This window comes from Luteimonas padinae (assembly GCF_014652935.1).
GTDB classification, from domain to species: Bacteria; Pseudomonadota; Gammaproteobacteria; order Xanthomonadales; family Xanthomonadaceae; genus Luteimonas; species Luteimonas padinae.
Genome location: NZ_BMZT01000012.1, coordinates 1 through 54,955 on the forward strand (window position 1 = coordinate 1; position 54,955 = coordinate 54,955).

Annotated in this window: 55 protein-coding genes, 2 tRNA genes, 1 rRNA gene and 1 pseudogene (1 of these 59 cut by a window edge); 22 read left to right on the forward strand and 37 right to left on the reverse strand. The window is 68.9% G+C overall.

Translation table 11 applies throughout. The features are described 5' to 3' along the window. The 3 genes and pseudogenes from IE168_RS12995 to IE168_RS13005 all read right to left on the reverse strand — a co-directional run. A 16S ribosomal RNA gene (locus IE168_RS12995) occupies window positions 1-84 on the reverse strand; the annotation flags it as partial. Between the two features lie 497 nt (window positions 85-581). Beyond that, the gene (locus IE168_RS13000) at window positions 582-1,502 is read right to left on the reverse strand and encodes a ribonuclease H-like domain-containing protein (protein ID WP_189498931.1); all 921 of its coding nucleotides are present in this window, start codon (window positions 1,500-1,502) and stop codon (window positions 582-584) included. After that, window positions 1,499-3,952: pseudogene (locus tag IE168_RS13005) on the reverse strand (DEAD/DEAH box helicase); the annotation flags it as partial. The gene IE168_RS13000 and the pseudogene IE168_RS13005, both read right to left, overlap by 4 nt. Window positions 3,953-4,275: 323 nt before the next feature. On the opposite strand from IE168_RS13005, the gene IE168_RS13010 reads away from it, so the two are divergent. Together IE168_RS13010 and dbpA are read left to right on the forward strand one after the other, a co-directional pair. Further along, complete coding sequence (locus IE168_RS13010; RefSeq protein WP_189498934.1) at window positions 4,276-4,545, forward strand: hypothetical protein; 270 nt, start codon at window positions 4,276-4,278, stop codon at window positions 4,543-4,545. Window positions 4,546-4,672: 127 nt separating this feature from the next. Beyond that, on the forward strand, window positions 4,673-6,061 hold the full coding sequence (dbpA, locus tag IE168_RS13015) for an ATP-dependent RNA helicase DbpA (protein WP_189498936.1): 1,389 nt from the start codon (window positions 4,673-4,675) through the stop codon (window positions 6,059-6,061). Between the two features lie 21 nt (window positions 6,062-6,082). On the opposite strand, the gene IE168_RS13020 is transcribed toward dbpA, so the two are convergent. Further along, window positions 6,083-7,012, reverse strand: coding sequence for an ATP-grasp domain-containing protein (locus tag IE168_RS13020; RefSeq protein WP_229823562.1), 930 nt, complete (start codon window positions 7,010-7,012; stop codon window positions 6,083-6,085). After that, window positions 7,009-8,526 (reverse strand): amino acid permease, encoded by a 1,518-nt coding sequence (locus tag IE168_RS13025; RefSeq protein WP_189498938.1) that lies wholly within the window; start codon window positions 8,524-8,526, stop codon window positions 7,009-7,011. The genes IE168_RS13020 and IE168_RS13025 overlap by 4 nt, the downstream gene beginning before the upstream one ends. A gap of 144 nt (window positions 8,527-8,670) precedes the next feature. On the opposite strand from IE168_RS13025, the gene IE168_RS13030 reads away from it, so the two are divergent. Both IE168_RS13030 and IE168_RS13035 read left to right on the forward strand, forming a co-directional pair. Beyond that, window positions 8,671-9,438: a HipA family kinase gene (locus IE168_RS13030; RefSeq protein WP_189499069.1), complete on the forward strand. Its 768-nt coding sequence runs from the start codon at window positions 8,671-8,673 to the stop codon at window positions 9,436-9,438. Next, complete coding sequence (locus tag IE168_RS13035; RefSeq protein ID WP_189498940.1) at window positions 9,425-9,820, forward strand: DUF3037 domain-containing protein; 396 nt, start codon at window positions 9,425-9,427, stop codon at window positions 9,818-9,820. Before IE168_RS13030 ends, IE168_RS13035 begins: the two co-directional genes overlap by 14 nt. A gap of 15 nt (window positions 9,821-9,835) precedes the next feature. On the opposite strand, the gene IE168_RS14635 is transcribed toward IE168_RS13035, so the two are convergent. Together IE168_RS14635 and IE168_RS14640 are read right to left on the reverse strand one after the other, a co-directional pair. After that, the gene (locus IE168_RS14635; protein WP_229823568.1) at window positions 9,836-10,060 is read right to left on the reverse strand and encodes a helix-turn-helix transcriptional regulator; all 225 of its coding nucleotides are present in this window, start codon (window positions 10,058-10,060) and stop codon (window positions 9,836-9,838) included. A 5-nt stretch (window positions 10,061-10,065) separates the two neighbouring features. Beyond that, on the reverse strand, window positions 10,066-10,695 hold the full coding sequence (locus tag IE168_RS14640) for a hypothetical protein (protein WP_229823571.1): 630 nt from the start codon (window positions 10,693-10,695) through the stop codon (window positions 10,066-10,068). Between the two features lie 562 nt (window positions 10,696-11,257). Between IE168_RS14640 and IE168_RS13045 the strand changes: the two genes are divergently transcribed. Next, window positions 11,258-11,743: a DnrO protein gene (locus tag IE168_RS13045; RefSeq protein WP_189498941.1), complete on the forward strand. Its 486-nt coding sequence runs from the start codon at window positions 11,258-11,260 to the stop codon at window positions 11,741-11,743. A gap of 52 nt (window positions 11,744-11,795) precedes the next feature. Here IE168_RS13045 and IE168_RS13050 read toward each other — a convergent pair whose 3' ends face one another. From IE168_RS13050 to IE168_RS13065, 4 genes are all read right to left on the reverse strand, one after another. Beyond that, a complete protein-coding gene (locus IE168_RS13050; protein ID WP_132999223.1) occupies window positions 11,796-12,038 on the reverse strand; it encodes a hypothetical protein in 243 nt (80 codons plus the stop codon). 84 nt (window positions 12,039-12,122) lie between these two features. Next, window positions 12,123-13,787 (reverse strand): urocanate hydratase, encoded by a 1,665-nt coding sequence (gene hutU / locus IE168_RS13055; protein WP_189498943.1) that lies wholly within the window; start codon window positions 13,785-13,787, stop codon window positions 12,123-12,125. Between the two features lie 153 nt (window positions 13,788-13,940). After that, a complete protein-coding gene (locus IE168_RS13060) occupies window positions 13,941-14,252 on the reverse strand; it encodes a hypothetical protein (RefSeq protein WP_189498945.1) in 312 nt (103 codons plus the stop codon). A 92-nt stretch (window positions 14,253-14,344) separates the two neighbouring features. Then, on the reverse strand, window positions 14,345-16,033 hold the full coding sequence (locus IE168_RS13065) for a type IV secretory system conjugative DNA transfer family protein (protein ID WP_189498947.1): 1,689 nt from the start codon (window positions 16,031-16,033) through the stop codon (window positions 14,345-14,347). Between the two features lie 190 nt (window positions 16,034-16,223). Between IE168_RS13065 and IE168_RS13070 the strand changes: the two genes are divergently transcribed. After that, window positions 16,224-16,643 (forward strand): hypothetical protein, encoded by a 420-nt coding sequence (locus tag IE168_RS13070; RefSeq protein ID WP_189498949.1) that lies wholly within the window; start codon window positions 16,224-16,226, stop codon window positions 16,641-16,643. Window positions 16,644-16,678: 35 nt separating this feature from the next. Here IE168_RS13070 and IE168_RS13075 read toward each other — a convergent pair whose 3' ends face one another. Continuing rightward, window positions 16,679-17,536, reverse strand: a complete 858-nt coding sequence (locus tag IE168_RS13075; protein WP_189498951.1) for a PA4780 family RIO1-like protein kinase — start codon at window positions 17,534-17,536, stop codon at window positions 16,679-16,681. 127 nt (window positions 17,537-17,663) lie between these two features. On the opposite strand from IE168_RS13075, the gene IE168_RS13080 reads away from it, so the two are divergent. Further along, window positions 17,664-19,730, forward strand: coding sequence for an esterase/lipase family protein (locus IE168_RS13080; RefSeq protein ID WP_229823578.1), 2,067 nt, complete (start codon window positions 17,664-17,666; stop codon window positions 19,728-19,730). Continuing rightward, entirely contained in the window at window positions 19,727-20,374 is a 648-nt protein-coding gene (locus IE168_RS13085; protein ID WP_189498953.1) for a DNA-3-methyladenine glycosylase, read from the forward strand. The genes IE168_RS13080 and IE168_RS13085 overlap by 4 nt, the downstream gene beginning before the upstream one ends. A gap of 47 nt (window positions 20,375-20,421) precedes the next feature. On the opposite strand, the gene IE168_RS13090 is transcribed toward IE168_RS13085, so the two are convergent. Beyond that, window positions 20,422-20,496: transfer RNA gene (locus IE168_RS13090), tRNA-Val, on the reverse strand. 44 nt (window positions 20,497-20,540) lie between these two features. Next, complete coding sequence (gene uvrB, locus IE168_RS13095; RefSeq protein ID WP_189498955.1) at window positions 20,541-22,577, reverse strand: excinuclease ABC subunit UvrB; 2,037 nt, start codon at window positions 22,575-22,577, stop codon at window positions 20,541-20,543. Window positions 22,578-22,753: 176 nt separating this feature from the next. Here uvrB and IE168_RS13100 point away from each other — a divergent pair, with 176 nt between their 5' ends. The 5 genes from IE168_RS13100 to IE168_RS13120 all read left to right on the forward strand — a co-directional run bounded on the left by IE168_RS13100 (window position 22,754) and on the right by IE168_RS13120 (window position 25,518). After that, window positions 22,754-23,293 carry a GspH/FimT family pseudopilin gene (locus IE168_RS13100; protein WP_189498957.1) on the forward strand — a complete coding sequence of 180 codons (540 nt, stop codon included), beginning with the start codon at window positions 22,754-22,756 and terminating at the stop codon, window positions 23,291-23,293. Window positions 23,294-23,354: 61 nt separating this feature from the next. After that, window positions 23,355-23,431: transfer RNA gene (locus IE168_RS13105), tRNA-Asn, on the forward strand. 118 nt (window positions 23,432-23,549) lie between these two features. Then, on the forward strand, window positions 23,550-24,935 hold the full coding sequence (locus IE168_RS13110; RefSeq protein ID WP_189498959.1) for an alpha,alpha-trehalose-phosphate synthase (UDP-forming): 1,386 nt from the start codon (window positions 23,550-23,552) through the stop codon (window positions 24,933-24,935). A 39-nt stretch (window positions 24,936-24,974) separates the two neighbouring features. Beyond that, window positions 24,975-25,247: a hypothetical protein gene (locus IE168_RS13115; RefSeq protein WP_189498961.1), complete on the forward strand. Its 273-nt coding sequence runs from the start codon at window positions 24,975-24,977 to the stop codon at window positions 25,245-25,247. A gap of 13 nt (window positions 25,248-25,260) precedes the next feature. Then, entirely contained in the window at window positions 25,261-25,518 is a 258-nt protein-coding gene (locus IE168_RS13120; RefSeq protein ID WP_189498963.1) for a P-loop NTPase family protein, read from the forward strand. A gap of 119 nt (window positions 25,519-25,637) precedes the next feature. On the opposite strand, the gene IE168_RS13125 is transcribed toward IE168_RS13120, so the two are convergent. Further along, entirely contained in the window at window positions 25,638-26,201 is a 564-nt protein-coding gene (locus IE168_RS13125) for a COG4315 family predicted lipoprotein (RefSeq protein WP_189498965.1), read from the reverse strand. A gap of 130 nt (window positions 26,202-26,331) precedes the next feature. Between IE168_RS13125 and IE168_RS13130 the strand changes: the two genes are divergently transcribed. Next, window positions 26,332-28,023, forward strand: a complete 1,692-nt coding sequence (locus IE168_RS13130) for an ABC1 kinase family protein (RefSeq protein ID WP_189498967.1) — start codon at window positions 26,332-26,334, stop codon at window positions 28,021-28,023. A gap of 233 nt (window positions 28,024-28,256) precedes the next feature. Here the strand turns inward: IE168_RS13130 and IE168_RS13135 are convergent, their stop codons facing one another. From IE168_RS13135 to IE168_RS13170, 8 genes are all read right to left on the reverse strand, one after another. Beyond that, window positions 28,257-28,835 carry a GspH/FimT family pseudopilin gene (locus IE168_RS13135; RefSeq protein ID WP_189498969.1) on the reverse strand — a complete coding sequence of 193 codons (579 nt, stop codon included), beginning with the start codon at window positions 28,833-28,835 and terminating at the stop codon, window positions 28,257-28,259. Window positions 28,836-28,945: 110 nt separating this feature from the next. Beyond that, window positions 28,946-29,362, reverse strand: coding sequence for a type IV pilin protein (locus IE168_RS13140; protein WP_308430361.1), 417 nt, complete (start codon window positions 29,360-29,362; stop codon window positions 28,946-28,948). Next, on the reverse strand, window positions 29,359-32,997 hold the full coding sequence (locus IE168_RS13145; protein WP_189498972.1) for a pilus assembly protein: 3,639 nt from the start codon (window positions 32,995-32,997) through the stop codon (window positions 29,359-29,361). Before IE168_RS13145 ends, IE168_RS13140 begins: the two co-directional genes overlap by 4 nt. 11 nt (window positions 32,998-33,008) lie before the next feature. Next, window positions 33,009-33,308 (reverse strand): hypothetical protein, encoded by a 300-nt coding sequence (locus IE168_RS13150; protein ID WP_189498974.1) that lies wholly within the window; start codon window positions 33,306-33,308, stop codon window positions 33,009-33,011. Continuing rightward, window positions 33,305-33,598, reverse strand: a complete 294-nt coding sequence (locus IE168_RS13155; protein ID WP_229823582.1) for a pilus assembly PilX family protein — start codon at window positions 33,596-33,598, stop codon at window positions 33,305-33,307. The genes IE168_RS13150 and IE168_RS13155 overlap by 4 nt, the downstream gene beginning before the upstream one ends. Before the next feature lie 5 nt (window positions 33,599-33,603). Next, the gene (locus tag IE168_RS13160; protein WP_189499078.1) at window positions 33,604-34,689 is read right to left on the reverse strand and encodes a prepilin-type N-terminal cleavage/methylation domain-containing protein; all 1,086 of its coding nucleotides are present in this window, start codon (window positions 34,687-34,689) and stop codon (window positions 33,604-33,606) included. Beyond that, window positions 34,686-35,123, reverse strand: a complete 438-nt coding sequence (pilV, locus tag IE168_RS13165; RefSeq protein ID WP_189498978.1) for a type IV pilus modification protein PilV — start codon at window positions 35,121-35,123, stop codon at window positions 34,686-34,688. Before pilV ends, IE168_RS13160 begins: the two co-directional genes overlap by 4 nt. An 8-nt stretch (window positions 35,124-35,131) precedes the next feature. After that, the gene (locus IE168_RS13170) at window positions 35,132-35,740 is read right to left on the reverse strand and encodes a pilus assembly FimT family protein (RefSeq protein ID WP_189498980.1); all 609 of its coding nucleotides are present in this window, start codon (window positions 35,738-35,740) and stop codon (window positions 35,132-35,134) included. 161 nt (window positions 35,741-35,901) lie between these two features. Here IE168_RS13170 and IE168_RS13175 point away from each other — a divergent pair, with 161 nt between their 5' ends. Continuing rightward, window positions 35,902-36,939 carry a sensor histidine kinase gene (locus IE168_RS13175; RefSeq protein ID WP_189498982.1) on the forward strand — a complete coding sequence of 346 codons (1,038 nt, stop codon included), beginning with the start codon at window positions 35,902-35,904 and terminating at the stop codon, window positions 36,937-36,939. A gap of 1 nt (window position 36,940) precedes the next feature. On the opposite strand, the gene ppnN is transcribed toward IE168_RS13175, so the two are convergent. The 5 genes from ppnN to grxD form a co-directional block, all read right to left on the reverse strand. After that, complete coding sequence (gene ppnN, locus IE168_RS13180) at window positions 36,941-38,329, reverse strand: nucleotide 5'-monophosphate nucleosidase PpnN (protein ID WP_189498984.1); 1,389 nt, start codon at window positions 38,327-38,329, stop codon at window positions 36,941-36,943. Window positions 38,330-38,451: 122 nt separating this feature from the next. Then, window positions 38,452-41,673, reverse strand: a complete 3,222-nt coding sequence (locus tag IE168_RS13185) for a TonB-dependent receptor (protein ID WP_189498986.1) — start codon at window positions 41,671-41,673, stop codon at window positions 38,452-38,454. Window positions 41,674-41,829: 156 nt separating this feature from the next. After that, on the reverse strand, window positions 41,830-42,429 hold the full coding sequence (locus tag IE168_RS13190; RefSeq protein WP_189498988.1) for a YhgN family NAAT transporter: 600 nt from the start codon (window positions 42,427-42,429) through the stop codon (window positions 41,830-41,832). After that, on the reverse strand, window positions 42,426-43,175 hold the full coding sequence (locus IE168_RS13195) for an SDR family NAD(P)-dependent oxidoreductase (RefSeq protein WP_189498990.1): 750 nt from the start codon (window positions 43,173-43,175) through the stop codon (window positions 42,426-42,428). The genes IE168_RS13190 and IE168_RS13195 overlap by 4 nt, the downstream gene beginning before the upstream one ends. Next, entirely contained in the window at window positions 43,172-43,498 is a 327-nt protein-coding gene (gene grxD / locus IE168_RS13200) for a Grx4 family monothiol glutaredoxin (protein WP_189498992.1), read from the reverse strand. The genes IE168_RS13195 and grxD overlap by 4 nt, the downstream gene beginning before the upstream one ends. A gap of 75 nt (window positions 43,499-43,573) precedes the next feature. On the opposite strand from grxD, the gene IE168_RS13205 reads away from it, so the two are divergent. From IE168_RS13205 to IE168_RS13215, 3 genes are all read left to right on the forward strand, one after another. Next, window positions 43,574-44,161 (forward strand): superoxide dismutase, encoded by a 588-nt coding sequence (locus tag IE168_RS13205; RefSeq protein ID WP_189498994.1) that lies wholly within the window; start codon window positions 43,574-43,576, stop codon window positions 44,159-44,161. 78 nt (window positions 44,162-44,239) lie between these two features. After that, on the forward strand, window positions 44,240-44,491 hold the full coding sequence (locus tag IE168_RS13210; RefSeq protein WP_189498996.1) for a type II toxin-antitoxin system CcdA family antitoxin: 252 nt from the start codon (window positions 44,240-44,242) through the stop codon (window positions 44,489-44,491). Further along, entirely contained in the window at window positions 44,492-44,812 is a 321-nt protein-coding gene (locus IE168_RS13215; protein ID WP_189498998.1) for a CcdB family protein, read from the forward strand. Window positions 44,813-44,836: 24 nt separating this feature from the next. Here IE168_RS13215 and IE168_RS13220 read toward each other — a convergent pair whose 3' ends face one another. Further along, window positions 44,837-45,979 carry a 5-(carboxyamino)imidazole ribonucleotide synthase gene (locus IE168_RS13220; protein ID WP_189499000.1) on the reverse strand — a complete coding sequence of 381 codons (1,143 nt, stop codon included), beginning with the start codon at window positions 45,977-45,979 and terminating at the stop codon, window positions 44,837-44,839. Continuing rightward, window positions 45,976-46,482 carry a 5-(carboxyamino)imidazole ribonucleotide mutase gene (gene purE / locus IE168_RS13225; protein ID WP_189499003.1) on the reverse strand — a complete coding sequence of 169 codons (507 nt, stop codon included), beginning with the start codon at window positions 46,480-46,482 and terminating at the stop codon, window positions 45,976-45,978. The genes IE168_RS13220 and purE overlap by 4 nt, the downstream gene beginning before the upstream one ends. A 58-nt stretch (window positions 46,483-46,540) precedes the next feature. Between purE and IE168_RS13230 the strand changes: the two genes are divergently transcribed. Then, window positions 46,541-46,810 (forward strand): Trm112 family protein, encoded by a 270-nt coding sequence (locus IE168_RS13230; protein ID WP_189499005.1) that lies wholly within the window; start codon window positions 46,541-46,543, stop codon window positions 46,808-46,810. Then, a complete protein-coding gene (nadC, locus tag IE168_RS13235) occupies window positions 46,807-47,721 on the forward strand; it encodes a carboxylating nicotinate-nucleotide diphosphorylase (protein ID WP_189499007.1) in 915 nt (304 codons plus the stop codon). The genes IE168_RS13230 and nadC overlap by 4 nt, the downstream gene beginning before the upstream one ends. On the opposite strand, the gene IE168_RS13240 is transcribed toward nadC, so the two are convergent. Further along, window positions 47,718-48,230, reverse strand: coding sequence for an FHA domain-containing protein (locus IE168_RS13240; protein WP_189499009.1), 513 nt, complete (start codon window positions 48,228-48,230; stop codon window positions 47,718-47,720). The genes nadC and IE168_RS13240 overlap by 4 nt on opposite strands. Before the next feature lie 80 nt (window positions 48,231-48,310). Between IE168_RS13240 and IE168_RS13245 the strand changes: the two genes are divergently transcribed. Further along, window positions 48,311-48,643 carry a DUF3301 domain-containing protein gene (locus tag IE168_RS13245; protein WP_189499011.1) on the forward strand — a complete coding sequence of 111 codons (333 nt, stop codon included), beginning with the start codon at window positions 48,311-48,313 and terminating at the stop codon, window positions 48,641-48,643. Window positions 48,644-48,648: 5 nt separating this feature from the next. On the opposite strand, the gene IE168_RS13250 is transcribed toward IE168_RS13245, so the two are convergent. From IE168_RS13250 to IE168_RS13275, 6 genes are all read right to left on the reverse strand, one after another. After that, window positions 48,649-49,173, reverse strand: a complete 525-nt coding sequence (locus IE168_RS13250; RefSeq protein WP_189499013.1) for a ClpXP protease specificity-enhancing factor — start codon at window positions 49,171-49,173, stop codon at window positions 48,649-48,651. Window positions 49,174-49,201: 28 nt separating this feature from the next. Further along, window positions 49,202-49,837, reverse strand: coding sequence for a glutathione S-transferase N-terminal domain-containing protein (locus IE168_RS13255; protein ID WP_189499080.1), 636 nt, complete (start codon window positions 49,835-49,837; stop codon window positions 49,202-49,204). A 91-nt stretch (window positions 49,838-49,928) separates the two neighbouring features. Beyond that, a complete protein-coding gene (locus IE168_RS13260; protein ID WP_189499016.1) occupies window positions 49,929-50,681 on the reverse strand; it encodes a cytochrome c1 in 753 nt (250 codons plus the stop codon). After that, window positions 50,674-51,933, reverse strand: a complete 1,260-nt coding sequence (locus IE168_RS13265) for a cytochrome b (protein ID WP_189499018.1) — start codon at window positions 51,931-51,933, stop codon at window positions 50,674-50,676. The genes IE168_RS13260 and IE168_RS13265 overlap by 8 nt, the downstream gene beginning before the upstream one ends. A gap of 3 nt (window positions 51,934-51,936) precedes the next feature. Beyond that, a complete protein-coding gene (petA, locus tag IE168_RS13270) occupies window positions 51,937-52,572 on the reverse strand; it encodes a ubiquinol-cytochrome c reductase iron-sulfur subunit (protein ID WP_189499020.1) in 636 nt (211 codons plus the stop codon). A gap of 142 nt (window positions 52,573-52,714) precedes the next feature. Continuing rightward, the gene (locus IE168_RS13275; RefSeq protein WP_189499082.1) at window positions 52,715-53,638 is read right to left on the reverse strand and encodes a lytic transglycosylase domain-containing protein; all 924 of its coding nucleotides are present in this window, start codon (window positions 53,636-53,638) and stop codon (window positions 52,715-52,717) included. A gap of 220 nt (window positions 53,639-53,858) precedes the next feature. On the opposite strand from IE168_RS13275, the gene miaB reads away from it, so the two are divergent. Beyond that, window positions 53,859-54,955 carry the 5' portion of a tRNA (N6-isopentenyl adenosine(37)-C2)-methylthiotransferase MiaB gene (gene miaB / locus IE168_RS13280; RefSeq protein ID WP_189499022.1) on the forward strand. It continues 298 nt past the right edge of the window, so only the first 1,097 of its 1,395 coding nucleotides appear in the window; the start codon lies at window positions 53,859-53,861; its stop codon lies off the right edge, out of view.

Sequence of the window (54,955 nt, forward strand, 5' to 3'; positions counted from 1 at the left end):
AGCTCCCCTGTGCTGCCGTTCGACTTGCATGTGTTAGGCCTGCCGCCAGCGTTCACTCTGAGCCAGGATCAAACTCTTCACTTAAAATTTTCAGGCCGAAGCCCAAAGTCTTGAGTGCAGTCGTTCAAACCCCGAGCTCCAATTACCCGCTTGCATTTGCATGCATTTGAATCTTTGTTGCTCTTGGTACGAACGTCTGCAAGATGGACAACCATCCACCGGCCAGACGCCCGCACAAGTCACCTGCGCACACTGTCAAAGATCACCGGAAGTGGCCTCAGCGCCTCCTTCCTTCAACCCCTCCGCTTCCGTCGGGGCGAGCCGCACATTATAGCGCGACTTTCGCGTCCGTCAACACCCTGTCGGGTGGAAACTTCCGCCTCCCGTCGCGGCCAGGCCGACTGGCCGATCCCGCTGGGGAGCCGCACATGTTAGCGCGGTTTCGAAGAACGTCAACACCCTATGAGGGATCTTTCCGACTTCGCCCCGCGCCTCGCGCCGTGTCGGCCACGCCGTGCGGGGCGCGCATTGTGCACGGTCGCGACCGGACACGGAAGGGCTGCGCGCAACTCTCCGTACAGCTACGCGACGGCATCCACGTCCTGCAGCGCTTCCAGCAGTCCGCACAGGCTGCGCAGGTCCTGCGCGTTGTGCAGCCCCACGCGACGGAGCTTGGCCGCGCTGCCTCCGCGCAGATAGGCCAGCCACGCGCCCGGCGCCTCCGCGCCCGGCAGGTCGTCTTCGCGCAGCACGCCCAGCAGTTCGCGCTCGGCCGTCGCCAGGCGGCAGTTCGCCCAGACGCCGCGGTAGCGACGGCGGACGGGATGCAGCAGGTCGACGTGGCGAAGCGCAGGCAGCGGATCCGGCATGCGCGCCAGGCGATAGCGCGTGGACAGCAGCGGGCGGTCGTAGCTTTTGCCGTTGTAGCTGAGCAGCACCGTGTCCGGATGCAGCCAGGCGGCAAAGGCTTCGAGCATGGCCTCCTCCGCTGCAAGGCGCGTGATGCACAGCTGCCGGATACGCAGCCCATCGGCGCGCCAGTCGGCGGCACCGATCATGAACGCGCGCGTGCCGGTGCCGCCGGCCAGTCCCGTCGTTTCCGTGTCGAAGGCCAGAACATGGCCGCGGCACACCGCCTCCTGGCCGATGCCGTGCAACGGCAGCATCGCGTCGCCCGGTGCCCACGGTACCCACTGCTCGTGGTAGCGCAGGCCCGGGGAAATCTCCTCGCCCGGAAGCGCGCGATCGACGCTGCGCGGCGCTGCCGCCGTTGCCGGCGCGCGGATCTTCAGCAGCGTGCGGAGCTGGGCGATGGTGGCCTCGCGCGACAGGCTCGCGGGCGCCGGCACGCGCGCGGCCGCAGCGGAGTCCGGCTCGACGGCCGCCGGGATGACCTCGCGCCCCTTGGCTTGCGTGCGTCCGGTTTCAGGTACCGCTCCCGCCCGGGGTACCGCTCCCGCCTGGCTGCGCAGCCCCGCGAGCTTCTTCGCCAGCGCGCTCATGCCGCGGCCAGCAGGTCGAGCACGCGCAGTGCCAGCGCGCGCGGCGTGCCCGCGCCGCCTTCGTCGGCCTCGAGGATCGGCCCCACGCAGGCGGGGCAGCCGGCGTCGCAGTCGCAGCCGACCACCACCGCGCGCGCCTGCGCCACCAGTTCGGCGCGGCGCTCGTACAGCGGTGCAGACAGGCCGATGCCGCCAGGGTAGTTGTCGTAGAGATAGATGGTGGGCGTGAAGCGGCCGGGCGCGGGCAGCAGCATGGCGTCGCCGCCGCCGGGCAGCGGAATGCCATCTCCGTCGACTCCGACCTCGCCGGGCAGCCGGATTCCGGATGCGTCGGCCACGGCCTGGCCGCCGGCGAGCGCCTCGCCCTGCGGCCCCCGCAGCTGTCCGCGCCCCTTCGCGTCGCGCCCTGCGAACCAGGCACCGTCACCGCTGCCCACCGCCTTCAGCAGGTCGCGCGATTCCGCCATCACCGCCACCTGCGCCACCAGGTGCAGCGCATGCGCCGCACCCAGGAAACCGTCCAGCGCCTCGTGCCGCATGGCGAAGGCCTCCTCCAGCACGCGCTGCGGCAGCTGCCACCACACCGCGCTGGTGTGCATCTCCTGGTCGGGCAGCGTCACCGGGCCGTAGCCGATGTTCTCGTGGGTGTGGAAGCGGATCTTCTTGTAGCCGGACACGCGCCGCAGCACGTGCACCTCGCCCATGTGCGCGGAGCCCTGCCCGGCCGGCGTCTGCTCGGCATCGTCGAGCACCTTGAGCTTCGTGTAGTCGATGGCATCGGTGTAGTAGTCCACCTGCGTGCGCCGCACATAGGCCTTGCGCCCCTCCCAGTCGAGGCGCTCCACCTGGAAGGGTTCGGACTGGACCATGTGGATGGCGCCCTCGTACAGCGTCAGCGCCGCGGCCGAATAGTCGACCTCGGCGATGATCACCTGGCGGCCGTCGGTGCGGTCGACGACCACGAAGTTGCCGTCGGCCACCGAGCGCAGGTTCACCGCCTGCGCGGGATAGCTGTCGGCGATCCACTCCCAGCGCTCGCCCTCGTGGTGCAGCACGCCGCTCTCGGCCAGCACCTCCAGCCACGGGCCCGGTTCCACCGGACCGAACGCATCGCCGTCGCGGAACGGAAGCTCGAACGCGGCGCAGCGGATGTGGTCGAGCAGGATCAGCGGCTGGTCCGGCTCGATGCGCGCGTGCTCGGGACTGGCCGCGGCGAAGAACTCCGGATGCCGAACCACGTACTGGTCCAGCGCCTCCGAACTGGCCACGAGCACGCCCAGCGACGGCTGCTGCCGGCGCCCAGCACGGCCGAAGCGCTGCCAGGTGGCGGAAATGCTGCCGGGATAGCCGTTGAGCACCACCACGTCCAGGCTGCCGATGTCGACTCCGAGCTCCAGCGCCGAGGTGCTGACGATGCCGTCGATGCGCCCGGCGCGCATGTCCTGCTCGACCGCGCGCCGCTCGGTGGGCAGGTAGCCGCCGCGGTAGGCGCGGATGCGCCGCGGCTTGCGCGGGTCGTGGTCGAAGACTTCCTTCAGGTACTTCGTCAGCACCTCGACCATCGAGCGCGACTGGCAGAACACGAGCGTCTTCAGGCCCGCACGGATCGCCAGCCGCGCGATGCGGTTGGACTGCGAGCGCGCCGAGGCGCGGATGCCCAGGTCCGGGTTCACCACGGGCGGGTTCCACAGCAGCACGTGGCGGTCGCCGCGCGGCGCGCCGCTGTGCTCGATCACCTCGACGTCCTCCGCGGCGGCCTCGATCAGCGCGCGCCCGTGTTCGCCGGCGTTGCCGATGGTCGCCGAGCACAGGATGAAGGTCGGCGATGCGCCATAGAACGCGCACACCCGCTTCAGCCTGCGGATCACGTTGGCGACGTGGCTGCCGAACACTCCGCGATAGGTGTGCACTTCGTCGATGACCACGTAGCGCAGGTTCTCGAAGAACTGCGCCCACTTGGTGTGGTGCGGCAGGATGCCCTGGTGGAGCATGTCGGGATTGCTGACCACGATGTCGCCGCTGACCCGGATCGCGCGGCGGGCGTCGCCCGGCGTATCCCCGTCGAACGTGGCGGCGCGCAGCCCGAGGTTGCCGGCGGCGTTGAGTTCCAGCAGCTCGCTGACCTGGTCCTGGGCGAGCGCCTTGGTCGGGAACAGGTACAGCGCCTTGCCGCGCTCGGCCAGCGCGCTGGCCACGACCGGCAGCGTGTAGCAGAGCGACTTGCCCGACGCGGTGGGGGTGGCCACGACGAGGTGGCGCCCGGCCCGGGTCGCGTCCCAGGCCCGGGCCTGGTGGCTGTACAGGCGCTCGATGCCGCGCGCCCGCAGCGCAGCTGCGAGAGGTTCGGGCAGGTCGTCGGGAAACGGGGCGTACTCGCCGTCCTGGCCCGGCAGCACCAGGCTGCCGGTCACGCGCCCGGGATACTTGGCCTCGAGCCTTGCGGCCAGCGTGCCGCCACCCGGCGCGTCATTGGCTGCGGCACCGTGCCGGTCGGAAAAGGCGAGCCCTCGGGCAGGCGTGGCGATCGCGTTCAATGCAGGCTCCGGCGGCGGGGGCCGCGATGCTCCCGCGGCCGCGTCTCACCGGCTGAGACCCGGGCCCGCCGCCGCATTCCGTGCCGGCTCCGGCGCCAATCCGGCTGGCGCCTGACCGCAGGCGCCGGGCTTCCGCGGTTGCTTCGAATCGACCCGGGACGCGCCCTGCCGGCCGCACCGTTGCCCTCGCGTTGACGCACCCCGGACCACAGTGGGCCTCCGCCCGATGGAGCCCGGCCATGGCCAAGTCCAATCCCACCCGTCCCAACGCCCCCAGCGACGAATCCAGCCTCGACGACGGCACCGACCTGCCCGAGACCCGGGGCCCGGCCCTGAAAGACCCGCGCGCGACCGCGGCCATCGACAACATCGGCGTGGACGAAGGCGCGGATCTGCTGGACGTGGCGCTGGACGACCAGCCCGGAGACGTCGACGCCGACGGCCGCTCCTTCGCCGACGACGTGCGCAGCGACACGATCAGCGACGACGAGGCGCGCGAGCGGCGCTGACGCCCCCTGCACCCCGCCGGGCTACCCGGGCAGCGGCTGCAGCGACGGAGTCCGGCGCGCTGCAGGGACCGGTCCGGCCGGTGCGCCTCGCCCCCTCCGGGTGGCCGATGCTGCGATCATGAGCGGCATGGACACCCCGATTCCTCCCGCGTTCTCCACCCTCCCGCTGCCCGAGGCGCTGCTGCGCGGCGTCGATGCGCTCGGCTACGCCGCGATGACCCCGGTGCAGGCGCAGTCGCTGCCGCCGATCCTCGAGGGCCGCGACCTCATCGCCCAGGCGCCTACCGGCAGCGGCAAGACCGCCGCCTTCGGCCTCGGCCTGCTGCACCGGCTGGACGCTGGCGCCGTGCAGACCCAGGCCCTGGTGCTGTGCCCCACGCGCGAGCTGGCCGACCAGGTGGGCGGCCAGCTGCGCCGCCTCGCCACCGGCGTGCCGAACGTGAAGCTCAGCGTGCTCTGCGGTGGCATCCCGCTGGCGCCGCAGCTGGCCTCGCTCGCGCACGCGCCCCACGTGGTCGTCGGCACGCCCGGCCGCATCCTCGAACTGCTGGCTCAGGGCGCGCTGGACCTGCGCGGCGTGCGGACCTTCGTGCTCGACGAGGCCGACCGCATGCTCGACATGGGGTTCGAGGACCAGATCCGCGACATCGCGCGCCAGGTGCCGCGCGACTGCCAGCGCCTGCTGTTCTCGGCGACCTTCCCCGACGCGATCCGCACGCTCGGCAAGGCGATGCTGCGCGACCCGGCCGAGGTCAGCGTCCAGGGCGCCGCCCACGCCCCCGCGATCGAACAGCGCATCGTCGACGCCGACCCGGCGCGCAAGGCGCCGCTGCTGGCCGCGCTGCTGCTCGAGCACCGGCCCGAATCGTGCGTGGTGTTCTGCAACATGCGCCGCGACGTCGACGAGGTCGCGGGCTCGCTGGCGCACTACGGCTTCGACGCGCTGGCGCTGCACGGCGACATGGAGCAGCGCGACCGCGCCGAAACCCTGCTGCGCTTCGCCAACCGCAGCTGCAACGTGCTGGTGGCCAGCGACGTCGCGGCGCGCGGCCTCGACATAGACGACCTCGCTGCGGTGGTGAACTACGACGTGCCGTCGGATCCCGACACCTACATGCACCGCATCGGGCGCACCGGCCGCGCCGGCCGCACCGGCCTTGCGCTCACGCTGTGCACGCCGGACGAGCTGCGCCGCATGGAGGCGATCGAGGACCACCAGTTCCGCACCCTGCCGCGCGAGCGCGGGCAGCCGGTGGAGGGCCGCCCCAAGGGCGTGCCGAAGGCGGCGATGGCGACGCTGCGCATCGACGCCGGCAAGGGCGACAAGCTGCGTCCTGGCGACATCCTCGGCGCGCTGACCGGCGATGCCGGGCTGTCGGCGAAGGCGATCGGCAAGATCGACGTGCAGGCCACGCGCTCCTACGTCGCGATCGCCCGCGCGCAGGCGCCGCAGGCGCTGGCGCGGCTGCGCGAGGGCCGGATCAAGGGCCGCCGCTTCCGCGTTTCCGCGCTGTAGGCGCCTCTCCGCGCTGGCGCGCTACAGCCGCTCGGCCAGCGCCTGCGCGAACGCCGCGCCGCGGCCCGGATCGACCCCGAGGTAGAAGTCGGGTTCGATCAGCTCGGCTTCCATCAGCAGCCAGCGGCCGTCGGCGCCCGGCACCATGTCGATGCGCGCATACAGCAGCGCCCCCCCGATCGCGGCCAACACCCGCTCCGCCAGCGCGAGCGCGCCCGCCGGCGGCTGCGCGAGCACGGTGTAGCGGCCGCCGAAGGTTTCCTGCACGCGGAAGTCGCCGGGCAGCGGGCGCTTGTTCACCACGTGCGAAAGACGGCCGCCGAAGTACAGCAGCGAGGTTTCGCCTTCATCGAGGATGGTGGGCAGGAAGGGCTGGACCATGATTTCGGCCGCGTCGCCGTCGCCGTCGCCGTCGCCACCGTCCGCGGCCTGCCCGAAGCGCGCCAGCACCGCGTCGATGCCGTCGCGCCCGAAGCGCCAGGTCTTCCACGCGCCGCCCGACACCGTGGGCTTGGCGATCAGCTCGTCCGCGCCGGTGGTCTCGAACACCTGCTCCAGCTGGGCCCGCGCCAGCCGCCGGCTCCACACCGTGTGCGGGATCGCCACGCCGTCGCCGGCCAGCCGCGCCAGATAGCGCTTGTCCGAGTTCCACGACAGCACCGCGGGCGGATTGGACATCGGCAGGCCGGCCTCGTCCCAGGTGCGGCAGGCGCGCAGCCAACGCGCGTGGTCGACGTGGTAGTTCCACACCAGCAGCGGCAGCACGTGCGCGAACCCGTGCAACCCGGACGCGTCATCGACGTGCTCCACCCACGGCGTCGGCACGGCGCGGATGCCCTGCACCGCCAGCGCCGCCTGCAGGCGCGCCAGCACCGGCGGCCAGACCTCGGCGTGGTCGCCGTGGGCGGGATCGGGCGTGAGGATCGCGACCTCGATCATGCCTGGACTCACGTGCCATCGCCTCCGGCCAGGCCTGCGCGCGCATGCCGCCGGCCCCAGGCGAAGTAGATCGCCGCGCCGACCACCAGCCAGACCGCGAAGCGCACCCAGGTGAGCGTGGTCAGGTTGAGCATCAGGTAGAAGCACAGCAGCGCCGAGACGATCGGCAGCACCGGCGAGAACGGCACGCGGTAGCCGCGCTTGAGCTCCGGCCGCGTCCGCCGCAGCACCACCACGGCGATGCTGACCAGCACGAAGGCCGACAGCGTGCCGATGTTGATCATCTCTTCGAGGATCTCGACCCGGGTGAAGCCCGCCAGCAGGGCCACGGCGGCACCGGTGATCAGCTGCAGGCGGACCGGGGTCCGACGGGTCTCCGAGGTGACGCTGAGCCAGCGCGGCAGCAGGCCGTCGCGGCTCATCGCCAGCAGCACGCGCGACAGCCCCATCAGCAGCACCATGATCACCGTGGTCAGGCCCACCAGGATGCCGACCGAGATCACCTGCGCCGCCCACGGCGCACCGACCGCGATGAAGGCCGTGGCCAGCGACGGATTCTCCGCCGCGGCCAGCATCGTGTACGGCACCATGCCCGTGAGCGCGATTGCCACGCCGATGTACAGCAGCGTCACCAGCGCCAGCCCGCCGAAGATGCCCAGCGGCAGGGTGCGCTGCGGATCCTTCACCTCTTCGGCGGAGGTCGCGACCACGTCGAAGCCGATGAAGGCGAAGAACACCAGCGCCGCGCCCGACAGCACGCCGGCCATGCCGTAGGTCGCCGGCGCCGCGCCGGTGAGCCAGGAGAACAGCGACTGCGCCCAAACGTCCTCGCTGCCACCGGCCGTCGGCACCGCGGGCGGGACGAAGGGCGTGAGGTTGTCGGCGTTGAAGTACGTCAGCCCGACCACGATCACGAACACCACGATGCCCACCTTGATGAGGGTGAACAGGTTGTTGACCCGCGCCGACATCTTGGTGCCCATGATCAGCAGCGCGGTGAACACGCCGACGATGAACAGCGGCCCCCAGTCCATGGCCAGCCCGAACACGCCGATGGTGGTGGGTATGTGCACGTCGAACAGCTCGAAGACCGTGGCCAGGTAGATGCCCCAGTACTTCGCGATCACCGCGCCGGCGGTGAGCAGCTCGAGGATCAGGTCCCAGCCGATGATCCAGGCCAGGAACTCGCCCAGCGTGGCGTAGGTGTAGGTGTAGGCGCTGCCCGCGACCGGGATGGTCGAGGCGAACTCGGCGTAGCACATGATCGCCAGGGCGCAGGCCAGCGCGGCAAGCATGAAGGACACGATGACCGCCGGGCCGGCGAAGCTGCCGGCCGCGCGCGCGCCCACCGAGAAGATGCCGGCGCCCACCGCCACCGCCACGCCGAGGATCATCAGGTCCCAGGCGCTGAGCGAGCGCTTGAGCTGGCGCCCGGGCTCGGCGGCGTCGGCGATGGTCTGCTCGATGGACTTGGTGCGGAACAGGCTGCGCGACGGGCTGGCCTGGGCGCGACGGGGCTGGTTCATCCGGATTGGGCTCGTGTCGGGACGGAAGCGCCGCGTCCGCCGGCCAGGCCGGCCGCACGCGGCAGGCGATCGAGACTACGCCGCCTGCGGAGGCCGGGACAATGCCGAAGGTCCGGCACGTGGCGCTATCCTTGCGCGATGTCCCTGCGCACCGTCCATGCCACGCGATACGTCACGCCGCTGCGCGAAGGTGGCTCGATGCCGGCGATCGTCGAAGCCGACGACGACGGCATGTACGTGCTCAAGTTCCGCGGCGCGGGCCAGGGCCCGCGGGCGCTCGTGGCCGAACTGGTGTCGGGCGAGATCGCCCGCGCGCTCGGGCTGCCCGTGCCCGAGATCGTGTTCATTGAGCTGGACGTGGAGCTGGCGCGCACCGAGGGCGACCCCGAGATCCAGGAGCTCATCCGCGCCAGCGGCGGGCTCAACCTCGCGCTCGACTACCTGCCGGGTGCGGCGAATTTCGATCCCGTGGCGGAGCAGCCGTCCGCCCGCCTCGCATCGGAGATCGTCTGGCTCGACGCCTTCACCAGCAACGTCGACCGCAGCGCCCGCAACCCCAACCTGCTGGTCTGGCACGGCGAGCTGAAGCTGATCGACCACGGCGCATCGCTCTATTTCCACCACGGCTGGACCGGGGACACCTCGGGCGCCGACAAGCCCTTCCCGCTCATCCGCGACCACGTGCTGCTGCCGCTGGCCACCGGGCTGGCGCAGGCCGACCGGGTGCTCAGCGCGCGGCTGCCGGACGAGCGCATCGCCGAGATCGTGTCGTGGATCCCGGACGTCTGGCTGGACGGCCCCGATGCCTTCGGCACGCCCGGGCAGCAGCGCGCCGCCTACGCCAGCTACCTGCAGCAGCGCCTGGCGCTGCCGCACGCCTTCGTCGAGGAGGCCGAACGTGCGCGCGCATGACAGCTACGACTATGCGGTGATCCGCGTGGTCCCGCGCGTCGAGCGCGGCGAGTTCATGAACGTGGGCGTGATCGTGTCCTGCGAGAAGACCGGCTACCTCAAGGCCGCCGTGGAGCTGGACGAGGCGCGCCTTCGCGCGCTCGATCCCCGCGTGGACCTCGCCACGCTGAGGCGCCACCTCCAGGCGATGCAGCGAATCTGCGCCGGCGGTCCCGACGCCGGGCCGATCGGCCTGCTGCCGCAGCGCGCCCGCTTCCACTGGCTGACCGCGCGGCGCAGCGCGATCATCCAGACCTCGACCGTGCACATGGGCCGCTGCGGCGACATGGACGCGATCGTCGAGCACCTGATGGAGCGGATGGTGCGGGTGGCCGCCGACTGAGCCGACGCGACCGCCTTACCTGGCCGGGCCCGGATCCCATTCGAAGACCTCGGCCAGCGGCGTCCCCAGCGCGTGCGCGATGCGGAACGCCAGTTCCAGCGACGGCGCATAGCGGCCGGCCTCGAGCGCGATGATGGTCTGGCGGGTGACCTGGCAGGCCTGGGCCAGCGCTTCCTGCGTCATCCCGGTGCGCTCCTGGCGCAGCTGGCGGATGTGGTTGGTGACCGCGGTGCGCGCCACGCGGCTCAGCGCCGATCCAGCCAGTGGCGCACGGCGCTCGCGCCGTTGTCGACCAGGCAGCCGACCATCAGGACCAGCACCAGCAGGTTGGCGATCATCGGCAAGCTGGCCCACTGCAGGCGGTCGGCGGGCGAGATGCCCAGCAGCACGGCCAGGACCACGATCATCCCGGTGACCGCGTGGCGGGACCAGCCGGCGGCTTCGCGCTCGATCTCGCGGTCGCGCTCGTCCTCCTGCACGCGGTCCTTCCAGCGCCTGCCGACGGTGGACGACAGCACGGTCCACGCCACCAGCAGCATCACCAGGTTGCGGCCCACCTGCTGCGCCTCGGGACTGTCGGCGAGGCTCGGGGTCTGGAACACGTGCATGCGGGCGACGAAATAGGCCACCGCCGCGGCCATGAAGGCGGTGCCGATCCACGCCTTCCATTCCGCGGGCGAGACCTGCAGCTCGGCGTCGGTCAGCGACAGCCGCCAGACCCCGTGGAGCGCGCCCCAGGCCGACAGCACCAGCACGGCGAACCCAATGGAGCCGAGGTCCAGGCCGAACAGGGACTCCGCGCCGGCGAGCAGCATCCAGAGACCAAGTCCGGCGGCGGCGAGCAGCATGGGCAAGGCAAGGCGGCGCATGTCCATCGGAAACTCCACGCAGGGAATGTAAAAAACAACTTACATCCGCCTCTGGAGCGATGTCAAACTTTCTTTACATGCCGGCGCGGCCCGCCCGGCCGGAGGTCAGCCGATGCGGAAGATCGGCTGGTGGCGACGCAGGTCGTGGCGTGGATGCGGGAGGTAGCGGCTGCGCGTGTAGCCGGGGAACTGTCGAGCGCTCCGGCGGGGCGAGTTGCCGTGCGGATCACCGCGCTCCATGGGATGGACATGCGGCAGGCCAGCCTGGATGCGCGTGATGCTGGTGGCCGGTGTCGATCGACGTCGCGCAGGGGCGACGCGGGACGTGTGGGCGGGAAACAGGGACAGGATGATGTTCTTGAAATGTCTGGTAATGGTGATCCTCCATAAATTCAATTAAAACAATACGTTACGGTCGTAATTGTAGCATATTCGCGTATTCAGGTAAAGCGGATGACGGTCCGGACTCACGGTGCACGCACGCTTGACCCCGGTCATGGCAGGCGGCTGCCGGCGAATCGATGATGCTGCGGACATCCGCACACGGCCCCCCGGCCAAGGAGTTGCCATGAAGACCGCCCCCGCCGCCCTGCCCGCCATCGTGCTGGCCCTGTTGATCGTGCCCGGCCTGGCCATGGCGCAGCACGACCACGCCATGCATGCCGCGCACGCCGGGCCTTCCGACCTTGCCGCCCCGGCCGAAATTCCGTCCGGCCACGTGCGCTGGACGCCCGATGCGCCGCTGGTGGACGGCATGGGCCAGGTCCGCAGGGCCGTCGCCACCCTCGCCCATCTGGAAATGGGCCATCTGGACGAAGGCCAGGTGCTCACGCTGGCCGGCGACGTCGATGCCGCCATCGAATCCATGTTCGCCAACTGCAGGCTCGAGCCCGAGCCCGACGTGGCGCTGCACGGCATCCTCGCCCGGCTGATGGCCGGGTCGAAGGCGCTGCGCGATGCTCCCACCGACCCGGCGCCAGTGGGCCCGATGCGCGATGCGGTCGCCGACTACGAACGCCTGTTCGACGATCCCGCAGCAGCCGCCGGGCGCTGATCGCCCGCCCTCACCGCCGGGCTGCGGCTGCGCCCGGCGGCACGGGCGGCACTCAGCGGGGCGCCGGCGCCCGGTACATGGCGGCGCTGATGCACGAGAACAGGCTGACCACGAACCAGCCGAACGGGAACAGCGAGAGCGTCAGCAGCCAGGTCACGGCGCCGGCGATGCAGCCGGCGACGAACCAGAGAATTGCCGACAGCACGCGCCCCTGGACCAGCTGGCCGAGGCCCGGGACGATGAGGCTGCAGATGGCGGCAATGACGTTGCCGGTGGAACCTTGCCCAGTACCCATCGTTCAATACTCCTGTAGACCAGTGTCGCGGACCAGGCGTCCGCATCGATGTACAGGACGGACGCCACACCCGATATGTGACGCTCAGGCCATCGGCAGCTTGAGTCCCTGCTCCTTCGCGCATTGCTTCGCGATGTCGTAGCCGGCATCGGCATGGCGCATCACGCCCGTGCCGGGATCGTTCCACAGCACCCGCGCGATGCGGCGATCCGCATCCTCGCTGCCGTCGCAGACGATCACCACGCCCGAGTGCTGGCTGTAGCCCATGCCGACGCCACCGCCGTGGTGCAGGCTGACCCAGGTGGCGCCGCCCGCCACGTTGAGCATGGCGTTGAGCAGCGGCCAGTCGCTGACCGCGTCGCTGCCGTCGGCCATGGCCTCGGTTTCACGGTTGGGGCTGGCGACGCTGCCGCTGTCGAGGTGGTCGCGGCCGATCACCACCGGCGCCTTCAGCTCGCCGTTGCGGACCATCTCGTTGAAGGCCAGGCCCAGGCGGTGGCGCTGGCCCAGGCCCACCCAGCAGATGCGCGCCGGCAGGCCCTGGAAGGCGATGCGTTCGCCGGCCATGTCCAGCCAGTTGTGCAGGTGCGGGTCATCGGGAATGAGCTCCTTCACCTTGGCATCGGTCTTTGCGATGTCTTCCGGATCGCCCGACAGCGCGACCCAGCGGAACGGCCCGACGCCGCGGCAGAACAGCGGCCGCACGTAGGCCGGCACGAAGCCCGGGAAGTCGAAGGCGTTGGCGCAGCCCTCGTCCTTGGCCATCTGGCGGATGTTGTTGCCGTAGTCGACGGTCGGGATGCCGCGGGCGTGGAAGGCCAGCATCGCCTCGACGTGGACGCGCATCGACTGCTTCGCGGCGTCGCGCACCTTTTCCGGATTGGCCTGCTGCTCCGCCAGCCACTGCTCCACGGTCCAGCCGATGGGCAGGTAGCCGTGCACCGGGTCGTGGGCGCTGGTCTGGTCGGTGACGCAGTCCGGGCGCACGCCGCGCTTCACCAGCTCGGGCAGGATCTCGGCGGCGTTGCCGAGCAGCGCGATCGACTTCGCCTCGCCGGCGCCGACGTACTTCGCGATCCGCGCCAGCGCGTCGTCGAGGTCCGTCGCCTGCTCGTCGACGTAGCGCGTGCGCAGGCGGAAGTCGATGCTGGCCTGGCGGCACTCGATGGTGAGCGAGCAAGCGCCGGCCAGCGACGCCGCCAGCGGCTGCGCGCCGCCCATGCCGCCCAGGCCCGCGGTCAGGATCCAGCGACCCTTGAGGCTGCCGCCGTAGTGCTGGCGGCCCATCTCGACGAAGGTCTCGTAGGTGCCCTGCACGATGCCCTGGCTGCCGATGTAGATCCACGAGCCCGCGGTCATCTGGCCGTACATCATCAGGCCCTTGCGGTCGAGCTCGTTGAAGTGCTCCCAGTTGGCCCAGGCCGGCACCACGTTGGAATTGGCGATCAGCACGCGCGGGGCGTCGGCGTGGGTCGGGAAGATGCCGACCGGCTTGCCCGACTGCACCAGCAGGGTCTCGTCGTCGCCGAGCGTGCGCAGCGATTCGAGGATCGCGTCGTAACTGGCCCAGTCACGCGCCGCGCGGCCGATGCCGCCGTACACCACGAGGTCTTCCGGACGCTCCGCCACGTCCGGGTCCAGGTTGTTCTGGAGCATCCGGTACGGCGCCTCGGTCAGCCACGAACGGCAGTTGAGCGCGCTGCCGCGCGGTGCGCGGACGGTACGGGAGGGGTCGTGGCGGTTGGACATGGATGGCGGCACCGGTGGACGGAACGCCGGATTATCGCATCGCCCGGGAAGAAGACGCCCGGCACGCGGCCGGGCGTCGTGGGGGCCAACGCTGGGGCCCCGAAGCGTGGACGCGCGGGCATGCCGGGCGTCCGGACGGGGCTGCGCGCGAACTCAGCGGATCGAGGGATCCAGCCGGCGCAGCGCGTCGTGCAGGTCGGTCGAACCGCTGCGCTCGATGTCCTCGCGCGTGTAGACGCGGCCACCGGCCGCGACGCAGTCCTTCTGCTCGCTGCGCGAGCGGGCGTTTCGCGCCCCGGTGATGCGCGAGCCGGTCTGCTCGATGCAGAAGCGGTCGTCGGCCTTGCGGGCGTCCCTGGCCTGGCTGCGCGCGGCTTCCTCGGGCTCGTCCTGTGCGTGCCCGGCGACGGGCACGGCGGCGAACGCCAGCGCGGCCAGGGCCGCGATGATGCAAGCGTGCTTCATGGGTCACCTCGTGGTGCTGGGGGAGCAGCCACCAACGATACGCCGGGCATCGCGGCCCGCGGGCGACGCGCGCGCGCGCGTTCACCGCGTCCTCAGGTTGTCGGCAGCGGGGCCACGTCAGCGGGCGGCAGCAGGCGCGCGCGGTAGCGGGCTTCGGCGTAGTAGCGGATCTTCCGGCAGCGCACGGGATGCGCCAGCCCTTCGCAGAACACGATCTCGCGCGCGGGATCCATCGCCTTCAGCTCCTGCGGCAGCATCAGCGCGCGCCGCTCCTCGCTCTCGCTGCGGCTCACGTCGCGGCGGCGGCGCCCCCGCGTCAGGTTGCGCCTGCGCAGTGAGGTATAGCCCAGCATCTCCGAGTAGTCGTTCGCGTCCTGCTGCTCGCGCGGCGCGAACACCACCTGCATCGCGTGGTTGGTGGCGATCGCACGGGCGATGTCCTTGCCGTAAACCGCGTCCAGCTGGGCCATGCTCTGGATCACCGGCAGCAGGCGCAGGTTGTAGCCGGCCATGTAGGCCATGGCGGTGGCGATGATGTCGATGCGGCCGAGCGCCGTGAACTCGTCCATCAGCAGCAGGCATTGCAGCCGCAGCGAGTCATCCTCGCCAGGCAGCACCCGCGTGTTCAGGTTGATCAGCTGGCTGAAGAACAGATTGAGCATCGGCCGCGCTTCCGCCAGCCGGTGCGGGGGCACGCCGACGTAGATGGTCATTGGCCGCCGGCGCACATTGTCGAGCAGGAAGTCGTTGCCGCTGGTGGCGGCGTCGAGCACGGGGTCGATCCACGGGTTCAGCGGCTCGCGGAAGCTGCCGAGGATCGACGCGAAGGTCTCCTCCGCCTGCGACAGCAGGTTGCCGAACGCACGCCGCGCGTGCTCGCCGAGGAAGGGGCGCGACGCCAGGTCCTGCAGGTGCTGTCGCGCCGGGATGCCCTGCGCCGACGACAGCCGGAAGACCCGGCCCAGCGTCGGGAACAGGTGGAGCTCCTCCGGCATCCCGTCGCGGCACTGGGCTTCGTAGTGGTCGTACAGGTAGAGCGCGAACGCCAGGAAGGCGTTGCGCGCCTGGCTGGTCCAGAACTTCTGCTCGGCGCCGGCGTCCGGATACAGCAGGTTGGCGATCCCCTGCAGGTCGGACACGCGCTGCAGCGGCTCGGTCGACACGTACGACAGCGGGTTCCAGCGGTGCGTACGGCGGTCCTCGGCGAAGGGATTGAACAGGTGCACCGCCTGCCCCTGCGCGCGCCGCCAGCCGCTGGTGAGCGCGAAGTTCTCCTGCTTGATGTCGAGCACCACCACCGAGCCGAGGTAGTCGAGCAGGTTGGGCACGACGATGCCCACACCCTTGCCCGAGCGCGTGGGCGCGGCCAGCAGCACCGACTGCTGGCCGTCGAAGCGCAGCAGGCGGCCGAAGCGGCGCCCGACGACGATGCCGTGGCCGGAGCGCGTGAACAGTCCGCGTCGCGCCAGCTCGAAGACGTTGGCGAAGCGCGCGCGGCCGTGCAGCGAACGCCGCCGGGGCCGCAGCAGCAGGCATGCCGGTACGGCGGCCAAGGCCAGCGGCACTCCCATGCCGACGGCTCCCGCCAGCCGGATGCGGGCCGCATGCGGCGCGACGTCCGGATGCGCGAGTGCGCGCAGGTAGTCGGGATACGTGGTCCATCCCGTGGCCACGCCATCGAGGCCGAGCAGTCGCGGTACGAGCGCGCCCGACAGCCACAGCCCGGCGGCGAGCGCCACGCAGAGGCACGCGAGTGCCAACGTCATCCTGATCCTGTCCATGTCACCTTCCGTGGTGTGCCGGTACCCGGCCCGGCGGAGCTTAGCGTAAGCTCGGGCGCGAGTCCCCGGGGGAGGTGGCACGGCGATGCGCTGGCCTGGATTCCGAGATGATGACGCCCTGGTCCTGCCGCTGGATCCTGCGCGGTTCCTCCCTCCTGGCTCGACCCTTCGACTGCGCCTGGATGGCCATGTGCTCGAGCGCAAGCACGAAGTGCACCTGACCCTGCTGGGACGCGACGCCGGGCGTGCGATGCGCGGGCGCCTGGGCGAGGAGCGCATCCGCGGCCTGTTCGAATCGATGGAATGGGCGCCGCAGGGCACCGCGCGCTACGCACTGCTGCACAAGGCCAAGCCGCAGTGGGAAGGCACGCTCCAGGCCTGGTCGGTCATCGAACACGTCCAGTCGCCGGCGTTCGCCGCGTTCCGCCATGAGCTGGCACAGGCCAGCGGGCTGGCGCTGGACTGCGGCGTGCCGCACGCCACGCTTTACGTCGCCGGCGATCCCTACGGCATCGGCCTGCCGGACCTCGCCGCCTACCGCAGCTGTTTCGTGCGCGAAGTGGCGGCTTCGGAGCTGGCGCCGGGCCAGCGGGTCGCCGACGGACCCTAGCGGTCACTGCGCGACGCCGCTCTGCCGGTGACGCCTCAGTCCTGCTCCTCGGCGGCCTCGCGGCCCTGCTGCCTGATCAGTGCCTCCTCACGCGCATCGTTGATCGCCGCACGCACGCCGTCGAGGTCGGGCACCGAGTCGTCGTGCACGAAGCTGCCGCTGAGCTCGCTGTCCGGACGCAGTTCGCCGGCTTCGAACAGCGCCCACATCTCCTCGCCATACCAGGTGTCGAGCAGCTCCGGCGCCCAGGCGCCGAGGCTGGCGGTGAGGTTGTTGACGTCGCGCAGGAGCATGGTGCGCGCGGCATTGTTGCCGGCCGCGCTGACCACCTGGGGGAAGTCGATCACCACCGGCCCGTCCGGTGCCACCAGCACGTTGTAGGCGGACAGGTCGCCGTGGATCAGCCCGGCGCACAGCATCCGCACCACCTGCCGCACGAGGGTGCGATGGAATCCCCCGGCCTGCTCCGGCGACAGCTCGACCTCGGCCAGGCGCGGCGCGGAGTGGCCATCGGCATCGACCACCAGCTCCATCACCAGCACGCCGTGGAAATAGCCGAAGGGCTCCGGCACGCGGACGCCGGCGTCGCGCAGCCGGTACAGCGCTTCCACCTCGGTGTTCTTCCACTCGGCTTCCTGCTGCCTGCGGCCGTACCTGGTGGCCTTGCCGATCGCGCGCGCCTCGCGGCTGCCGCGGACCTTGCGCCCTTCCTGGTACTGCACGCGCTGCTGGAAGCTGCGCTGCGCCATGTCCTTGTAGACCTTGGCGCAGCGGATGTCGCCGCCCGCACGCACCACGTAGACGGCCGCTTCCTTGCCGCTCTTGAGCGGGCGCATCACTTCGTCGATCACGCCGTCGTCGATCAGCGGCTGCAGGCCGCCAGGGGTCTTCATGGGATTCCGGCGCCTGGCCGCGGTGGGGAGCCGGGCAGTCAAGCACGAGGGACGCGCGGGCGCCAGCCAGTGGGGCGCTGATGTACCCTCCCCGGTCGCACCGTACGCACTCGCCCCGGGACTTCCGATGCACATTTGCCTGCCGCAGTCCGGATGCATCGCCCGCGACGTCCATGACCGGGACGCCGTGGCGTGGCTGCGGCCCATGCTGCGCGCACTGGCACTGGCGGCGGGCCTGCTGGCGCTCAGCGGCTGCGCGGTCCTGAAGGAATTCGCGCCGCGCGTGGAAGCCGAGCCGCTGGGCCCGGGTGAGTACATCGCCCTCAAGCGCAGCGACATCCTGACCACCGACGAGCTCAGCCCCGCGACCCAGGCGACCCTGCGCGTGGCCGGACTCGACGAGGGCGCCTGCCTGGCGCCGCCGACGCCCGACTGCGTGGCCGCGCTGGCCGCGGCGCAGGGCCTCGGCGACGAGCGCCGGCTGGCGGCGCTGGCCGAGCTGTGGACGCAGCAGGCGATCGCGCTGACGCCTGAGGGTTCGGTGCCCGCCGCCGACGCCCAGATCGACGCCTGGCTGGAAGCCGCGCGCCACGCCTACGCCTATCTGTTCTTCAGCGAGCGCGCGCCCGGCGAACGCGCGTTCGAGGACCGGCAGACCCAGGTACGCGACTACTACAACTACGCCGTGCAGCAGGCGGCTTCGGGCCTGTTCCAGCGCTGGCAGGACCAGGCCGGGCACGGTGCCGGAACCACGGCCGCGCCCGGCGACGCCCTTTCGATCGCCGGCTGGACCATCACCAGCGACATGTCCGGCGTGCGCATGCCCGAAGGCGTGGTGCTGCCGCGGGAACTGGTGCCGGCCTCCTCGATCTCCTTCGCGGGCCTGCGCAGCATCTACCGGCGCGACGGCTTCGGCGCGGAGGTGGTCGCGGTGATGGGCGACGATCCGGTGACCACCGCGGCGGCGGCGCCATCACGGGCAGTGGAAGACCGGGACGATGACCGCGACGACCGGCAGGACCGCCGGCGTGCCGGTCGTTCCCGTCCCTTCAGCGAGATGCCCTCGCCGACGCTGACGCTGCTGATCCGCTTCCCCGGCGAGGACCTCGCCGGCGTGCTGGCGACGCGGGAACTGCTGATCAGCGCGCACGATCCCTACGTCGACGACGCCATCGAGCTGCATGGCTTGCACGTGCCGCTGTCGGCCAACTACAGCGCCGGGTACGGCCTGTGGCTGGCGCGCTCGGGCTTCAACCGGCAGTCGCTGCAAACTCTGTTCGGCCGGGAAGAGGGCATCACCCGGCCGCACCTGTACATGATGCAGCCCTACGATCCCGACCGCCGCATCCTGCTGATGATCCACGGCCTGGCCAGCAGTCCCGAGGCCTGGGTGAACGTCGCCAACGAAGTGCTGGGCGACGAGGTGCTGCGCCGCGAGTTCCAGATCTGGCAGGTCTACTACCCGACCAACATGCCGCTGGTCCTGAACCAGTCCGCGATCCGCCGCATCATCGTCACCGCGATGGAGAACTTCGATCCCGACGGCCGCGCGCGCGCGTCGCGGGAGACGGTGCTGATCGGCCACAGCATGGGCGGCGTGCTGTCGCGGCTGCTGGTCTCGTCCGCCGATGACCAGCTGTGGACCTGGATGCGGGAGAACTACGAGCTCGACGATGGCCGCCTGGAGCGCGCCGGCCCGAGGCTGGACCGGATGCTGCGCTTCGAGCCGCTGCCCGGCGTGGACCGCGCGGTGTTCATCGCATCGCCGCATCGCGGCACGGCGGTGGCGGGGAACGGGCTCGGTCGCTTCCTCGGCAGGCTGGTGCGCCTGCCGCTGACGGTGCTGGAGGAGGTCGGCGAGCTGTTCGTGGGTGACGACGACGGCAGCGAGCCGGTCGCGCTCCCCAACAGCATCGACAACCTGGGCCAGGACGATCCCTTCGTGCGCGCCGCGGCCGACCTGCCGATCTCGCCGCGCGTGCGCTACCACAGCATCATCGCGCGCACCGATCCGGACGTGCCGCTCGAGCAGTCCGACGACGGGCTGGTGCCCTACTCCAGCGCACACCTGCCGGGCGCGCTGTCGGAGAAGGTCATCACCGGCGGACACAGCGTGCAGGAGACCCCGCAGGCGATCCTCGAGATCCGGCGGATCCTGCATCGCGACATCGCCGAGCGGCCGCCGCGGCCGTGAGCGCGCCCGCGACCACCGCCGCCTGGCCTGCGCTGCCCCGGGACTTCTACCTGCGCCACCCGGTGGACGTGGCCCCGGACCTGCTGAACAAGCTGCTGGTGCGCGCGGACGGGCGCATCGGCCGCATCGTCGAGGTCGAGGCCTACGCCGGCCGCGAGGATCCCGCCGCGCACTCCCACCGCGGCCGCACCGCGCGCAATGCCACCATGTTCGGCCCCGGCGGGCACCTGTATGTCTACTTCACCTATGGCATGCACTGGTGCGGCAACGCCGTCTGCGGCCCCGAGGGCGAGGGCTGGGGCGTGCTGCTGCGTGCGATGGAGCCGGTCGACGGCTTGGACACGATGCGCCAGGCGCGCGGGCTGCCGGCAAAGAAGGACCGTGACCTCGCCTCCGGGCCCGGCCGCCTGGGCCAGGCCATGGACCTGACGCGGGAGCTGGACGGCGCCGACCTGGTCCGGCCGGACCGCGGCATCTGGATCGCGTCCGACGGCATGCCGCCTCCGGACGCGCCGGCCGTCGGTCCGCGGGTGGGCATCCGCCACGCCGTCGAACTGCCCTGGCGCTGGCATGTGCCGGGGCACGCGCACGTCTCGCGGACGCGCGCGGGCGTACCGCCGCCCCGGAAAACGAAAAACCCCTGACCGGGGCCAGGGGTTCACGGGGTCCTTCGGGTCCACGCCTGCCGGCGTGGTGGGCGGTACAGGGTTCGAACCTGTGACCCCTACCATGTCAAGGTAGTGCTCTACCGCTGAGCTAACCGCCCCGAGGGACGCGAATTCTAGCCGGTGGCCCGGCCCGCGGCAAGCCTCAGCGGGCGGCCAGCATCGCTTCCCTGAGGGCCTGGATGCGGTCGCGGACGGCCGCGGCCTCCTCGAACTCCAGGTCGCGGGCGTGCTGGTACATCTGCTGCTCCAGTTCCTTCAGCCTGGCCGCGGCGCGGGCCGGGTCCATGCGGGCGTAGTCCTCGCCCTGCTCGGCCACCTTGCGCACGCCCTTGCCACGGCCGGTCCGGGCCTCGGCGCCGTCGCTGCGCGCGCCCTCCATGATGTCCATGATCGGGCGCGCCACCGAGCGCGGAGTGATGCCGTGCTCGAGGTTGTGCTCGATCTGCTTCTGGCGGCGGCGGTCGGTCTCCTCCAGCGCGCGCTTCATCGAATCGGTGACCTTGTCCGCGTACAGGATCGCCTTGCCGCGCAGGTTGCGCGCGGCGCGGCCGATGGTCTGGATCAGCGAGCCGGTCGAGCGCAGGAAGCCCTCCTTGTCCGCGTCGAGGATCGCCACCAGCGACACCTCCGGCATGTCCAGGCCCTCGCGCAGCAGGTTGATGCCCACCAGCACGTCGAACTTGCCCAGGCGCAGGTCGCGGATGATCTCCACGCGCTCGACGGTGTCGATGTCCGAGTGCAGGTAGCGCACGCGCACGTCGTGCTCGCCGAGGTATTCGGTGAGGTTCTCGGCCATGCGCTTGGTGAGCGTGGTGATCAGCACGCGATCGCCCATGGCGACACGCTGGTTGATCTCGCCCAGCACGTCGTCGACCTGGGTCGCCACCGGGCGGATCTCGACTTCGGGGTCGATCAGGCCGGTGGGGCGCACGACCAGCTCCACGACTTCGTCACCGGAGTGCTCCAGCTCGTACTTGCCGGGCGTGGCGGAGACGTAGATCTTGCGCGGCGCGCGCTCCTCCCACTCCTCGAAGCGCAGCGGGCGGTTGTCCAGCGCCGATGGCAGCCGGAAGCCGAACTCCACCAGCGTCTCCTTGCGCGCGCGGTCGCCGCGGTACATGCCGCCGATCTGCGGCACGGTCACGTGCGACTCGTCCACCACCAGCAGCGCGTCGGGCGGCAGGTAGTCGAACAGCGTCGGCGGCGGCTCGCCCGGCGCGCGGCGCGTCATGTGCCGCGAGTAGTTCTCGATGCCGTTGCAGAAGCCGACCTCGGCCATCATCTCGATGTCGAACTGGGTGCGCTGCTGCAGCCGCTGCGCTTCCACCAGCCTGTTGTTCGCGTACAGGTACTCCAGCCGGTCCTTCAGCTCGATCTTGATGGTGTCGATGGCGTTGAGCACGCTCTCGCGGGTGCTGGCGTAGTGCGTTTTCGGGTACACCGTGAAGCGCGGCACCTTGCGCTGCACTTCGCCGGTCAGTGGATCGAACAGCGCCAGGTTCTCGACTTCGCCGTCGAACAGTTCGATGCGCAGCGCCTCGGCCTCCGACTCCGCCGGATGCACGTCGATCACCTCGCCGCGCACGCGGTAGGTGCCGCGGCGCAGTTCGGTGTCGTTGCGGGTGTACTGCAGCTCGGTGAGATGGCGGATCAGCTGGCGCTGCTCGATCGGCTCGCCGCGCGCGAGGATCAGGCGCAGCTTGAGGTAGTCGTCGGGATCGCCCAGGCCGTAGATCGCCGAGACCGTCGCCACGATCAGCGCGTCGCGCCGGGACAACAGCGCCTTGGTCGCCGACAGCCGCATCTGCTCGATGTGCTCGTTCATCGAACTGTCCTTCTCGATGAAGGTGTCCGACGAGGGCACGTAGGCCTCGGGTTGGTAGTAGTCGTAGTAGCTGACGAAATACTCGACCGCGTTGTGCGGGAAGAAGGACTTGAACTCGCCGTAGAGCTGCGCGGCGAGCGTCTTGTTCGGCGCCATCACGATGGTCGGCTTCTGCACCGCCTGCACCACGTTGGCGATGGTGTAGGTCTTGCCGGAGCCGGTGACGCCAAGCAGGGTCTGGTGGGCCAGTCCTGCCTCGAAGCCTTCGACCAGGCGCTCGATCGCCTGCGGCTGGTCGCCGGCGGGCTGGTAGGGGGAGACGAGCTGGAAGCGCGGGTGGCCCGGATCATTCATCGCGACATTGTAGGCGGGCCCGTGGCAAGGCCCGGCGAACACGGACCCCGACGCATGGCGATAGCCGGCGCACCCGCGGGTCCGACTCCGACGTCGTGGCGGCGGGCACCCCGATGGCGGGAGCCGGGCGAGGTTCGCAGCATGGTCGTCCCACCCGTTCCACGAAGGAGGCTGGCATGGACGCCCGCACCGCCCCTGCACTGCAGCGCGGCTTCACCCTGATCGAGACCCTGGTGGTCGTGGCCATCTTCGCGACCGGCCTCGGGCTGGGCCTTCCCGCGCTCGGGACGGTGGTCGAGCAGCACCGGCTCACCACCAGCATGCACCTGGTCTCCGCCGACATGGCCATGGCCCGCAGCGCCGCGATCACGCGGCGGGAGGCCGTCGTGGTCTGTCCCGGCTTGCCGGCGACCGGCTGCAGCGGCGACCGCGACTGGAGCCGGGGCTGGCTGGTATTCCGCGATCCCGACGGCAATCGCCAGCTCGACGCGCCCGACGACCTTCTGCGCGCCAGTACCGCCCCGGCCGAGGGCAGCAGCGGCCTCCGGCTCAGCTCAACGCGGAACGCGCTGCGCTACCAGCCCAGCGGACTGGCCGCGCACAGCAACCTGACCGTGAACGCCTGCGCGCACGGCCAACTGCGGGGGAAAGTCGTGGTGAACCGGCTGGGCCGGGTCCGCACCGAGCGCCCCGAGCGCGGCACGCCCTGCCCCTGAGCGGATTCCCCCCCATTTCGACCTTGACCACGGCGGCACAGGCACTAGAATGTGCGTCCCCGCCCGAATAGCTCAGCCGGTTAGAGCACTTGACTGTTAATCAGGGGGTCGTTGGTTCGAGTCCAACTTCGGGCGCCAGACACCAGGAAGGCCGCGAGCGATCGCGGCCTTTCTTTTTTGGCGGGACGGGCCATCACGCCCCGTAACAACACGGGCGCTACGGTTCAGGCCCCTTTCACTCAGGCCTCCAGTCCCGATGTCGCGCCTGGTCATCGTCTCCAACCGCGTCGCGGCGCCGCAGCAGTCGCGCGCCGGCGGCCTGGTGGTCGCGCTTGACGCGGCCCTGCGCGACACCGGGGGCGTCTGGTTCGGCTGGAGCGGCAAGGCCACGCGCGACGGCACGCAAGCGGTGCAGCACGCGCGCGCGGGGAACGTCGAATACGTAACGATGGACCTCAGCGAGGCCGACGTGGCGGGCTACTACGACGGCTTTTCCAACCGCACGCTGTGGCCGGCGCTGCACTACCGCCTCGACCTGGTCGAGTACAGCCGCGAGACCCACGTCGTCTACCGCCAGGTCAACGCGCGCTTCGCCGAGCGCCTGGCCACGCTGCTCAGGCCCGGCGACCGCGTGTGGATCCAGGACTACCACCTGCTGCCGCTGGCCGGCGAGCTGCGCGCGCGCGGCGTGGACAATCCGCTGGCGCTGTTCCTGCACGTGCCATTTCCGCCCTCCGACCTCGCGCGCGCGCTGCCCAACCACGCCAGCGTCTTCGGCGCGATGGCCGCCTACGACCTGGTCGGCTTCCAGACCCGCCGCGACTGCGAGAACTTCGACGCCTACCTGCGCGACGCCACCGACAGCGGCGAAATCGCGCTGCGCGCCGGCCGCCCGCCGCCGCTGACGCGCGCGTTCCCGATCAGCATCGACGCCGACGAGTTCGCGCAGGCGGCGCGGCGCGCGCGCGGCTCCGCCGGCGTGCGCGGGCTGCGCGACAGCCTGGGCGGCAGCGCGCTCGCCATCGGGGTCGACCGCCTGGACTATTCCAAGGGCCTGGTCGAGAAGTTCCAGGCCTTCGGCGAGTTCCTGCGCCGCCACTCCGGCAATACCGGCGGACTGACCCTGCTGCAGGTCGCGCCGGTCTCGCGCGGCGGCGTACGCAGCTACCGCGAGCTGCGCCACGAGCTCGAGCGCATCGCCGGCCATATCAACGGCCGGCACGCCGACCCCCAGTGGACGCCGATCCGCTACGTCAATCGCAACCTTGGCCGGCAGACGCTCGCGGGCTACTACGGCGCCGCGCGCCTGGGCTTGGTCACGCCGCTGCGCGACGGCATGAACCTGGTGGCGAAGGAATACGTGGCCGCGCAGGACCCCGACGATCCCGGCGTGCTGCTGCTGTCGCGCTTCGCTGGCGCGGCCGACCAGCTCGGCGGCGCGATGCTGGTCAATCCCTACGATATCGGCGGCGTCGCCGACGCGATCGACGCCGCGCTGCGGCTCGGCGCCGACGAGCGCCGCGAGCGGCATGCCGAGTCGCTGCGTTCGCTCCGGGAGCAGGACATCCACTGGTGGACCGCCGCGTTCCTGGACGCGCTCGACGCACGAGGGACATCACGCTCCCGCGCGACCACCGCTTAACTACCCGCGGGCTATCGTCTGCACGAAGAGGAGCACCACATGCAACCCCGCGACGAAGAAGAACTTGCGCGCACGCGCGAACGCTCCGGCGGCGATCCGGCATCGGGCAGTTCTGCATCCGACCATGGCGGCTACGCCGAACGCGGTCCGGGCCGGGGCGACCACCCGGGACGCGGCCGTGGCGAAAGCCGCGATCCGCAGGCGTCCGACGAGGGCGAACACGCCGAACGCGCGCGCTGGCGCGAGGACGATCCGGACGAAACGAGCGACCGCTGGGAGGACGATGACGGCGATGCTCCCCCGGCCGCCTAACCCGCCATCCAACATGCACGCCATCGAACTCATGAACCGCCTGCACGCGCTGGACGCGGCGCTGGCGACCTGCCAGCGCCAGGCGATCACGGTCGACGAGCTGCGCCGCGTGTGGGAGCTGCACTCCGCCGGACTCGAGCGCCTCGGCGGGCACGACGGCGAATGGGTGGACGTCCTGCTGCGCCGCATGGCTGCGCGCCATGGCATCGCAGGACTCGTGACGTTCCTGCCCGAGCCCGTGGATCCGGAGGACGGCGCGCCCCGGGACTGAGCACGGGGACCAGTTCATCCGCCCGGCTGGCGTGCGATCCGCCGAAACGCGGGCAAGCGCACGCGGTGCGCTGACGGCTTCCCGCCGCCATTACCCCGCGCAGTACGATCGCCCGCGGTTCAGCGCGGATCCGGCAGCGGCTGGCCGTCCAGCCCCACCAGCGACCACTTGCCCCACTGGTCCTCCACTCCCGCGCCCGCGGTGCGGTTGGCACCGGCATCGCCCGCATAGCGGTAAAGCGGCTGGCCGCCATAGGTGACATGGATGCGGCCGTCGCGCTCGAGCGTGCCGATCCTGGAGGCCTCCACGCCCGCCCCCGCGGTGGGCTGCGAGTTGTGCGCCAGGACCGGCGGCCATGCGTCCTGGCAGGCCTCGTCGCACTTGCTGCCATCGTCGTTCCCGGCCAGCACGTAGACCGAACTGCCCGCCCCGTCCACCAGGTGCGACGACGGCGTGCCCGACATCGCCAGCGACGCGTTCGCGCTGCCACCGCCCTGCGGGATGACCGCCGGGTCCGCCGGCGTCTGCTGCGATGGCAGCGTCGCCGACTGCGCCTCGTCGCGGCCGGCATCGGCTTGGCTGCGCGCCTCGCCGGCGTCGGTGCGACGGTCGCTGTGGTCGCAGGCGGCCAGCACGAGCACCGCCGAACAGGCGAGCGCGATCGTCGGGATCGGAAGCTTCATGGCCGTGGCTCCGTGGGGTGATCGTCGGACCGTACGGCGGGGATCGTAGGAGGTGCGTGACGGCGGAGATGCGCTTCCCTCAGGCCGCCTTGACGCCAGCCCCGATACCTTGGCCTGAACAGGAGGGCCCATGGCCGGAAACAGCAGCATGGCGCGCAGCGCCCAGATTCTCCGGTTCGTGCTCAGGCACCGGGCCGTCGGCGTGTTCGCCGATCCTTCGACCGACGTGGCGGCGCTGGAAGACGAGTTCGGCGCGCAGGCGCCCGCGGACGGGCACGGGCCCGAGGCCTTCGTGCGCGACCTCGAAGCACTCGGTCCGACCTTCATCAAGCTGGGCCAGTCGCTGTCCACGCGCGCGGACATGGTGCCCGCGCCCTACCTCGTCGCGCTGGAACGGATGCAGGACGACGTGCTGCCCGTGTCCGCGGACGACATCCGCGGCATCGTCGAAGCCGAACTGGGCGTGCGACTGGGCAAGCTCTTCCGCGAATTCGACGACGTGCCGCTGGGCTCCGCCTCGCTGGCCCAGGTGCATCGCGCAGTCCTCAACGACGGTCGCGAAGTGGCGGTCAAGGTGCAGCGCCCCGGCGTCGACGCCGAAGTGGTGACCGACCTCGACACCCTGGCCGGCATCGCCCGGCGCGTGGACAGCGCAACCGGCGTCGGCCGCCGCCTGCGCTTCTCCGAATGGGTACACGAATTCCGCAAATCCCTGATGGCCGAGCTCGACTACCGCCTCGAGGCCGACAACCTCGAACGCTTCGGCGAACGCCTGGCCGGCTATCCCGAGCTCCTGGTGCCCGCCCCGCTACGCGATCTCTGCACCCGGCGCGTGCTGACCATGGACCTGGTGCGCGGCACCAAGGTCACCGCGCTGGGCGGGCTGCGCAGGACCGAACAGGACTACGAACCGCTCGCCGCCGCCCTCATGCGCGGCTACCTGGACCAGGTGTTCGTGCACGGCGAGATCCACGCCGACCCGCATCCCGGCAACATGCTGGTGACCGACGACGAGCGCCTGGCGATCTTCGACCTCGGCATGGTGGCGCACGTGCCGCCGCGCCAGCGCGAGCACCTGCTGAAGCTGCTGCTCGCCGCCGTCGACGGACGCGGCGAGGAGGTCGCCGGCGAGACCATCGCCATGTCCGTGCAGCTCGAGGACTTCGACGAAGTGCGTTACGTGCGCGAAGTCGGCCACCTCGTGGCGCGCTACGCAGCCCATGGCGGCTCGCAGGCCCTGTCCGAGGGCCGCCTGATGATGGAGCTGGCCCGCATGGGCGTCGCCTGCGGCCTGCGCTCGCCGCCCGAGATGCAGATGCTGGGCAAGACCCTGCTCAACCTCGAAGGCGTGAGCCGCGCGCTGGAGCCGGAGCTGGACGTGAAGCGCGTCGTCGACGGCCACCTGCAGTCGCTGATGCGGCAGCGCATGCGCCAGGCGTTCTCGCCGTCCCGCCTGGCCGGCGACGCGATGGAGCTGCAGGCGCTGCTGCAGGAGGCGCCGCGCAAGGTGTCCACGATCCTGTCGCTGCTGTCGGAGAACAAGCTGAAGGTGAACGTTGGCGGATTGCAGGAGTCAAGGCTGACCGAGAACCTGCAGAAGATCGCGAACCGTGTGGCCGCGGGCGTGATCGTGGCGTCGCTGATCCTGGCGAGCGCGATGCTGATGCGCGGGGACGTGGCGGGGCCGAAGCTGTTCGGCTATCCGGCGGTGGCGATGGTGATGTTCCTGCTGGCGTCGGCGTTGGGGTTCGGGATTGTGCTGAGTGTGCTGATCAGTGATCGGCGGCCGAAGGTGCGGGAAGAGAGGAGTCCGAGGGCTTGACCCGGCGGAACGCCGAATCACGAGCACCTTGTTAGGTCGCTCCCCGTTGTATTCGCGGCACCCGGTTTAGACGAGTGTCCTGGCGTGCAGCAGGTTGGTAAACATTTGCTCGTTGAGGCATTCGTCGCGAGAGCGGCCGCTGGGGCCCTCGACGTTGGTGTTCTGGTTGCCCTTATCCGGCTCTAAAATTCACAGCGCGACGCCACAGTCATACATCCTGCCAGAGCACAGCCCTATCGCCGACGCGCTACTTCGCAGACCACATTGGCAGCCGATCCGGCGTCACGCTGCTGGATCCGGCCGGAATTGGCTACGACCAGTGCCCGGGCGCGCCCTTCCCCTCGTCCATCGCAGAGAGTCAACGTCACGTTCGAGCCGGCCAGGCTGCCATTGGACTGTACCGTCAGCCGAGTTCGCCCTGCCGTAGCGGTCAGACCGACGCCCGATGACAGCGGTCCGCGTTCGAAGATGATCGGCTCGCTGGCGTCCCGAACGCGGTTACCGTTGACATCGGGGAACGCGATCCATCCTTCGCTCCAATCGATGCCCCCTTGGCAGCCCGCTACCCCACCCGGACAGATGACGACCTCGGTCGACGTAACGACCGCCATCCGTGTAGAAGCCATCAGCGTCTCGTAAACGGATTCGAGGGCATTGCTCGCCCGTGTGGCATGCACGACGTTCATAGTCGCAGGTAGTGCGATCAGGGCCAGAACACCCACAATCGCCATCGCCACAACCAGCTCGATTAGGCCCAATCCTCCGTTCTTAGTCATGCCCGTCTCCCGGCCGTCGTGAATCGAAATTTTCACGACGACACCAGCAGCAGGACATCAGAAGAAGCGGACTGTCTCCTCGGATAGCAACATGCCGGCCTGTCGGTATTCCCGCGCCCGGCCTACGACGAGGGACCGGTGGTACGTCACCAGCAGCTACCCAGCGTCAACGCACGGGTCTTTTTTCCGGTCTGGTCGATGGTCATCTTTCCGCAGTTCTTGTCGTTGTTTGCCTGCGAGCCCTTCGGGTCGGTTTCAATGGTGTACGCCGCCGCGGTCACACTGCCGCTTACAAGCGACTGCGTGTAGAAGTTCGCGTTCCCGGAATCGCTACAGTCCGGCAGCACGGCACCCACATAGGTCAACTTGTTCGTGTAGTAGCGCTCCATGAACTGCGCACCTTCAATCAGGCAAGCCTGCGCCACGCTGCGCCGCGTCTTGGTCACGTGGGATGTGTAGCTGGGCAGGGCGATCGCCGCCAGGATGGCGATCACCGCGACTGTGATCATCAACTCGATCAGAGTGAAACCCTGCGCCACTCGACTGGAGACGGCAGGACTCACGGGGTGCCTCCCATGCCCAGAATGAGCTCCCGCCAGCTGACGCGCTCAGGATCACCTGTGGCACGATTCGTCCTCAACTCAGCTGTCTCACCATCAAAACGCGAGGCGAAAATATGCCTACCGAGCGAGTTGATGCCGGCGACGCCAGTCTCCAGACCAAGACCCGAATTAGCCATCGACTCATCGCCGTCGACCAGCGCATCGCTGCCATCGAACTGCCCATCGTCGTTCACGTCGAAATAGCTGCTCTCACCCAAACGGCCGCCGGTGAACGGATCAATCGCCATCACCCAGGAGCGTGCACCCGCTCCGCAGGGATCAGTGGCGTTCGGAATCAGGGTCGCGGCCACCAGGGCTAATCCTTGGAAGATCATCGGCGACACCATGCGCTCGCCTTCCGCCCCCTTTGACGGCGACTTCAGGTCGATATACCAGCCGCTTTTCCCAGCCAAGTCGGACATGGTTCCGGCGGACAGCGCGCGAACCGGATCACCACCAGGGGTGTTGCCTTCTGCCATGATCTTGCGCTCTTTGAGCTTATCCCTGCCGGTGATGAGCTTGCCGTCATCCTTGATCCCGTACCAGGTCTCGACGGCCATGCTGCCGACGTCCGCCGTGCCCAAGTAACGCCCAGTCCCGAAGAACACCCAGGTTTCCGAGCCGCTGTTGGGTCGCCTTGCGACCTGAGGGGGGATGCTAATGGGCCGACCGGCATTGAACAGCTTGACGCTGGACGGCTTCTTGTTTTCGAGGCCGGTGATTTTCCACAGGTTGCCCTTGAGATCACCGGCATACGCAGTGTCGAAGTACCCGTTGGGCTTGCTCCTCCACACCACGAGCCCGCTCAACCCACTGTCAGTGTCCGTGGCGGCTCCTGGATGCACGATACGAGTCGCCCCCGTGCTCAGATTGGATCCCCTGAGCCCGATCATGATTAAGGCGGCGGCGCCCCCGCTCACGCTGTTGGGTCCGTTTCCTAGCATTACGGACCAGCTGTCCTCGGCGTGCTGGGCGATCACCGGTCTGCTAAGCACATTGCCCAACTGCGGAATGTCGGCACCGGTCTTGTCCCAGACCACGGACATACTCTCCGGATTGGTCACATCCAGCGCGAAGACGCCCGGCTTGCCGCGCCCCATGGTCCCTACCAGATAGGTCTTGTCCCCCGCTTCCGCGACGGCAATCTCGCCATCGACGAAGTACTGGTGCTGGTGCGGAAGCGAACTCGCCATGGAGTACTCCGTGAGACCAGCCGTATCCTCGCGAACCGCCTTGGGTACGAAGGCGAACACTTCCCGGCCGGTGTCCGCATCGAAGGCATGAAGCATGCCGTCGTTGGCACCGACGTAGATCATGTTCTTTCGCGAATGCTCCGTGGTCGAGGGAACAAATACCGGCTGCGAGTGGATAATATCGCCCAGCACGCTGACGCGTACGCGCATGCTGCCCACAGCCCCCCCCTCTTTGTCCCGGTCGCCACGGAGGTAGTCTGCGACTCCCGCCGGCAGGTTCGGAGCGTTGGTGGCGTTGAAGGCGACCCTGGCCGTACCGTCGGAACTACTGGTGTAGATCTTGCGGTCCTTCCAGTCCCGTGCGTTGAGCAGGGTGCTCGCACGCCACTGCGGGGACTTGGTCACCTCGCCGGTCGCCTGATCGATGAGATGGGCATTCAGCTCACCGGTCCACTGCTCACTAGTGAAGCGCGCCTGAAACAGCCGGGAGTTCGCCTCAAGCTGCGCGGACGTGGTACCCAACGCAGCGCCGGAACCCGGACGCGGCTCCCTCACGATGCGCGAGAACGCCTCCTTGAGGCCGTCGATCATCGCGTCCGGGTTGTTGGCCAGGAAGAAGTTGCGCGGCCTAAGATCTCCCGATTGCGGCAGCGTGTCCCCATCGGTCCAGAGGCTGTCCTCAAGGGCATCCGTGCGCGTGCTGGGGTCGTAGTCATACGGCACCACGAAACCGCCGTACTTCGCCGCCAGCCAGTACTGGTTGCTGTCCTTCGGCCTGACGTAGGTCGAGCCCTGCATCTCAGCCACGTCCATCCAGTAGGTTGAGATCGTCTGCTTGCCAACAAGGTCGGAACGCTGGTCGCGCACATGTGCATCATAGGCCAGCCCCGCAATGTACGCCGAGGCGCCCTGACTTCCGAAGCTCGGGGACTTCCCCGAGATACTGAGGCCCTCGAGCTTACCCATCTGCTGGGTGAGTTTTTCCACGTCCACCAAGGTGTCGCTCTCGACGGCATCGGGCACGCTCGGTTCGTCTACGCTGAGATCTATTCCCCCGGGCAGGTTGCGATCCCTGTGGCTGTAGACGTCGCCAATGCCAAGAATCACGTTCGCCTGGCACGAATACATGATCGGATCTGTCCAGTCCGTGATCACCGGAAAGCCATCGGCAAGCTTATAGGTTAGATTATTCGTGTACTCGGGAACGTTCCCGATGTTGCGCAGGTAACGCGTGGCGGCGTAGTACAGTTCACTCACAGGATCATAGCTTTTATGTTTCGCAATACGGCTGCCATCCGGGGTATCTGGCATGCTGCCAAATTTATTGATGTAGTTGATCACCCCACTGTCTTTGATAGCGAGTTCGGTAGCCGTTGCGCTGGCATCGGTCGGGTTGGGGTTCCTGATCAGCACGCCAGTACTCGCATCCCACTCCCGGTGGGTGTTCGCCTCCGGCTCCTGCATGGCAGGATGAGTCCGCGGTCCGACGAACTTCTGACGGGCACGAAGCGCCGCTCCATCGCGCTTCACGTCCGAGTCGTTGAGATAGCCGAAAACGCTGTAGCGTAGACGTTCAGAATATTGTTGGATCAGGCCTTCCGGCTTATACCCCTGAGAGTACTTCGTGCAGTTGTCCGAGATGAAGCCCATCTTGCACACGCGGACGCGGACGAAAACCTCGTACACCACGCCGGCATCCGAACCGTTCCCACCGGACAGCGCATGCTGATCCGGGTTGTACGTAAGCACCGCGTCTGTCCCCGCGTTGAGATCGCCGCTGCTGGTGAATCGCATCTTGTTGCCCAGCCCTTCGATCCGCATTTTGAAGCTTTCCCAGCTCGCGGGAGTGTAATTCTCCACTACCGTCGAATTGGCTGTCGAAAAGTGAGGGAACTGCTTCGTATCGCCTTGGCCGTCATGCCATGCCTTCTCGATCCAGGTGTCGTCCGGATCATCCTTGACACGGTTGCCACCCGTGAGCGCCACGCGGAATGGGTCGATGGCCTGCGTCGTCGCCCAGTTGAGGAATTTGCCGCTCCACTCCTTGCTTCCACGGCAGGCACCGCTCGCGTCCGCCTTCGACACCGGATCGAAAAACCGCTTTTCTTCCGTCTCCGAGTACACATAGGCATAGCAAAAATTCGCGTCGAACAGTCCCGTATATCGACCTGCCGTCTTGAAGTCCGTCGAATCCTTGTAGGCCGCCACACTGAGTGTCGGCCACTCCACCGACGGCGTCAGCACCAGGTTCCCCGGGACCTCTTGGGGAAGGAACAGTGGGGTCTTCGAGATCGATATCGCGGAATCCGCAGGAGTGGACGCGATGCCGGCCAGTAGCCCCACAGCCATGGCGGCGGCGAACGTATGCGACGTCGATGCACGGAAGGTCTTGGGCGTCTTCATCAGGTCACCTTTCAAGGAGTGCCAGGCAGCGGAATGGCGTAATTGGCGGTCAGGACGACCAGCGCGCGACCGTTCGCCGAGTTGTCGGATGGATCACGGCTGCGGGCGAACACCCGGTAATAGGCGCGGGCCGTAAACGAGGTCTGCTGGCCGCCGTACTGATGGGAACCTGCGCTGTCGTCGAGGCCGTAGGCCGACGCCGACGACAGGCTGTCGAATCGCTGGATCAGGTACTGCGGAGTTCCTGCGGCGTTGTCGGACAGCGCTGAATCGCCAGCCATGTCCTGCCAGCAGTCGGTGCAGCCGCTCACCACACCCGAATCGTCGGGCAGGCCGCAGCCGTGGTTCCACTGATGCAGTCTTGACCTAGTGTACTGGTGGTGTCTGCCTGGATCACGGCCTCGGCAGCGCGAAGACCGGCTTCGGCCGCCTGGAACTCAAGACTGCGGTCACGCTGACCCGCGGCCATGCGCTCCTCCATGACCGTGCCGCGAAGGCCGCCCAGCGCAAGCAGGGTGAGCACGGCAAGCAGGATCAGGGCAATCACCAGCACGGCGCCTCCCTGGCTGGCTGCGCCGGCCCGGCGGGACAGGATCGTCATCGGTTTCATTGCAGTCGGTTCCTCAGCGCCACGGTTGTGGAGAGTTCACGTCCCAACAGCACGCCGTTGATAGCGGCGGACTTGTCGTCGCTTTCGAATGTGAGCTTGATCCGCACGGCAGCCACCCGCGCCCACTCCTCATCAGTGGTGATGGCCGAGGCGCTCAGGTAACTGCCATCGAGCAGATACTCGAAGGCCAGCGAGCGGACGTTCTCCGCGATCTCGTCGGCGGTAGCGCTTGGCCCATCCACGCGGCGGTACAGCGACTTGCCCGACGTCGTGCCGTTGCCGACGTACCAGCTGATGCTCCGCATGCGGGCGATGATCGCCGGCGGACTGCCTTCGTACATGCATCCTTTTGGCGCGTTCGGCAGCGTGGTGCCGCCTTTCCACCAGCCCTGCGTGCAACCGAAAGCGTAGCGCTTGTCCGAACCGTTCGGGCAATTTCCACCGGGTGCCAAGCAGTTGGTCGCATTGCCAGGAGTAACACTGGCCTTCTTCTGGATCTTTATCCCCTTTCCGCTCACGTCCGTGGCCTGGAAGATCGCAGCGTGCTCCGGGTCGCAAACCATGACGATCGCATTATTCCAATCTGCGGGCACCGGATCGAAGGTGTTGATGTTCACATCAGACGAATTGCCCGCATCCACGCGCATGCCGCCTTCGGTCGCGGACTTGAGCACAATGGCTTCCGAATAGTTGCCCGTACCGATGATGCTTGCGCTGACCCGATCCCGCGCACCCGAGCCGAACTTGATACCGTCTTGGCTGCTGCTATAGCCGATCAGACCGCCCCCGAAATCCGCGTATGGATACAACGATGAGTTGTTGAGAACATTGACCGGACGCAACGAGGAGTTGCAGGCGTTTCCACCCGACTCACGGATATCGCGCGACATCAGCTCGAAGGCAGCACGCGCGTTCTCCTGCACTCGACCCAGGCTCTCCGTCGACGCATAGACCTGCCGACTCGACAGGAACACCGAAATGGCCGCACCTGCCAGGATCGTTCCAAGAAGCAGGGCGATCATCAATTCAATAAGCGTGAATCCGCGGCCGTCCCGGCGCGGTCCTGCGCGATAGTTGCTCATAGCCGCGTCCTCGTGCTGACCAAACCACTGTCGTTGCCACCACGGCTGTCGGTCCAAGAAACAGAGGCGGTACAGTCGCCGCCTTGGCAGTTGATTGCGCCACATGCCCCGGAACCGAGCTGCGCCTTCAACGCCGCCAGCCAGTAGGCTTGGTCCTTCTGCGCCAATGTGGCGGTGTTCACCGGTGCAGTGCAGAGCCTGGTGACGTTGTAGTCGCCGTTGCGGGCCGCGTCGACATTGGCGCGCATGCTGTCGAGGATGGAGTACGAGAAGATGGTCGCCATGCTCTGCTGATGCGACTGCTGGCTGTTTCGAAGGGCCATCATCTGCATCGCGGCGACACCAAGCAGGCCGATCGCCAAAATGAGAACGGTGATCAGCACCTCCAGCATCGTCGCACCGCGCTGCTTGCGGGAAATCGGACAGGTGGGCATAGGTTCACTCACAATGTGTTGGATCTCGGGGCGGCGCAGCTGCCGCCGCCATTGACCCGAGTCACGCTGATCCGGCTGCCGCTGGCGATGCCGACGCGTCGCGTGTTCTCGGGAGGCCTCGTCGTCGGGATACATAGCGAAATGACCGCATTCACGAACTGATTGGACGAGCTGGACGATCGGGCGAAGCCATCCGGACGAAACGCGAGCCGCGTTCCAAATCCTGTGCTGACGCGCATCTGGACCTTCGGCGGAAGCGTGAGCCGGCCCAGCACGGCCCTACCGGGCACGAAGGCCTTCAGGCCCGTCGCCCCGCTGGTGACGCAGGCACTCGTGGCGGTGGACGCGGCATCCGGGTCGACTACCGGACATACCACAACCATCTGGTTGCGCCGGAGCGCTTCCATCCTGGCTCCCTGGAGGAATACCGACATCTCGTTAGCTACGCCGGTTAGCCGGTTGCCATTAACCACGCCGGAAAAATTAGGGACCGCGATCGCGATGATCACCGCGAGCACCGCGATCGTCACCATAAGTTCGATCAAGGTGAAGCCGGTCGAATCTCGACACGGCCGCCTCCCTCTCCTGACGGATACAACCTTGATCTTCAGCCCCATGCCGGAAGCGCCCCTCTGGATCCTCATGGCATGAATACTAGTTGCAGCCTCCCCTGAAAGTGCGACTCCGGCGGACAGACGGCTGATCTGCTATCGCCAGCGGCAGCAAGGGCCATTCAACACCTTGAGGAGACCTGCGGCCTGAGGCATTCTCGCTGATCATGAACGAGCGATCGGCCGCCTCGACCCCGCAAGAAACTGTCGCCGCACTCGGGCAGCCCAATTCCGTGCTGTGGCTCATCCTGTCTACTCAGGCCCTGGCCACCATTCTGGCGCTGGCACCTGGCGTGGAGATGGATCGCTGGCTGTACTACTGCCTGATCTCCTTCCTCCTCCAGTGGGTCGGCCTACTGACCTTGGGACTGATCATGCTGTTCCGGCGCCAGTTGGACACCCTGTCGCCGCTGCGCCTGAGCTGGATGGCGGTAATACTGCTGCTGGCGTCCATCTTGATCGTGGGAGCCGTGGGCCTCGCCCTTCTGCCAGAGGTGTTTCCCATTAACCAGAACCAGCTTTTGGACGACTGGGGGCGGACCGGGATGATGATCACCGCAGCCGGCGTACTAGCCGCCCTCGCCTTCCAGAACCACTGGCGTTCGAAGCAGTTGGCGATACGCGCAAAGCAGGCTGAACTCGATGCACTGCGCGCCCGCGTCGAGCCGCACTTCCTATTCAACGCACTCAATACCGCGATCGCGCTGCTGCATAAGCGCCCCGAGACGGCCGAGCATGTACTGCTGGCCCTTTCGGATCTTTTCCGCGCCGCGCTATCCATCTCTCGCGAACATCAGCTCGGCGAGGAAATCAAGCTGACGCAGCAATACCTGATGATCGAGTCGCTCCGCTTGGGGGATCGGCTTCACGTCGAGTGGGACGTCGATGCAGCGCCCGACGATGTCCCCATCCCGGTGCTAGCCCTGCAGACGATCGTCGAGAACGCGATCCGCCACGGCATCGAACGCCTGCCCGGCGGAGGGGCAGGCGTGCGCATCATCGCCGAAGCCAACGCAAAAGGGACACAGATCCTGGTGATTAAGCCGGTCCCACCCGGCGACCAGGGTCGCACGGGGCATAAGGTAGGTCTCGCGGCCACCCGAGCGCGGCTGGAAGCCATGGGGCCGGCCGCAGCCTCACTGCGGACCACGCACGCGAACGGGCAATTCGAGGCCCGCATCAGTCTGCCTGCAGCCACCTGCTAACTCAGGTCACCACTTCGTAGCACGGCCGGTACTCGCCAGAAATCTTCATCCGCCGCTGCTCCACGAACGCCCGCAGCAGGTCGTCCAGTGCCCGCATCATGTCCTCGGCGCCGTGGATCTGGAACGGGCCGTACTGCTCCACGCGCCGCATCCCGTCCTCCTTCACGTTCCCCGCCACGATCCCCGAGAACGCCCGGCGCAGGTCCGCGGCCAGCTCATGCGGCTTGCGCCCGTGGTGCAGGTCCAGCCCCGCCATCGCCTCGTGCGTCGGCACGAACGGCTGCTGGAACGGCAGCGGGATGTCCAGTCCCCAGTTGAAGTAGAACGAGTCCTTGTTCTGGATCCTCGCCTCGCGCACGCGCTTGACGCCCGCGGCCATGGCGCGCGCAACGGCCTGCGGGTCGCCGACGATGATCTCGTAGCGCGAGGCGGCGGCGTCGCCCAGGGTCAGGCGGATGAAGCGGTCGATCTGCTCGAAGTACGGCGCCGAGGAGACGGGACCGGTCAGGATCAGCGGGAACGGCAGCGCTGCGTTTTCCTCGCGCAGCAACAGGCCGAGGAGGTACAGGATCTCTTCGGCCGTGCCCACGCCGCCGGGGAACACGATGATGCCGTGGCCGATGCGGACGAAGGCCTCGAGGCGCTTCTCGATGTCCGGCATGATGACCAGCTGGTTGACGATCGGATTCGGGCTCTCGGCGGCGATGATGCCGGGCTCGGTGATGCCGATGTAGCGCGGGCGGCGCTGGCGCTGCTTGGCGTGGGCGATGTTGGCGCCCTTCATCGGGCCCTTCATCGCACCCGGGCCGCAGCCGGTGCAGATGTCGAGGCCGCGCAAGCCGAGCTCGTAGCCGACCAGCTTGGTGTACTCGTACTCCACGCGGCTGATGGAGTGGCCGCCCCAGCAGACCACGAGGTTCGGCTCGCTGGGATGCAGCAGGCGGGCGTTGCGCAGCAGTCCGAAGACGGCGTTGGTGATGCCGGCCGAGGAGTCGAGGTCGGCGGCGTACTCGGGGCCCAGCTCGATCGCCATGTAGGCGAGGTCGCGCACGGTGGCGAACAGCAGCTCGGCCACGCCGCGGATGATCTCGCCGTCGACGAAGGCCATCGCCGGGGCGCCCTTGAGGTCGATGCGCAGGCCACGGTCCTGCTGCAGCACCTGGATGTCGAAGTCGGGGTACATCTCCTGCGCGGCACGCGGATCGTCGTTGGCGCTGCCGCTGGTGAGCACGGCGAGCGCACAGCGGCGCAGCAGGTCGTGCAGGCCGCCGGACGAGGCGTCCTTCAGGCGCGCCACCTCCTCGCGGGAGAGGATGTCGAGGCCACCGCGCGGGTAGATGCGGGCGTCGACGGTCGGGAGGGTGGCCTCGGGCCGGGTGGCGATGGTCATCTGCTGTCTCTTCTTCTTGTTCTTGTCGTGTTTTCAGGCCAGCGACTCTAGCGCAACGGGGCCCCGGAACGGAAACGGCCGGGGCAAGCCCGGCCGTTCCGTTTGACGCGTGTGGTGCTGGATCAGAACTTGTACTTCAGGCTCAGCATGACCGACCAGCGGGAGACGGCGGTGTTGATGCCGTCGCCGTTGTTCTCCTGGATACCGGAGTTGTCGGTCGAACCGCTGAAGTTGTAGACGTACTTGCCGGTCTCCGGATCGATACCCGCGTAGTTGGCCACGCGGCGGGTGGAGTAGAACCCGTAGTCGTCGATCAGGCCCCAGTCCTTATTGATCAGGTTGCCCACGTTCATGATGTCCAAGGCGATTTCCGCCTTGTGGCCGTCGAAGAACATCGGGATTTCCTGGCTCACGCGGACGTCGAAGCTGTTGGTCCAGCCGGCGCGGAAGGCGTTGGCCGGGGCCACCTGGCCGCGGAAGGCATTCAGCTCGGGAGCATTGGTTTCCATCCACTCGAAGAAGGCCTGCTCCATCGCGGCGCCACCGGTCCACAGCACGTCACCCGGACCATTCGGAACGTAGAACAGGTCGTTCGTGGTGGCGCTGTCACCGTTGATGTCGTTGTAGTAGATGTAGCTGAACGGACGACCCGAGCGACCTTCGTAGAACAGGCCGGCGGTGGTCATGTTGTCGCCGAAGAACGCCTTCTGCCAGGTCAGGGCCGCGGTGAAGCGGTCCTTGATGGCATAACGCGAGTTGTGCCCGATCGGCTCATTGGTATTGAAGACGAGCGTGTTGTTCCAGTTCGACGAGTTCTGCGAGCTCGTCGCCGGGCTGAACTCCGTGGCGTCGGTGTAGGTGTAGCCCACGGTCCAGGCCCACTGGTCGACCATCGGCTTGGACAGCGCCAGAGTCAGCTGGCGGGCCGAGCCCTTGTCGGTGTTGCGGATCACGATGGCCTGATCGACATCGGGATGCTTGTTGGCACGGTTCGCTGCGCCACCGCTGCCGTTGGTCATGCCGAAGCGGCCGGAGTTGGCGGGATCCAGGCCAGCCTCGTTCCAGTACAGCATGCGTCCATCCTGACCCTGGAAGGTCGGGGAACCGACGTCGATACGGTCGAACCACAGCGCGTTCTTGTTCTTGGTCACCAGCAGCTCGGCCGAAGCCACGATGCCGTACCACGGCAGCTCATGGTCGAACGCCAGGTTGGCCTTCCAGATCGAAGGCAGGGCCAGACCCGGCTCCATGATGTCGGCAATGATCCGGGCCGGGGCCGCATCACCGGTCGGAACCGCCGGCGGCACCGTGACGTTGAACTCCGGGATTTCATCACCGCGGGAACGGTTGAGGCTGTAGCTGTCGAAGTTCAGGCCGGTGTTCTGGAACGGGCCGGCCAGCCAGACGTTCGGGTTGCCACCCTGGAACAGGCCGACGCCGCCGCGCAGCTGGGTCGGGCGCTCGCTGTCGAAGGTGTAGTTGAAGCCGAAGCGCGGCTGCCACAGCTTCTTGTCGAGGGTCACGCTGTTGTCGAGGCCGTAGATTTCCTCGATGCGCGGGTTGTAGATCGGCGAGTCGCCGAACTCGGGCATGTCGACGCGGACGCCGAACATCAGGCTCAGGTTGTAGTTCACCGCCCAGGTGTCCTGCACGAACAGGCCCAGGTTCTCGAACTGGTACGCGGCCGGGATGTCCGAACGGCTGCCACCCGGACGCGGGGCGCGCAGGTCGTAGCGCAGCGCGTTGCCTGCCTCGAAGTCTTCCAGGCTGTCGAACGTCCACACGCCGTTGAGGTCACGGCCGTAGAAGTTGAGGATGTCGTTGTCCTCGTAGTCGAAGCCGAACTTCAGGGTGTGGTCGCCCACGTACCAGGTGCCGGCGCCGAAGAACGTGGTCTGCTTGGTGTCGACGACGTTGACGTGGCGGTTGCGCTCGGTGCCGAGGTTGATGCTGTCCTGGCCGGCGCCGACGTTGTTGATGAAGATCGTCGGCAGGTCGGCGTAGGTCGAGGCGACCGAGGAGTAGTCGCGCTGCGAGACCTTGAACTCGGTCGAGAAGTTGTCGCTCCAGTCGCTGAACAGCTCGGCGACGGTGCTCTCGAAGGTCTTGTTCTGGTCGTACCAGTAGCTCGACAGCGAGATGCTGCTGCTGCCGAAGCCGACCAGCTTCGGCACCACTTCCTCGGTCTTGCTGTAGCGCAGGGCCGCACGGTGGTTGTCGTTGATGTTCCAGTCGAGCTTGACCGCGTACTCCTCGATGTCGGTCTCGGAGATGCTGGGCGGGTTCAGGCTGCCCGGATCGAAGCCGAAGCGGTTGGCGGCCGCGATCACGCGCTGCACGTCGGCATCGGTGATGTCACCGTCGCCGTACGGGGTGCCGGACAGGCTGGTGCCCGGACGCTCGCGCTTGAACTGCTCGTAGTTGGCGAAGAAGAACAGGCGGTCCTTGATGATCGGGCCACCCAGGGTGAAGCCGTAGGTCTCTTCCTTGTTGAAGCCGGCGAAGTCGACGCCGCGCAGCTCGTCGCGCACCCAGTCACCGTCGCGGACCGTGTAGTAGGCGCTGCCGTGGAATTCGTTGGTACCCGACTTGGTCACGGCGTTGACCACCGCGCCGGTGCCACCGGAGATGGTGGTGTCGTAGTTGGCCAGGTCGATCTGAATTTCCTCGATCGCGTCCATGGAGACCGGCTGGCGCTCGGTCGGCATGTTGTTGGCCTCGAGGCCGAACGGGTCGGAGTTGCTGACGCCGTCGATGCGGATCACGTTGAAGCGCGAGTTCTGGCCACCGGCCGAGATCGAGCCGTCGGCCTTGCTGATCTGCGAGATGCGCGGGTCGAGGCGGATGTAGTCCTGGATGTTGCGCGACGCCGAAGGCAGGGCCTCGATGGTGTCGTTGTTGAGGTTGGTGCCGGTGCCCATCTTGGTGGCACTGAAGATCTCGGAGCCGCCGGCCACGCCGACCGCGGTCACGGTGGCGAGCGTGGTGACGTCGCCGGTGAGCTGGGCGTTGACGGTGTTGGCGGCGTTCAGGCCGAGGAACACGTTGTCCTCGGTCTTGGTGCCGGCGCCGGCCTTGGTGATGGTGATCTCGTACGGACCACCCACGCGCAGGCCGCGGGCGCTGTAGCGGCCGCTGGCGTCGGTGACCACGCGGCTGGTGGTGCCCGACTCGACGTGGACGATGGTGACTTCTGCATTGGTGACCGGCTGCCCGTCGCTTCCGATGACGACACCGCCCACGCCGGCGGACGTGGCGCTCTGGGCGAAGACGGGTGCGGCGGCAAGCGCGGCGATCAGGCCGAGCGAAAGTTTCGACACACGGAATGCGTTGCGACGGGTCATGGCTGGACTCTTGGCAAGGAAAAACGGAAACCGCGCCGACAGGCACGGACGGACGATGTCGTTTGGTGGTTCCCACTCACGCCGCGACCGCCTGGCGGCAGCGGTTAACAACAGATTAACACATTAGCCGCCGCATATGACAGCCGGATGACGGTTTCACGCCGGGGTCAGGGAGCCCAGGTAGCCGGCCACCCCGTCCATCAGCATCTGCACGGAAATGGCGACCAGCAGCATGCCCATCAGGCGCTCGACGGCGGTGAGGGCGCGGGCCCCCAGGAGGCGGTAGAGCCAGGGGGCGCAGAACAGGATGGCTGCGGTGGCGCCCCAGGCGACGCCGAGCGCCAGGCTCCATTCCCAGAGCCGCTCGGGCTCGCGGCTGCCCATCAGCATCACCGCGGCCATGCCCGACGGCCCGGCGACCAGCGGGACCGCCAGCGGCACGATGAAGGGCTCGCCCCCGGGCAGCTCGCCCATCAGGCCCTCGGGCGGCGGGAAGATCATGCGGATGCCGATCAGGAACAGCACGATGCCGCCGGCGATCGACACCGACTCCTGGCGCAGGTGCATGACCTCGAGGGCGTACTTGCCCACCCACAGGAAGACCATCAGCACGCCGAGCGCGATCAGCAGCTCGCGCGCCAGCACCACGCGCTGCCGCTTCGGCGGCAGGTGGCGCAGGATGCTGAGGAACACCGGGATGTTGCCCAGCGGGTCCAGGATCAGGAACAGCAGCAGGGCGGCGGAGACGACGGTCATGGCGAGGGCGCCCAGGCCTGGCCTCGATGCGCGGCGCCGGCGGACGACAGGAGGGTGACGCAGGCCCCGGCCGCCGCCGCCGGATCGCGGGCACGGCGGTCATCGTCCGAGACGTGCGAGCGCGCGCGCAGCGGCGTGCGCATCGGCCCCGGACGGAGCCCGTGGAAGCGGACGGGTCCGGTGCCGTGCTCGGCGTGCAGGGTGTCGAGCAAAGCGCGCTGGCCGTGCTGGGCGACGCCGTAGGCGCCGCGGTAGGCGGAGGCCCCCTCGTCATCGAGGACGAACACCACCGCGGCATCCGACGCCTGGCGCAGCAGCGGCAGGCAGGCCCGGGTCAGCCACCAGCGCGCGGTGAGGTCGACGTGCAGCGCGCGCGCGAACTGGCCGGGATCGGTGTGTTCCAGCGGCGTCAGGCCGGGGAACTCGGCGGCGCAGTGCAGCAGGCCGTCCAGGCGCCCCAGCTGCGCGCCCACCCGATCGGCCAGCTCCACGTAGTCGCCATACTCCGCTCCCGAGAGGTCGAAGGGATAGTTGACCGGTTCCGGCAGCCCAGACGGATCGCGCGCGATCGCGTCGTAGACCCGGTTGAGCTTAGGGACCTTGCGCCCCAGCAGCACCACGGTGGCGCCCGCGCGCGCGCAGGCATGCGCGGCGGCGGCGCCCAGGCCGCCGTGGGCACCGGTCACCAGGACCACACGGCCGGCCAGTGCGGCCGGCGCGCCTGCGGCGGCCGCGGGCGTGCTCACGCGGCCTGCGTCTCCGCGATCATGCGCGCGAGCTCGCCGGACTCGAAGAGTTCCATGGTGATGTCGCAGCCGCCGATCAGCTCGCCGTTGATGAACAGCTGCGGGAAGGTCGGCCAGTTCGAGACGCGCGGCAGGTTGGCGCGGACCTCGGGGTCTTCCAGCACGTTGACGCTGTGCAGCGTGGCCATGTCCGCGCCGGCCTCGCGCAGCGCGCCCACGGTGCGGCTGGAGAAGCCGCACATCGGGAACTGCGGCGTGCCCTTCATGAAGAGGACGATGGGATGGCCGGAAATCTCGGCCTGGATGCGTTCGATGATGGCCATGCTGGCTCCGACGTGTCTGGCGGCGCGGCCAAGGGCCACGCAGCGCGCGATGGGGATCGCGCTATTGTAGCGTCCATGGCCATCGAACTTGCCGCCCTGCCCTGGGACCGCACCGCGCTCGAGCCGCACCTGTCGGGCGACACCCTCGACCTCCACCACGGCCGCCACCACCGCGCCCATGTCGACGCGGTCAATGCGCTGGCGCCGGGGGCTGGCATGGGGGCGGCCACGCTGGACGACATCGTGCGCGGCGCCCAGGGGGCGCTGCAGGCCCACGCGGCCCAGGCCTGGAACCTGGCGTTCCAGTGGCGCTGCCTGAAGCCCGCGGCCGCGGGCGGCGGTGGCGAGCCGCAGGGTGCCCTGGGCGAGGCGATTGTGCGCCGCTTCGGCGACTTCGCCCGCTTCCGCCAGCGCTTCGCGGCCATGGCCACGGCGCTGCAGGGCTCGGGCTGGATCTGGCTGCTGCAGCGGCCGGACGGCTCGGTGGCCATGGCGGTGACCTCGAACACGGCGTCGCCGATCACCGGCGAGGATCGCCCCCTGTTCGGCCTGAGCCTGTGGGAGCACGCCTACGTGCTGGACTACCGCGAGGCCCGCGGGCGCTACGTCGAAGCCGTCTGGAACGTGGTCGACTGGGGATTCGTCGCCTCGAACCTGAAGTGATTGGCAGGATGGGGCGAAGCTTGCGAAGGCTCATCCATGCGCATAGCATGCGCACGAAGCCCGCTGGATCCGGCAACCATGAAAGCCATCTACGACCCCAACGCTCCCAAGCGGCCGGTCAACCTGTCGCTCAACGAGGCACTGGTGGCGCAGGCGCGGCAGATGACCGGCAACCTGTCGGCGGAAGTGGAATCCATGCTCGCCGACTTCGTGCAGCGCCAGAAGCAGCTGCGCGAGGCCGAGGCGCAGCGGCTGAAGCGCGCCGCGACGGCATGGAACCGCTTCGCCGAGAAACAGGGTTCGTTCGCCGACGAGTTCTCGACGCTCTGAGTGGGCCAGTTCGACGTCCACCGCAATCCCGGCAGGCACCGCGCGGCAATTCCTTTCGTGGTGGTCGTGCAGTCCGCCGCGTTCGACGACTACCGGCGGCGCGTGGTGGTTCCGCTGGTACGCAAGTCGCACGTCGGCGCGATCCACCACGCCGGCTTCAATCCGGGTTTCGTGGTCGAAGGCGTTGCGGTGGTGCTGCACCCGCTGGAGCTGGTGTCGGTACCGCTGGAGGCGCTGGGCGATCCGGTGGCGTCGCTGGCCGCCGACGGCGACCGGATCATCGGCGCGCTCGATGAACTGCTGAGCCGGGCCTACGGCTGAACCAGACCGGCCCGTGCGACGGGCTTACTGACGCAGCCGCGCGACGACTGGCGCGACCTGGGATTCGCGGCCGAGCGCGGCGCCCACTCGCTCCAGCGCTTCCGCCAACCCGCCCGACGTATCGGCCCGCAGCGTGGCATGGCCGACCTTGCGGCCTTCGCGCGGGGCCTTGCCGTAGTCGTGCCAGTGGCCGCCTGCCTCGGCCAGCACCGGTTCGAGCTGCGGCATCTCGCCGATCCAGTTGAGCATGCAGGCCTGGCCAAGCGCGCGCGTCGCGCCCAGCGGCAGGCCCAGCACGGCACGCAGGTGGTTGGCGAACTGGGACGTCTCGGCCCCTTCGATCGTCCAGTGGCCGGAGTTGTGCACGCGCGGGGCCAGCTCGTTGGCCAGCAGCTCGCCGTCGCGGCAGAACAGCTCCAGCGCGAACACGCCAACGTAGTCCAGGGCTTCGGCCAGCGCGCGCGCATGGCCCACCGCGCGCGCCTCCAGCGCGGCGTCCACGTTCGCCGGCGCCAGGCTCGCGGACAGCACACCGTCGACGTGCCAGTTCTCGGTCAGCGGCCAGGTGCGGAACTCGCCGTCGCGGCCGCGCACGGCCACCACGCTCAGCTCGCGCTCGAAGGGCACGAAGGCCTCGAGGATCAGCCCACCGCTGGCGGCCTGCGCGCCCAGCGCCTCCCAGGCGGCACCGGCATCGCCCGCGGTGCGGATGCGGAACTGGCCCTTGCCGTCGTAGCCCAGCCGCCGCGTTTTTAGGATGCAGGGCACGCCCAGGCGGGCGATCGCGGCGTCGAGGTCGGCCGGTGTGTCGACCGCCACGTAGCCCGGCACCGGGATGCCGAGTTCGCCGAACAGCGTCTTCTCGGCCAGCCGGTCCTGGCTGGTGCCCAGCGCCCGCGGATTGGGGAACATCGGCACCCGCTCGCTCAGCCACTGCGCGGAACCGGCGGGCACGTTCTCGAAGTCGAAGGTGGCGATGTCGATGCCGGAGGCGAACTCCGCCAGCGCCTCGCCATCGCGATAGTCGCCGACCACCAGCGGCGCGAACTGGCCGGCGCAGGCCTCGGCGCTGGTGTCCATCACCGAGAAGCGCAGGCCGAGCGGTGCGCCCGCGAGGGCCATCATGCGCGCCAGCTGGCCGCCGCCGAGGATCCCGACGGTGGTCACAGGCGCGGGTCGTCGTTGCCGGCGACGTCCTCGGTCTGGCGCCTGCGGAAGGCGTCCAGCGCGGCCGCGACCGCCACGTCACCCGCGGCCGCGAGCTGCGCGGCGGCGAACAGCGCCGCGTTGGCCGCGCCGGCGTTGCCGATCGCGAAGGTCGCCACCGGCACGCCCGCCGGCATCTGCACGATCGACAGCAGCGAGTCCATGCCGTTGAGCGCCTTCGACTGCACCGGCACGCCCAGCACCGGCAGCGCGGTCTTCGAGGCGAGCATGCCGGGCAGGTGCGCGGCGCCGCCGGCGCCGGCGATGATCGCCTTCAGGCCGCGGCCGCGCGCGGTGGCGGCGTACTCGAACAGGACGTCCGGCGTGCGGTGCGCCGACACGACGCGGACCTCGTGCGCGACGCCGAGCTCCTCGAGCTTCTGCGCGGCGTGCTGCATCGTGTCCCAGTCGGAGCGCGAGCCCATCACGATGCCGACGACGGGCGGGCTGGTGGTGGCGGTCATGGCCGTCCCCTGTGGCAAAGACGTATTCTAGCGATCCCTCGCGCCAACCGTACCCGCCATGGACCGCAAGCTGCTCGACATCCTCGTCTGCCCCACCAGCCGCCAGCCGCTGGCCCTGCTGGAGCCTGCCGGGCTGGAGGCGCTGAACCGGGCCATCGCCGCCGGCGGCGTGAAGCGCGGCGACGACGCGACCCAGGCCGAGCCGCTGCGCGAAGCGCTGGTCACGCGCGACCGCCGCACCGTGTATCGCGTGGACGACGGCATCCCGGTCCTGCTCGCCGAGGAGGCGATCGCGACCGCGCAGGCCGAAGGCTTCACCGGCGCATGAGCGCGGGCGGTCACGGCGCCGGCTTCGCCGCGGACGCATCCGGCCCGCGCCTGCCAGCCCGCGTCGCCGTGCCGCCGCCCGGGGCGGTCACGGCCGATGTCGAGCGCGCGCTGGCCGAGGACCTCGGCGGCGGCGACGTCACCGCCGCGCTGCTTCCCGACGGGCCGGAATCGGCCTACCTGCTGTGCAAGCAAGACGCGGTGATCTGCGGCCGGCCCTGGTTCGACGCCTGCCACCGCGCACTCGACCCCGGGGTCCGGATCGACTGGCGCGTGGCCGAAGGCGACCGCGTCCGCGCCGGTACGGTGCTCGCGCTCCTCCACGGCCGCACCCGCGCCCTGGTCAGCGCGGAACGCACTTCGCTGAACTTCATGCAGACCCTGTCGGGCACGGCCACCGCGACGGCCGCCCACGTCGAGGCCGTGCGTGGCACCCGCGCGCGCATCCTCGACACCCGCAAGACCCTGCCCGGCCTGCGCATCGCGCAGAAGTACGCCGTGCGCGTCGGCGGCGGCGACAACCACCGCATGGGCCTGTACGACGCGGTGATGCTGAAGGAAAACCACGTCCGCGCCGCCGGTTCGATCGGCGCCGCGATCGCCGCCGCGCGCGCCAGCCAGCCCGGCCTGCCGCTGATCGTCGAAGTGGAGACCCTGGACGAACTGCACGCGGCCCTCGAGGCCGGCTGCGACCGCATCCTGGTCGACGATTTCGACGCCGCGACGCGTCGCGAAGCGGTGCGCATCGCGGCCGGCCGCATCCCGCTTGAGGTGTCCGGCGGCGTCGACCTCGCGTCGCTGCGCGCCATCGCCGAGGACGGCGTCGACTGCATTTCGATCGGCGGACTGACCAAGCATGTCCGCGCGGTGGACCTGTCGCTGAAGCTGGGTCCGCCGCCTCCGGCCAGCTAGCGCAGCAGCAGCACCGCGACCGCGCCCAGCACGCCCAGCGCGGCGAGCCACCACCCGCGCGACACGCCGCGCACGGCGGCCGGCGCGCCCCGCCGCGCCGACGGCGCATCGGATGCCGTCGCCGCGCCCGGCGCCACTACGCGGAACCTCAGCACGTCGATGCCGAGCTCGTCGCCATGCCGTGCCCAGGCGCGCTGCTGCGGCACCTCGTTGAGCAGCCAGCCGTTGGTCGACCCCAGGTCTTCCACCAGCAGGCCCTCCGCCGTCGGCGTCGGCCGCAGGTGTTCCCGCGATACGCCCGGGTGGTCGAGATGGATGCCGCAGTCGGCCGCACGTCCCAGCACCGTCGGTCCGACCAGGGGAAAGGTGCGCCCGAAGCCCGCGCCGCTCACGCCCCGCAGCACGAAGCGTGGAAGCGCCGGCCTGACGACCGTGGCGGCGACGCGGTCGCGCTCATCCTGCGGCTCGGGTGGAACGGTGGCCGGCTCGGTGCGGGGGTGGCTGTTCATGCGGGAAAAACTGCGACCTCCTGCGTGAAGCCCACGCAAAGGCTTGCTCAAACCGCGGGTTGGCCCCAGATTGCCGGACCATGCCCAGTCTGATCCTGCTCATGATAGCCGGCGCCCTCGCGTATGCGTGGTGGAATGCCGCGCGTGCCGCCAGCGAACACGCGATCCAGGTCGGCCATTCCGCCTGCCGCGCCGCGGGCGTGCAGCTGCTCGACCAGACCGTGCACGCCGTGGGCCTGCGCCTGCGACGCCGCGACGACGGCCGCCTCGGGCTGGAACGCAGCTTCCGCTTCGAGTATTCGCACGACGGCATGGACCGGCAGCGCGGGCGCATGGTGTTCCATGGCACGCGCCTGGTGTCGTTCACCGGACCCGCGCCGGCGGTGGCGTCGGGCCTGCTCGGCGGCGACTGAGCGGGTTACTTCACGACGCGCAGGTGGGCGCCGCGCTTTGGAGCCGGCCCGCCGTCGTTGTCGTCGCCGTCCCCACCCTCGTCGTCGCCGATGCCACCGGGCACCACGCCGAGCACGACTTCGCCCGCCGGCTCCGCGCCGCTGCCGCCGTCGGCATCAGCATCGGCGACCCCGTCATCCTCACCGGACGCACCCGCCAGCCCCTGGTCTTCGGGCAGCGCCATGCCCTGCCCGGTCTCGCGCGCGTAGATCGCGAGCACGGCGGCAATGGGGACCTGGACCGGGTGGCTGACCCCGCCGAAGCGTGCGGTGAAACTCACCGCTTCGTTGTCCATGGCCAGGCGCACGACCGCACGCTCGGCCACGTTGAGGACCACGCGGCCCTCCTTGACGGTGTGCGCGGGCACGCGCACGCCCTGGCGGGTCGCGTCCACCAGCAGGTGGGGCGTCATCCCGTTGTCCACGATCCACTCGTACAGCGCCCGCAGGAGATAGGGGCGATGGCTGGTCATCCGGGAAACATCGTTCATGCCCGGATTCTAGCGCGGGACGGCGACTTCAGGCCGGAAGCTCCCGCAGGTTGCGCTCCTGCGGAGTGAGGCTGCGCGTGAATCCCGGGTTGCGGAAGATGCGGTTTCCGTAATCCTCGATCGCCTTGCCGTCCTTGGGCAGCGGGACGCCCAGGGACTCGAGGCGCCAGATGATCGGCGCCATGGCGCAGTCGGCCAGGCTCATTTCGGGATTGAGGAAGAACTTGTAGGCCTTGAACAGCGGCACCGAGGTGGCGACCAGCTCCTTCAGGCGCTTGCGCGCGGCATCGGCATTGGCCTTGGTGCCAGTCTGGATGGCGCGGACTTCCGGCACCCAGTCGTGCTCCAGCCGCAGCATCGCCAGCCGCAGGCGTGCGCGCGAAAGCGGGTCGACGGGCATCAGCGGCGGATGCGGATAGCGCTCGTCCAGGTATTCGGTGACCACGCTCGCGGCGTACAGGACCAGGTCGCGCTCGACCAGGGTCGGCACCGAGTGGTACGGGTTGAGGTCGATCAGGTCTTCCGGAGGGTCCTTCGGGTCGACCGTGATCAGGTCGTAGGTGACGCCCTTGGCCGCGAGCACCAGCCGCACCCGGTGGCAGAGGACGTCGTCGGCCGAGGAAAAGAGCGTGAGTGCATTACGCATGCGCGGACTCGCTGCCATCATCGAACAACTCTCCCGCGGCCGGAATCCGCCAGCCGCATTGGCGCCGCCCGCCCCTCGCGGGCGGCTGCCCGGTTCCCTGCCGTCGCCGTCAGTGGACGTCCTTCCAGTATTCCTTCTTCAGCAGCCAGGCGAGGAAGGTGAAGAACGCCAGGAACAGCATCACCCACACGCCCAGCGCCTCGCGCTTGGTCGCGATCGGCTCGCCCGCGTACTCGAGGAACGCGGTGATGTCGCGCGCGGCCTGGTCGAACTGCGCACCATCCATGCTGCCCGGCTGCGCCACTTCGAGGCGGTCGATGGCCGGCTCGCCGGTGGCGGCGTCGGTGCTGCCGTAGACCGGGCGCTGCACGCCCTGCATCTCCCACAGCACGTTCGGCATCGAGGCGTTCGGGAACACCGTGTTGTTCCAGCCCAGCGGACGCTCCTCGTCGATGTAGAACGACTTGAGGTAGCTGTAGATCCAGTCGCCGCCACGCACGCGCGAGGTCAGGCTGAGGTCCGGCGGCACGGTGCCGAACCACTCCGCCGCGCCTTCGGCCGGCATGGCGGTGAGGATCTGCTCGCCGAACTTGGCGCCGGTGAAGTTGAGGTTCGCCATGACCTCCTCCTCGGTCAGCCCCAGATCCTCGGCCATGCGCGAATAGCGCAGGTACTTGAGGGAGTGGCAGGACGAGCAGTAGTTCATGAACAGCTGGGCGCCACGCTGCAGCGAGGCCTTGTCGCCCAGGTCGGTACCGGCGTGCTGCAGCGGGCCGCCCGAGGCGGCCAGGGCGGAAAACGAGAGCAGCATGGAGGCCGCGAAGGCCGCGACGCGGGTGATCAGGGTCATGGGCTTAGTCATGCGTCGTCACCCGCTCCGGAACCGGCTTGGTCTTGTCGATCGCCGTCCACAACGGCATGGTCAGGAAGAACAGGAAGTAGAACGCGGTCAGGAAGCGGCCGACGATGGTCTCGACCGGATCCGTGCCCGGGCCCGCGCCGATCTTGCCGAGCCAGACGAAGCTGACCGCGAACAGGCCCAGCAGCACCTTGGACATCAGGCCGCGGTAGCGGTAGGACTTGACCTTGGCGCGGTCCAGCCACGGCACCAGGAACAGGATCGCGATCGCGCCGAACATCACCAGGACGCCGCCGAGCTTGTTCGGGACCACGCGCAGCATCGCGTAGTAAGGCGTGTAGTACCACACCGGCTTGATGTGCTCGGGCGTCACCAGGCGGTTGGCCTCGGTGAAGTTGTCATGCTCCAGGAACCAGCCGCCGAAGGCCGGTGCGAAGAAGATGATGAACGCCGCGATCATCAGGAAGAAACCGACGTAGAAGGTGTCCTTCACCGTGTAGTACGGGTGGAAGGGGACGCCATCTGCAGGCGCGGTCTTCGACCAGCGGTTGCCCTTCGGGCCCTTCTTGATCTCGACGCCGTCGGGGTTGTTCGAACCGACCTCGTGCAGCGCGAAGATGTGCAGCACCACCAGCAGCAGCAGCACCAGCGGCAGCGCGATCACGTGCAGGGCGAAGAAGCGGTTGAGCGTGGCGTCGCTGGGCAGGTAGTCGCCCATGATCCACTCGACCAGGCCGTTGCCGATCACCGGGATGGCGCCGAACAGCGAGATGATCACCTTCGCGCCCCAGAACGACATCTGGCCCCAGGGCAGCACGTAGCCCAGGAACGCCTCGGCCATCAGCACCAGGTAGATCAGCATGCCGAGGATCCACACCAGCTCGCGCGGCTTCTGGTAGCTGCCGTACATCAGCCCGCGGAACATGTGGATGTAGACCACGATGAAGAACAGCGAGGCGCCGGTGGAGTGCATGTACCGGATCAGCCAGCCCCACTCCACGTCGCGCATGATGTATTCCACCGAGGCGAAGGCCTCGGCCGCGGACGGCTTGTAGTGCATCGTCAGGAAGATGCCGGTGACGATCTGGTTGACCAGCACCACGATCGACAGCACGCCGAAGATGTACCAGATGTTGAAGTTCTTCGGCGCGTAGTACTCGGACATGTGCTTCCGGTACACGGGCATCATGCCCGGTGCGCGCTCGTTGACCCAGTCCGCCACCGTGTTGGCGGTACGCATGATCACGTTGGACATGGCTTACGCGGCCCCCTGCGGATCGACGCCGACGACGATGGTGGTGTCGTCGGCGAAATGGTGCGGCGGCACCACGAGGTTGGTCGGTGCCGGCACGCCCTGGTAGACGCGGCCGGCCATGTCGAACTTCGACTTGTGGCAGGGGCAGAAGTAGCCGCCCTTCCATTCCGGATCGAACGGCGCCGGGCCGATCTTGGCGACCATCTCCGGCGAGCAGCCGAGGTGGGTGCAGAGGCCGACGAGCACCGAGATTTCAGGCTTCAGCGAGCGCAGCTCGGGGTTGGCCTGCCGGATGTAGTCGGGCTGCTGCTCGACGTTCTCGGACTTCGGGTCGCGCAGCTGGTCGTCCAGCGTCGGCAGCGCCTGCAGGACGGCCTGCGAGCGCTTGACGATCCAGATCGGCTGGCCGCGCCACTCGAGGATCATGCGCTCGCCCTCGGCCAGCGCGCTGATGTCCGCGGTCACCGGCGCACCGGCCAGCTGTGCGCGCTGGCTCGGGAACCAGGTCTTGATGAACGGAATCGCGGCGACGCCGACGCCTGCCGCGCCGACCACCGCCGTCGTGGCTGTGAGGAACCGGCGGCGGCCGTTGTCGACCGTGCCCCCCTCGACAGGATCCATAACCCCTTCGTTGCCCATCGCCACTCCGGAAAACCTACGGTCGCTTGTGTGTGTACTGGCTGCCGCGCGCGCAGCCTCCGTAACCGGAGACGCGCCGCAAAGACGATGAAGTGTAGCGGAACGCCGATTCGGGGGACAACGTCGGCGGCCCCGGACCCGCTCAGTTCGCCGCCAGCTGGGCCCGGTAACGGTCCGCCAGGACGCCGACGCGCTCCACATAGCGCCGCGTCTCGTTGTACGGCGGCACGCCCTTGTGGCGGTCCACGGCGCCCTCGCCGGCGTTGTAGCCGGCCGCGGCCAGCGTCAGGTCGCCGTTGAACCGCTTGAGCAGCCACGCCAGGTATTTGACGCCGCCGCGGATGTTCTGCGAGGGATCGAAGGCGTTGACCACGCCGAACCGGTCGGCGGTGGCGGGCATCAGCTGCATCAGCCCCTGCGCGCCGACGCGGGACAGGGCATTGGGATTGAACGCCGATTCGGCGTGCATGACGGCGCGGATGATCGCCTCCTCGACGCCGAACTCCTGCGCGGCCGCCCTGACCTCCGCGTTGTAGGCGACGGTGTTGAGCCGCACGTTGGAGAAATTGAGACCCGGCGAGCCGCAGGCATAGCAGGATTCGAAGAAACTGTAGCGGATGGTGCGCACCGCGCCATCACCGCCGCCGCCCGCGGGCCTGCGGCTGGTGTAGTGGCGAACCCCGTCCTTGACGTAGGAATACACCTGCCCCTGCACCAGGCGGCGCGAGCCGGCGCTGGCCGAAGGCGCCGACGGCACCTGGACCGACGGGGAGCCCGACGCCGTGCCACCCGCGCCGCCCATGAACGTCGAGGGCGCATTGGCATTGATCGAGGCCGGCGAACCGGCCACCGCCGTCGATGCGGTCGCGGCCCCGACGGCCCCGGGCGTGGTCGATGGCCGGCTCGGCCGAGAGGGCCGGCTGGGGCGGTAGGTGGTGGCGACCGAGCAGTTGGCGCCACTGATGCGGCGGCTGACGTAGCTGGTGACGCCGTCGCCGGTCTCGCAGCGGTAGATGGTGCCGGCCACGGCGGGGCCGGCCGCGCCCACGCAGGCCAGGCCGATCATCGCCGCCCAGGCGAACCCCAGGGTTGTGCCGTAGCGCTTCATCCCCGCCCCTCCATTCGCGCGCAGTCTCCTATCTTGGAGGGGCCTTGCCAAGGCCCGGAACCGTGACCACGCCCTGGGAAACGCCACCCGCCCGCCACCGCGGCCAGCGCCGCCCGCGGTTTACACTGCGCGACCACCCTCATCCGGCCCGGACTCACCGCCGCGCCCCGGACCCGCCATGACCCACGACCAGACCCTGCCGGACGACGCGTCCGCCGCCCCCGCCCGCGGCAAGCTCTTCATCCAGACCCACGGCTGCCAGATGAACGAGTACGACTCGGCCCGCATGGCCGACGTACTGGCTGCCTCCGACGGCCTGGAACTCACCACGAACGTCGAAGAAGCCGACGTGATCCTGGTCAATACCTGCTCGATCCGCGAAAAAGCGCAGGAGAAGGTGTTCAGCCAGCTGGGCCGCTGGAAGGCGCTGAAGCAGGGCGGGCGCCCGGTCCTGATCGGCGTGGGCGGCTGCGTGGCCAGCCAGGAGGGCGACGCGATCGTGAAGCGCGCGCCCTTCGTCGACCTGGTGTTCGGCCCGCAGACCCTGCACCGGCTGCCGGAGCTGCTGCGCGGCCGGCGCGAATCGGGCCGCCCCCAGGTCGACATCAGCTTCCCCGAGATCGAAAAGTTCGACCGCCTGCCCGAACCGCGCGCGGAGGGCCCCAGCGCCTTCGTCTCGATCATGGAGGGCTGCAGCAAGTACTGCTCGTTCTGCGTGGTGCCCTACACCCGCGGCGAAGAGGTCAGCCGGCCGTTCGAGGACGTGCTGGTGGAGGTGATGCAGCTCGCGGCCCAGGGCGTGCGCGAGGTCAACCTGCTGGGGCAGAACGTCAACGCCTACCGCGGACCGATGGGCGAAGGCGGCGACACGGCCGATCTCGGCCTGCTGATCCGCACCATCGCCGAGATCGAGGGCATCGACCGCATCCGCTTCACCACCTCGCACCCGCTGGAGTTCTCCGACTCGCTGGTGGAGGCCTACCGCGACGTGCCGCAGCTGGCCAACTACCTGCACCTGCCGGTGCAGTCGGGCTCGGACCGCATCCTCTCGGCGATGAAGCGCGGCTACACCGCCTTGGAGTTCAAGCAGAAGATCCGCAAGCTGCGCGCGGTGCGCCCGGACATCTCGATCTCGTCGGACTTCATCGTGGGCTTCCCCGGCGAGACCGACGCCGACTTCGAGAAGACCATGAAGCTGATCGAGGACGTGGGCTTCGACCAGTCGTTCTCCTTCATCTATTCGCGCCGCCCGGGCACGCCGGCCGCCGACCTCGA

Bases quoted from the DNA above. Each gene is read 5' to 3' on its own strand.
- IE168_RS13000 (WP_189498931.1), bottom strand. From the start codon at position 1,502: ATGAGCGCGCTGGCGAAGAAGCTCGCGGGGCTGCGCAGCCAGGCGGGA.
- IE168_RS13010 (WP_189498934.1), top strand. From the start codon at position 4,276: ATGGCCAAGTCCAATCCCACCCGTCCCAACGCCCCCAGCGACGAATCC.
- dbpA (WP_189498936.1), top strand. From the start codon at position 4,673: ATGGACACCCCGATTCCTCCCGCGTTCTCCACCCTCCCGCTGCCCGAG.
- IE168_RS13025 (WP_189498938.1), bottom strand. From the start codon at position 8,526: ATGAACCAGCCCCGTCGCGCCCAGGCCAGCCCGTCGCGCAGCCTGTTC.
- IE168_RS14640 (WP_229823571.1), bottom strand. From the start codon at position 10,695: ATGGACATGCGCCGCCTTGCCTTGCCCATGCTGCTCGCCGCCGCCGGA.
- IE168_RS13045 (WP_189498941.1), top strand. From the start codon at position 11,258: ATGAAGACCGCCCCCGCCGCCCTGCCCGCCATCGTGCTGGCCCTGTTG.
- IE168_RS13050 (WP_132999223.1), bottom strand. From the start codon at position 12,038: ATGGGTACTGGGCAAGGTTCCACCGGCAACGTCATTGCCGCCATCTGC.
- hutU (WP_189498943.1), bottom strand. From the start codon at position 13,787: ATGTCCAACCGCCACGACCCCTCCCGTACCGTCCGCGCACCGCGCGGC.
- IE168_RS13060 (WP_189498945.1), bottom strand. From the start codon at position 14,252: ATGAAGCACGCTTGCATCATCGCGGCCCTGGCCGCGCTGGCGTTCGCC.
- IE168_RS13065 (WP_189498947.1), bottom strand. From the start codon at position 16,033: ATGGACAGGATCAGGATGACGTTGGCACTCGCGTGCCTCTGCGTGGCG.
- IE168_RS13075 (WP_189498951.1), bottom strand. From the start codon at position 17,536: ATGAAGACCCCTGGCGGCCTGCAGCCGCTGATCGACGACGGCGTGATC.
- IE168_RS13080 (WP_229823578.1), top strand. From the start codon at position 17,664: ATGCACATTTGCCTGCCGCAGTCCGGATGCATCGCCCGCGACGTCCAT.
- uvrB (WP_189498955.1), bottom strand. From the start codon at position 22,577: ATGAATGATCCGGGCCACCCGCGCTTCCAGCTCGTCTCCCCCTACCAG.
- IE168_RS13100 (WP_189498957.1), top strand. From the start codon at position 22,754: ATGGACGCCCGCACCGCCCCTGCACTGCAGCGCGGCTTCACCCTGATC.
- IE168_RS13110 (WP_189498959.1), top strand. From the start codon at position 23,550: ATGTCGCGCCTGGTCATCGTCTCCAACCGCGTCGCGGCGCCGCAGCAG.
- IE168_RS13115 (WP_189498961.1), top strand. From the start codon at position 24,975: ATGCAACCCCGCGACGAAGAAGAACTTGCGCGCACGCGCGAACGCTCC.
- IE168_RS13120 (WP_189498963.1), top strand. From the start codon at position 25,261: ATGCACGCCATCGAACTCATGAACCGCCTGCACGCGCTGGACGCGGCG.
- IE168_RS13125 (WP_189498965.1), bottom strand. From the start codon at position 26,201: ATGAAGCTTCCGATCCCGACGATCGCGCTCGCCTGTTCGGCGGTGCTC.
- IE168_RS13130 (WP_189498967.1), top strand. From the start codon at position 26,332: ATGGCCGGAAACAGCAGCATGGCGCGCAGCGCCCAGATTCTCCGGTTC.
- IE168_RS13145 (WP_189498972.1), bottom strand. From the start codon at position 32,997: ATGAAGACGCCCAAGACCTTCCGTGCATCGACGTCGCATACGTTCGCC.
- IE168_RS13155 (WP_229823582.1), bottom strand. From the start codon at position 33,598: ATGACGATCCTGTCCCGCCGGGCCGGCGCAGCCAGCCAGGGAGGCGCC.
- IE168_RS13160 (WP_189499078.1), bottom strand. From the start codon at position 34,689: ATGAGCAACTATCGCGCAGGACCGCGCCGGGACGGCCGCGGATTCACG.
- pilV (WP_189498978.1), bottom strand. From the start codon at position 35,123: ATGCCCACCTGTCCGATTTCCCGCAAGCAGCGCGGTGCGACGATGCTG.
- IE168_RS13170 (WP_189498980.1), bottom strand. From the start codon at position 35,740: ATGGGGCTGAAGATCAAGGTTGTATCCGTCAGGAGAGGGAGGCGGCCG.
- IE168_RS13175 (WP_189498982.1), top strand. From the start codon at position 35,902: ATGAACGAGCGATCGGCCGCCTCGACCCCGCAAGAAACTGTCGCCGCA.
- ppnN (WP_189498984.1), bottom strand. From the start codon at position 38,329: ATGACCATCGCCACCCGGCCCGAGGCCACCCTCCCGACCGTCGACGCC.
- IE168_RS13185 (WP_189498986.1), bottom strand. From the start codon at position 41,673: ATGACCCGTCGCAACGCATTCCGTGTGTCGAAACTTTCGCTCGGCCTG.
- IE168_RS13190 (WP_189498988.1), bottom strand. From the start codon at position 42,429: ATGACCGTCGTCTCCGCCGCCCTGCTGCTGTTCCTGATCCTGGACCCG.
- grxD (WP_189498992.1), bottom strand. From the start codon at position 43,498: ATGGCCATCATCGAACGCATCCAGGCCGAGATTTCCGGCCATCCCATC.
- IE168_RS13205 (WP_189498994.1), top strand. From the start codon at position 43,574: ATGGCCATCGAACTTGCCGCCCTGCCCTGGGACCGCACCGCGCTCGAG.
- IE168_RS13210 (WP_189498996.1), top strand. From the start codon at position 44,240: ATGAAAGCCATCTACGACCCCAACGCTCCCAAGCGGCCGGTCAACCTG.
- purE (WP_189499003.1), bottom strand. From the start codon at position 46,482: ATGACCGCCACCACCAGCCCGCCCGTCGTCGGCATCGTGATGGGCTCG.
- IE168_RS13230 (WP_189499005.1), top strand. From the start codon at position 46,541: ATGGACCGCAAGCTGCTCGACATCCTCGTCTGCCCCACCAGCCGCCAG.
- nadC (WP_189499007.1), top strand. From the start codon at position 46,807: ATGAGCGCGGGCGGTCACGGCGCCGGCTTCGCCGCGGACGCATCCGGC.
- IE168_RS13240 (WP_189499009.1), bottom strand. From the start codon at position 48,230: ATGAACAGCCACCCCCGCACCGAGCCGGCCACCGTTCCACCCGAGCCG.
- IE168_RS13245 (WP_189499011.1), top strand. From the start codon at position 48,311: ATGCCCAGTCTGATCCTGCTCATGATAGCCGGCGCCCTCGCGTATGCG.
- IE168_RS13250 (WP_189499013.1), bottom strand. From the start codon at position 49,173: ATGAACGATGTTTCCCGGATGACCAGCCATCGCCCCTATCTCCTGCGG.
- IE168_RS13255 (WP_189499080.1), bottom strand. From the start codon at position 49,837: ATGGCAGCGAGTCCGCGCATGCGTAATGCACTCACGCTCTTTTCCTCG.
- IE168_RS13260 (WP_189499016.1), bottom strand. From the start codon at position 50,681: ATGACTAAGCCCATGACCCTGATCACCCGCGTCGCGGCCTTCGCGGCC.
- IE168_RS13265 (WP_189499018.1), bottom strand. From the start codon at position 51,933: ATGTCCAACGTGATCATGCGTACCGCCAACACGGTGGCGGACTGGGTC.
- petA (WP_189499020.1), bottom strand. From the start codon at position 52,572: ATGGGCAACGAAGGGGTTATGGATCCTGTCGAGGGGGGCACGGTCGAC.
- IE168_RS13275 (WP_189499082.1), bottom strand. From the start codon at position 53,638: ATGATCGGCCTGGCCTGCGTGGGCGCGGCCGGCCCCGCCGTGGCCGGC.